58 protein-coding genes and 2 tRNA genes (2 of these 60 cut by a window edge) are annotated in these 54,754 nt (G+C 60.8%); 33 read left to right on the top strand and 27 right to left on the bottom strand.

The window, feature by feature from the left end; translation table 11 throughout:
- The 3 genes in view from ACM6JM_RS17960 to ACM6JM_RS17950 are tightly spaced (at most 31 nt apart) and all read left to right on the top strand, a layout consistent with a single transcriptional unit that may run on beyond the window.
- Positions 1–118 carry the 3' end of a YchJ family protein gene (locus ACM6JM_RS17960; protein ID WP_039771349.1) on the top strand. Its footprint begins 359 nt before the window's first position, so 118 of the gene's 477 nt are visible here — the last part of the coding sequence; the start codon falls outside the window, past its left edge; the stop codon is at positions 116–118.
- 31 nt (positions 119–149) lie between these two features.
- Positions 150–635, top strand: a complete 486-nt coding sequence (locus ACM6JM_RS17955) for an LEA type 2 family protein (protein WP_011332776.1) — start codon at positions 150–152, stop codon at positions 633–635.
- Between the two features lie 5 nt (positions 636–640).
- Positions 641–847 (top strand): SEC-C metal-binding domain-containing protein, encoded by a 207-nt coding sequence (locus ACM6JM_RS17950; RefSeq protein ID WP_007955014.1) that lies wholly within the window; start codon positions 641–643, stop codon positions 845–847.
- 146 nt (positions 848–993) lie between these two features.
- Here ACM6JM_RS17950 and ACM6JM_RS17945 read toward each other — a convergent pair whose 3' ends face one another.
- The gene (locus ACM6JM_RS17945; protein ID WP_039771348.1) at positions 994–1,551 is read right to left on the bottom strand and encodes a cysteine hydrolase family protein; all 558 of its coding nucleotides are present in this window, start codon (positions 1,549–1,551) and stop codon (positions 994–996) included.
- 147 nt (positions 1,552–1,698) lie between these two features.
- On the opposite strand from ACM6JM_RS17945, the gene ACM6JM_RS17940 reads away from it, so the two are divergent.
- The 11 genes from ACM6JM_RS17940 (at position 1,699) to pdeM (ending at position 15,655) form a co-directional block, all read left to right on the top strand.
- On the top strand, positions 1,699–2,343 hold the full coding sequence (locus tag ACM6JM_RS17940) for a glutathione binding-like protein (RefSeq protein ID WP_039771345.1): 645 nt from the start codon (positions 1,699–1,701) through the stop codon (positions 2,341–2,343).
- Between the two features lie 213 nt (positions 2,344–2,556).
- The gene (locus tag ACM6JM_RS17935; protein ID WP_414882276.1) at positions 2,557–5,007 is read left to right on the top strand and encodes a penicillin acylase family protein; all 2,451 of its coding nucleotides are present in this window, start codon (positions 2,557–2,559) and stop codon (positions 5,005–5,007) included.
- A gap of 207 nt (positions 5,008–5,214) precedes the next feature.
- Positions 5,215–6,249 (top strand): ligase-associated DNA damage response exonuclease, encoded by a 1,035-nt coding sequence (locus tag ACM6JM_RS17930; RefSeq protein ID WP_074691386.1) that lies wholly within the window; start codon positions 5,215–5,217, stop codon positions 6,247–6,249.
- Entirely contained in the window at positions 6,246–7,934 is a 1,689-nt protein-coding gene (locus tag ACM6JM_RS17925) for an ATP-dependent DNA ligase (RefSeq protein ID WP_414882275.1), read from the top strand. The genes ACM6JM_RS17930 and ACM6JM_RS17925 overlap by 4 nt, the downstream gene beginning before the upstream one ends.
- 335 nt (positions 7,935–8,269) lie before the next feature.
- Positions 8,270–9,052: a transporter substrate-binding domain-containing protein gene (locus ACM6JM_RS17920; RefSeq protein WP_011332769.1), complete on the top strand. Its 783-nt coding sequence runs from the start codon at positions 8,270–8,272 to the stop codon at positions 9,050–9,052.
- Positions 9,053–9,108: 56 nt separating this feature from the next.
- Positions 9,109–9,837 (top strand): ABC transporter permease, encoded by a 729-nt coding sequence (locus tag ACM6JM_RS17915; protein ID WP_064593908.1) that lies wholly within the window; start codon positions 9,109–9,111, stop codon positions 9,835–9,837.
- Complete coding sequence (locus ACM6JM_RS17910; protein WP_011332767.1) at positions 9,834–10,544, top strand: ABC transporter permease; 711 nt, start codon at positions 9,834–9,836, stop codon at positions 10,542–10,544. Before ACM6JM_RS17915 ends, ACM6JM_RS17910 begins: the two co-directional genes overlap by 4 nt.
- Before the next feature lie 12 nt (positions 10,545–10,556).
- Positions 10,557–11,675, top strand: coding sequence for a succinylglutamate desuccinylase/aspartoacylase family protein (locus tag ACM6JM_RS17905; RefSeq protein WP_414882274.1), 1,119 nt, complete (start codon positions 10,557–10,559; stop codon positions 11,673–11,675).
- Between the two features lie 13 nt (positions 11,676–11,688).
- Positions 11,689–12,453, top strand: a complete 765-nt coding sequence (locus ACM6JM_RS17900; RefSeq protein WP_039771333.1) for an ABC transporter ATP-binding protein — start codon at positions 11,689–11,691, stop codon at positions 12,451–12,453.
- Between the two features lie 59 nt (positions 12,454–12,512).
- On the top strand, positions 12,513–14,999 hold the full coding sequence (locus ACM6JM_RS17895) for a ligase-associated DNA damage response DEXH box helicase (RefSeq protein WP_414882273.1): 2,487 nt from the start codon (positions 12,513–12,515) through the stop codon (positions 14,997–14,999).
- The gene (gene pdeM / locus ACM6JM_RS17890; protein ID WP_103386522.1) at positions 14,999–15,655 is read left to right on the top strand and encodes a ligase-associated DNA damage response endonuclease PdeM; all 657 of its coding nucleotides are present in this window, start codon (positions 14,999–15,001) and stop codon (positions 15,653–15,655) included. The genes ACM6JM_RS17895 and pdeM overlap by 1 nt, the downstream gene beginning before the upstream one ends.
- Before the next feature lie 39 nt (positions 15,656–15,694).
- On the opposite strand, the gene ACM6JM_RS17885 is transcribed toward pdeM, so the two are convergent.
- Both ACM6JM_RS17885 and dcd read right to left on the bottom strand, forming a co-directional pair.
- Entirely contained in the window at positions 15,695–15,904 is a 210-nt protein-coding gene (locus tag ACM6JM_RS17885; protein ID WP_011332763.1) for a hypothetical protein, read from the bottom strand.
- Between the two features lie 106 nt (positions 15,905–16,010).
- A complete protein-coding gene (gene dcd, locus ACM6JM_RS17880; protein ID WP_007954988.1) occupies positions 16,011–16,577 on the bottom strand; it encodes a dCTP deaminase in 567 nt (188 codons plus the stop codon).
- Between the two features lie 353 nt (positions 16,578–16,930).
- On the opposite strand from dcd, the gene ACM6JM_RS17875 reads away from it, so the two are divergent.
- On the top strand, positions 16,931–17,140 hold the full coding sequence (locus ACM6JM_RS17875) for a cold-shock protein (RefSeq protein ID WP_002554837.1): 210 nt from the start codon (positions 16,931–16,933) through the stop codon (positions 17,138–17,140).
- A gap of 118 nt (positions 17,141–17,258) precedes the next feature.
- Here ACM6JM_RS17875 and ACM6JM_RS17870 read toward each other — a convergent pair whose 3' ends face one another.
- Positions 17,259–18,266: a DUF481 domain-containing protein gene (locus ACM6JM_RS17870; protein WP_039771327.1), complete on the bottom strand. Its 1,008-nt coding sequence runs from the start codon at positions 18,264–18,266 to the stop codon at positions 17,259–17,261.
- A gap of 177 nt (positions 18,267–18,443) precedes the next feature.
- Here ACM6JM_RS17870 and ACM6JM_RS17865 point away from each other — a divergent pair, with 177 nt between their 5' ends.
- The 4 genes from ACM6JM_RS17865 to ACM6JM_RS17850 all read left to right on the top strand — a co-directional run bounded on the left by ACM6JM_RS17865 (position 18,444) and on the right by ACM6JM_RS17850 (position 23,190).
- Positions 18,444–18,785 (top strand): MGMT family protein, encoded by a 342-nt coding sequence (locus tag ACM6JM_RS17865; protein WP_414882351.1) that lies wholly within the window; start codon positions 18,444–18,446, stop codon positions 18,783–18,785.
- Positions 18,786–18,828: 43 nt separating this feature from the next.
- On the top strand, positions 18,829–20,388 hold the full coding sequence (locus ACM6JM_RS17860; protein WP_011332760.1) for an AmpG family muropeptide MFS transporter: 1,560 nt from the start codon (positions 18,829–18,831) through the stop codon (positions 20,386–20,388).
- A 115-nt stretch (positions 20,389–20,503) separates the two neighbouring features.
- A complete protein-coding gene (locus tag ACM6JM_RS17855; protein ID WP_039771325.1) occupies positions 20,504–22,219 on the top strand; it encodes a proline--tRNA ligase in 1,716 nt (571 codons plus the stop codon).
- A 17-nt stretch (positions 22,220–22,236) separates the two neighbouring features.
- On the top strand, positions 22,237–23,190 hold the full coding sequence (locus tag ACM6JM_RS17850) for a hypothetical protein (protein ID WP_039771323.1): 954 nt from the start codon (positions 22,237–22,239) through the stop codon (positions 23,188–23,190).
- Positions 23,191–23,237: 47 nt separating this feature from the next.
- Here ACM6JM_RS17850 and dinB read toward each other — a convergent pair whose 3' ends face one another.
- A complete protein-coding gene (gene dinB / locus ACM6JM_RS17845) occupies positions 23,238–24,299 on the bottom strand; it encodes a DNA polymerase IV (protein ID WP_039771321.1) in 1,062 nt (353 codons plus the stop codon).
- A gap of 280 nt (positions 24,300–24,579) precedes the next feature.
- Between dinB and ACM6JM_RS17840 the strand changes: the two genes are divergently transcribed.
- The 4 genes from ACM6JM_RS17840 (at position 24,580) to ACM6JM_RS17825 (ending at position 29,151) form a co-directional block, all read left to right on the top strand.
- Positions 24,580–24,656, top strand: a tRNA-Met gene (locus ACM6JM_RS17840).
- A 204-nt stretch (positions 24,657–24,860) separates the two neighbouring features.
- Positions 24,861–24,937 (top strand) — tRNA-Met (locus ACM6JM_RS17835).
- Positions 24,938–25,216: 279 nt separating this feature from the next.
- Positions 25,217–27,856, top strand: a complete 2,640-nt coding sequence (mprF, locus tag ACM6JM_RS17830; protein ID WP_074691373.1) for a bifunctional lysylphosphatidylglycerol flippase/synthetase MprF — start codon at positions 25,217–25,219, stop codon at positions 27,854–27,856.
- Complete coding sequence (locus ACM6JM_RS17825; RefSeq protein WP_074691372.1) at positions 27,856–29,151, top strand: virulence factor family protein; 1,296 nt, start codon at positions 27,856–27,858, stop codon at positions 29,149–29,151. The genes mprF and ACM6JM_RS17825 overlap by 1 nt, the downstream gene beginning before the upstream one ends.
- 106 nt (positions 29,152–29,257) lie before the next feature.
- Here ACM6JM_RS17825 and ACM6JM_RS17820 read toward each other — a convergent pair whose 3' ends face one another.
- Genes ACM6JM_RS17820 through ACM6JM_RS17810 form a run of 3 tightly spaced genes read right to left on the bottom strand, consistent with a single transcriptional unit; the run spans position 29,258 to position 31,393 of the window.
- A complete protein-coding gene (locus tag ACM6JM_RS17820; protein WP_414882272.1) occupies positions 29,258–29,929 on the bottom strand; it encodes a PP2C family protein-serine/threonine phosphatase in 672 nt (223 codons plus the stop codon).
- Positions 29,926–30,624 carry a hypothetical protein gene (locus ACM6JM_RS17815; RefSeq protein ID WP_414882271.1) on the bottom strand — a complete coding sequence of 233 codons (699 nt, stop codon included), beginning with the start codon at positions 30,622–30,624 and terminating at the stop codon, positions 29,926–29,928. The genes ACM6JM_RS17820 and ACM6JM_RS17815 overlap by 4 nt, the downstream gene beginning before the upstream one ends.
- Position 30,625: 1 nt before the next feature.
- Positions 30,626–31,393 (bottom strand): MarR family transcriptional regulator, encoded by a 768-nt coding sequence (locus tag ACM6JM_RS17810; protein WP_103386565.1) that lies wholly within the window; start codon positions 31,391–31,393, stop codon positions 30,626–30,628.
- Between the two features lie 501 nt (positions 31,394–31,894).
- Between ACM6JM_RS17810 and ACM6JM_RS17805 the strand changes: the two genes are divergently transcribed.
- Positions 31,895–32,221, top strand: a complete 327-nt coding sequence (locus ACM6JM_RS17805) for a DUF3077 domain-containing protein (protein WP_064593889.1) — start codon at positions 31,895–31,897, stop codon at positions 32,219–32,221.
- Between the two features lie 67 nt (positions 32,222–32,288).
- On the opposite strand, the gene ACM6JM_RS17800 is transcribed toward ACM6JM_RS17805, so the two are convergent.
- Positions 32,289–34,130 carry a potassium transporter Kup gene (locus ACM6JM_RS17800; protein ID WP_414882349.1) on the bottom strand — a complete coding sequence of 614 codons (1,842 nt, stop codon included), beginning with the start codon at positions 34,128–34,130 and terminating at the stop codon, positions 32,289–32,291.
- A 347-nt stretch (positions 34,131–34,477) separates the two neighbouring features.
- Between ACM6JM_RS17800 and rimO the strand changes: the two genes are divergently transcribed.
- The 6 genes from rimO (at position 34,478) to tsaA (ending at position 39,444) form a co-directional block, all read left to right on the top strand.
- Positions 34,478–35,815: a 30S ribosomal protein S12 methylthiotransferase RimO gene (gene rimO / locus ACM6JM_RS17795; RefSeq protein ID WP_039771314.1), complete on the top strand. Its 1,338-nt coding sequence runs from the start codon at positions 34,478–34,480 to the stop codon at positions 35,813–35,815.
- A 111-nt stretch (positions 35,816–35,926) separates the two neighbouring features.
- Entirely contained in the window at positions 35,927–36,400 is a 474-nt protein-coding gene (locus ACM6JM_RS17790; RefSeq protein WP_064593881.1) for a GNAT family N-acetyltransferase, read from the top strand.
- An 83-nt stretch (positions 36,401–36,483) separates the two neighbouring features.
- Positions 36,484–37,194 carry an rRNA pseudouridine synthase gene (locus ACM6JM_RS17785; protein WP_414882270.1) on the top strand — a complete coding sequence of 237 codons (711 nt, stop codon included), beginning with the start codon at positions 36,484–36,486 and terminating at the stop codon, positions 37,192–37,194.
- A 74-nt stretch (positions 37,195–37,268) separates the two neighbouring features.
- Positions 37,269–37,736 (top strand): DUF1456 family protein, encoded by a 468-nt coding sequence (locus ACM6JM_RS17780; RefSeq protein WP_236188155.1) that lies wholly within the window; start codon positions 37,269–37,271, stop codon positions 37,734–37,736.
- A gap of 124 nt (positions 37,737–37,860) precedes the next feature.
- Positions 37,861–38,631, top strand: a complete 771-nt coding sequence (locus ACM6JM_RS17775; protein ID WP_085666836.1) for an SDR family oxidoreductase — start codon at positions 37,861–37,863, stop codon at positions 38,629–38,631.
- Between the two features lie 114 nt (positions 38,632–38,745).
- Positions 38,746–39,444, top strand: coding sequence for a tRNA (N6-threonylcarbamoyladenosine(37)-N6)-methyltransferase TrmO (gene tsaA / locus ACM6JM_RS17770; protein WP_178082863.1), 699 nt, complete (start codon positions 38,746–38,748; stop codon positions 39,442–39,444).
- 125 nt (positions 39,445–39,569) lie between these two features.
- On the opposite strand, the gene fpr is transcribed toward tsaA, so the two are convergent.
- Positions 39,570–40,349: a ferredoxin-NADP reductase gene (gene fpr, locus ACM6JM_RS17765; protein ID WP_003222277.1), complete on the bottom strand. Its 780-nt coding sequence runs from the start codon at positions 40,347–40,349 to the stop codon at positions 39,570–39,572.
- 144 nt (positions 40,350–40,493) lie between these two features.
- On the opposite strand from fpr, the gene ACM6JM_RS17760 reads away from it, so the two are divergent.
- On the top strand, positions 40,494–41,420 hold the full coding sequence (locus ACM6JM_RS17760; protein ID WP_007954941.1) for a LysR family transcriptional regulator: 927 nt from the start codon (positions 40,494–40,496) through the stop codon (positions 41,418–41,420).
- Here ACM6JM_RS17760 and ACM6JM_RS17755 read toward each other — a convergent pair.
- The 3 genes from ACM6JM_RS17755 to ACM6JM_RS17745 form a co-directional block, all read right to left on the bottom strand.
- The gene (locus ACM6JM_RS17755) at positions 41,417–41,779 is read right to left on the bottom strand and encodes a diacylglycerol kinase (protein WP_039771303.1); all 363 of its coding nucleotides are present in this window, start codon (positions 41,777–41,779) and stop codon (positions 41,417–41,419) included. The genes ACM6JM_RS17760 and ACM6JM_RS17755 overlap by 4 nt on opposite strands.
- 75 nt (positions 41,780–41,854) lie before the next feature.
- Positions 41,855–42,505: a response regulator transcription factor ErdR gene (erdR, locus tag ACM6JM_RS17750; RefSeq protein WP_103386528.1), complete on the bottom strand. Its 651-nt coding sequence runs from the start codon at positions 42,503–42,505 to the stop codon at positions 41,855–41,857.
- 224 nt (positions 42,506–42,729) lie between these two features.
- Entirely contained in the window at positions 42,730–43,473 is a 744-nt protein-coding gene (locus ACM6JM_RS17745) for a tRNA-uridine aminocarboxypropyltransferase (RefSeq protein ID WP_039771302.1), read from the bottom strand.
- Between the two features lie 189 nt (positions 43,474–43,662).
- On the opposite strand from ACM6JM_RS17745, the gene ACM6JM_RS17740 reads away from it, so the two are divergent.
- Positions 43,663–44,088, top strand: a complete 426-nt coding sequence (locus ACM6JM_RS17740; protein WP_011332746.1) for a PA3611 family quorum-sensing-regulated virulence factor — start codon at positions 43,663–43,665, stop codon at positions 44,086–44,088.
- On the opposite strand, the gene ACM6JM_RS17735 is transcribed toward ACM6JM_RS17740, so the two are convergent.
- A complete protein-coding gene (locus ACM6JM_RS17735) occupies positions 44,089–44,283 on the bottom strand; it encodes a hypothetical protein (RefSeq protein ID WP_074691361.1) in 195 nt (64 codons plus the stop codon).
- Positions 44,284–44,635: 352 nt separating this feature from the next.
- Between ACM6JM_RS17735 and ACM6JM_RS17730 the strand changes: the two genes are divergently transcribed.
- Positions 44,636–45,754: a TIGR00730 family Rossman fold protein gene (locus ACM6JM_RS17730; protein ID WP_163974120.1), complete on the top strand. Its 1,119-nt coding sequence runs from the start codon at positions 44,636–44,638 to the stop codon at positions 45,752–45,754.
- Between the two features lie 70 nt (positions 45,755–45,824).
- On the opposite strand, the gene recX is transcribed toward ACM6JM_RS17730, so the two are convergent.
- The 13 genes from recX to ACM6JM_RS17665 all read right to left on the bottom strand — a co-directional run.
- Positions 45,825–46,295 carry a recombination regulator RecX gene (gene recX / locus ACM6JM_RS17725; protein WP_039771298.1) on the bottom strand — a complete coding sequence of 157 codons (471 nt, stop codon included), beginning with the start codon at positions 46,293–46,295 and terminating at the stop codon, positions 45,825–45,827.
- Between the two features lie 8 nt (positions 46,296–46,303).
- Positions 46,304–47,362 (bottom strand): recombinase RecA, encoded by a 1,059-nt coding sequence (recA, locus tag ACM6JM_RS17720; protein ID WP_003222269.1) that lies wholly within the window; start codon positions 47,360–47,362, stop codon positions 46,304–46,306.
- An 83-nt stretch (positions 47,363–47,445) separates the two neighbouring features.
- A complete protein-coding gene (locus ACM6JM_RS17715) occupies positions 47,446–47,946 on the bottom strand; it encodes a CinA family protein (protein WP_074691357.1) in 501 nt (166 codons plus the stop codon).
- 68 nt (positions 47,947–48,014) lie between these two features.
- Positions 48,015–48,545 carry a lysis system i-spanin subunit Rz gene (locus ACM6JM_RS17710; protein ID WP_039771294.1) on the bottom strand — a complete coding sequence of 177 codons (531 nt, stop codon included), beginning with the start codon at positions 48,543–48,545 and terminating at the stop codon, positions 48,015–48,017.
- Positions 48,527–49,090, bottom strand: coding sequence for a glycoside hydrolase family 19 protein (locus ACM6JM_RS17705; RefSeq protein ID WP_414882269.1), 564 nt, complete (start codon positions 49,088–49,090; stop codon positions 48,527–48,529). The genes ACM6JM_RS17710 and ACM6JM_RS17705 overlap by 19 nt, the downstream gene beginning before the upstream one ends.
- Positions 49,091–49,146: 56 nt before the next feature.
- A complete protein-coding gene (locus ACM6JM_RS17700) occupies positions 49,147–49,389 on the bottom strand; it encodes a hypothetical protein (protein WP_064593864.1) in 243 nt (80 codons plus the stop codon).
- An 11-nt stretch (positions 49,390–49,400) separates the two neighbouring features.
- Positions 49,401–50,603 (bottom strand): carbohydrate binding domain-containing protein, encoded by a 1,203-nt coding sequence (locus tag ACM6JM_RS17695; protein ID WP_103386530.1) that lies wholly within the window; start codon positions 50,601–50,603, stop codon positions 49,401–49,403.
- An 18-nt stretch (positions 50,604–50,621) separates the two neighbouring features.
- Positions 50,622–51,068 (bottom strand): hypothetical protein, encoded by a 447-nt coding sequence (locus tag ACM6JM_RS17690; protein ID WP_074691348.1) that lies wholly within the window; start codon positions 51,066–51,068, stop codon positions 50,622–50,624.
- Positions 51,069–51,965 carry a phage tail protein gene (locus ACM6JM_RS17685; RefSeq protein ID WP_074691346.1) on the bottom strand — a complete coding sequence of 299 codons (897 nt, stop codon included), beginning with the start codon at positions 51,963–51,965 and terminating at the stop codon, positions 51,069–51,071.
- A 41-nt stretch (positions 51,966–52,006) separates the two neighbouring features.
- Positions 52,007–52,474, bottom strand: coding sequence for a phage tail assembly chaperone (locus tag ACM6JM_RS17680; RefSeq protein WP_103386531.1), 468 nt, complete (start codon positions 52,472–52,474; stop codon positions 52,007–52,009).
- Positions 52,474–53,397, bottom strand: coding sequence for a hypothetical protein (locus tag ACM6JM_RS17675; protein WP_414882268.1), 924 nt, complete (start codon positions 53,395–53,397; stop codon positions 52,474–52,476). Before ACM6JM_RS17675 ends, ACM6JM_RS17680 begins: the two co-directional genes overlap by 1 nt.
- 82 nt (positions 53,398–53,479) lie before the next feature.
- Positions 53,480–54,064 carry a tail fiber assembly protein gene (locus tag ACM6JM_RS17670; protein WP_103386533.1) on the bottom strand — a complete coding sequence of 195 codons (585 nt, stop codon included), beginning with the start codon at positions 54,062–54,064 and terminating at the stop codon, positions 53,480–53,482.
- Positions 54,065–54,071: 7 nt separating this feature from the next.
- Positions 54,072–54,754: the 3' portion of a phage tail protein gene (locus ACM6JM_RS17665; RefSeq protein ID WP_103386534.1), read on the bottom strand. The gene runs 355 nt beyond the window's last position; the window shows 683 of its 1,038 coding nt (coding positions 356–1,038); the start codon falls outside the window, past its right edge; it ends in the stop codon at positions 54,072–54,074.

Below are 54,754 nucleotides of genomic sequence, written 5' to 3'. Positions count from 1 at the left end.
CGGGCGCTGGTACTTCATCGACCCGACCGTGCAACTGAAGCTGGGCCGCAACGACGCCTGCCCGTGCGCCAGCGGCCAGAAGTTCAAGAAATGCTGTGCGGGGTATTTCAGCAGCTGAGGCTAGACTGGGCAGCAAAGGGAGTTAAACCATGCTCGGTCATTGGCGCACAATCCAGGTCTTCTCACTGCTCATGTTTCTGGGGCTCGGCGGCTGCGCGTCCTGGTTTACCGACGACGCCCGCGACCCCGCCGTGCACCTGGTGAAAGTCGAAGTGGTGCGCGCCAAGTTGCTGGAACAGAAATTCATCCTGCACTTTCGCATCGACAACCCCAATGACAGCGACCTGACCGTGCGCGGCCTGGAATACCGCATACACCTGGCCGACATGCTGCTGGCCGAAGGCGAGCACGAACACTGGATCACGGTGAACCCCAAAAGCAGCGCGTTTTACAAGGTGCCGATCCGTACCAACCTGTGGCCAAAGGTGAAAGAGGTGGTGAAAATGCTGAAAAACCCGAACCAGCAGATTCCCTATCGACTGGAGGGCGAGATGGAAACCGGTTTATTCATCGCTCACTACGTGCACCTGGCGCGCAATGGCGTGATAATCCCCGCCGATTTGATTACGGAGTGACCCCGATGACCCAGCAACCTCATGTCCATGGCCCAGACTGCAACCACGATCATGACCATCACCACCATGATCACGACCATGGCCATGTCCACGGCCCGAACTGCGGCCACGCTCACCAGGAACCGGTGCGCAACGCCCTGAAAGACGTTGGCCGCAATGACCCTTGCCCCTGCGGCAATGGCAAGAAATTCAAGAAGTGCCACGGCGCTTGATGTTTCAGGCAATTATCCTCTTCGCCTGACACACCGCCATCGCGAGCAAGCTCGCTCCCACGGGGATCGCGCTCCATCAGGAGCAACTCGGTCGAATGTGGGAGCTGGCTTGCCAGCGATGAGGCCGGCGCACTCCCCGATCAGTATCAGGCTGCCCCGAGAATCTCGGCACTGCCGACCACCGTCGCATACTCCCCGTGCAGATTCCCCAGCGACATCGCATGTACCTCTTGCGCCGAACGCAAAGTGCCGAAATAGTCGGCCTTGTCGAAGGTAAAGCACGCATCCTCCGCCACCCACGCGTCAAACCCCAGATTGCCTGCCGTGCGTGCCGTGGATTCCACCGAGTTGTTCGTCGCCACGCCGACAATGATCAACTGCCCGATCCCCGCCTCACGCAACTTCGCCTCAAGCCCCGTCGCACAAAACGCATCCGGCACCTGTTTCTGGATCAGCCACTCGCCTTCCTGCGGTAAAAACCTTTCCTGAAAATCCACGCCTGATTGCTCGGGCCAGAACACCGAATTCGGCGAGCGCGACAGGTGCTGCACGTGGATCACCGGCCGTCCGCTGCGCCGCCAGAAGTTCAGCAAGTCGAGGATTCGTTCTTCGGCCAACGGATTATTCCGTCGACCCAGACGCGGTTCCAGAATGCCTTTTTGCTGGTCGATGATGATCAGTGCAGCGTTGGCCTTGAGTTCCATGGCGATTTTTCTCACGCGGGGTCATTGAATTTCCCGTACTTGAGCATCACCTCCTGTGACTAAGCAAGCTATCGAACGCACACAGGACAACCTGAAGCCGGCGTTTGCTGTCCGCACGTAAGCCATTTTCCTGATTTGGAGCTTTCCATGATCGACCTGTATTACTGGACCACGCCCAACGGCCACAAGATTTCCCTGTTCCTCGAAGAAGCGGGCCTGCGCTACGACGTGCACCCGATCAACATCAGCCAGGGCGAGCAGTTCCAGCCGCACTTTCTGAAAATCGCCCCGAACAACCGCATCCCGGCAATCGTCGATCATGAACCGGCTGACGGCGGCGAACCGTTGTCGCTGTTCGAGTCCGGGGCGATCCTGCTGTACCTCGCGGAAAAGACCGGCAAGTTCCTGCCCAAGGATCTGCGTGGCCGCCAGGTGGCGTTGCAATGGCTGTTCTGGCAAATGGGCGGGCTGGGGCCGATGGCCGGGCAGAATCATCATTTCAGCCAGTTCGCTCCGGAAAAAATCCCCTACGCGATCAAGCGCTACATCGATGAAACCGCCCGCCTGTACGGGGTGCTGGACAAGCAACTGGCCAACAACGAGTTCGTCGCCGGCAGTGAATACAGCATTGCCGACATGGCGATCTACCCGTGGATCGTCTCCCACAAATGGCAGAGCCAGAACCTGGAAGACTTCCCGAACGTGCAGCGCTGGTTCAACCACATAAAGGATCGCCCGGCGACCGTGAAGGCCTACGCGCTGGTGCAGAAGATCAATCCGCCGAAGTCCTGACCTGCCTTGATCGTTCCCATGTAGAGGCGTCGAACCGCCCGCGTAGAAATGGGCCGCGGAGCGACCCGGGCTGCATTCCCACGCAGAGCGTGGGAACGATCTGCGTGAGCGGGAAGAAATAACCGCTCGCCCCGCTTGCGCGGCCCCCTCCTGCTCACTAACGTAGCGGCTTTATTGCGCCCCCAGCCTCTACCCCCCCGCAGGAGCTTTGCCATGGCCTCGCCAGCCCTTTCACATTTTCTTCCCCGGTTCGGCGTTGCCGCAGCAGTGGCCGGTGTTCTGAGCCTGACCGGTTGTCAGACCTGGAACGCCCAGGACACCCTCCCGCCGACCTCCGGTGTGCAGCCGCTCAAGGGCCTGGCGCAGAACGTTTCGGTCCGCCGCAATGCCATGGGCATGCCGCTGATCGAAAGCAACAGCTTCCACGACGCACTGTTCGCCCTCGGTTACGTGCATGCCAGCGACCGGATCAATCAGATGGTCACCCTGCGCCTGCTGGCCCAGGGCCGTCTGGCGGAAATGTCCGGTTCGTCGATGCTCGACGCCGACCGCTATATGCGCGCCGTTAACCTGAAGAAAAGCGCCGGCGAGCTGTACAAGGCTTCGTCGCCACGGCTCAAGCGCTTCTTCGAGGTCTATGCCCGGGGCGTCAACGCCTACCTGTTCCGCTACGCCGACAAGTTGCCGGGGGATCTGGCTTCCAGCGGCTACAAGCCTGAATACTGGAAACCCGAAGATTCGGCGCTGATCTTCTGCCTGCTGAACTTCAGCCAGTCGGCCAACCTGCCGGAAGAAATCGCTTCGCTGGTGCTGGCGCAGACCGTGACCAATGACAAACTGGCGTGGCTGACCCCGTCCGCTCCCGATGAAAACCTGCCGCTGGCCGAGGCCGACAAGCTGCAAGGCATCAAGCTCAACGGGCAGATTCCGGGGCTGACGGAGCTGAGCAACGCCAGCGAACAACTGGCCGCCATCAACCTGCTGGGCACTCAGTCGTCGAACAACTGGGCCATCGCCCCACAACGCAGCCGCAGCGGCAAGAGCCTGCTGGCCAGCGACAGCCATGGCCCGCTGGCCGCTCCGTCGCTGTGGAGTTTCGTGCAGATCCGCGCGCCGAAATACCAGGCCGCCGGCGTGACCGTGGCCGGTCTGCCGATGGTGCTCGGCGGTTTCAACGGCAAGGTGGCGTGGAGCCTGACCAGCGTGCTGGGCGATAACCAGGACCTGTTCCTGGAAAAAATCCGTCGTCAGGGCAGCACGTTGTCCTACGAGGTCAACGGCAAGTGGCAACCGGTCGCCGTGCGCAACGAAACCTATTTCGTCAAAGGCCAGCGGCCGATTCGTGAAGCGGTGTACGAAACCCGCCATGGCGCACTGCTCAACAGCACCCAGGCCGCCGCTCAGGGCGCAGGCTTCGGCCTGGCCTTGCAGACGCCGAGCTTCACCGACGACAAATCCCTCGATGCGTTTTTCGACCTGAGCCGCGCCCAGAACGTGGAACGCGCTTCGGACGCCAGCCGGGAAATCCGCGCCATCGCGCTGAACCTGGTGTTTGCTGACGCCAGCAACATCGGCTGGCAAGTTACCGGGCGCTTCCCCAACCGCCGCGAAGGCGAGGGCCTGCTGCCGTCGCCGGGCTGGGAAGGTCGCTACGACTGGGACGGTTACGCCGACCCGATGCTGCACCCGTACGATCAGGATCCGGCCCAAGGCTGGCTCGGCACCGCCAACCAGCGGGTCATTCCCCACGGCTACGGCATGCAACTGTCCAATTCCTGGGCCGCGCCGGAGCGTGGCGAGCGCCTGGCCGAACTGGCCGGCAGCGGCAAGCATGACAGTCGCAGCGTGATTGCCATGCAGTACGACCAGACCACCACCTTCGCCGCCAAACTGAAGAAAATGTTTGAAGCACCGGGCATGGCGCACCCGCTGAAACAGGCGATCGACGCACTGCCGGAAGCCGAGCGCAGCAAGGCCCGCGAAGCCTATACCCGCTTGATGGCCTTCGACGGCAAGCTCAGCCCGACTTCCGCCGACGCGGCGATCTACGAGCTGTTCCTGCAGGAAAGCATGAAGCAGATATTCCTCGACGAGCTCGGCCCGCAGAGCAGCCCGGCGTGGAAAGCCTTTGTCGCCAATGGCGATCTGTCCTACGCCGCCCAGGCCGATCATTTGCTGGGCCGCGAAGACAGTCCGTTCTGGGACGACGCCCGCACCCCGCAAAAAGAAGACAAACCGGCGATCCTCGCCCGCAGCCTGGCGGCAGCGATCAGCGCCGGCGACAGTCAGTTGGGCGGCGACCGCCGGGCCTGGCAGTGGGGCAAACTGCACCGCTACGAGTGGAAGAATGCCAACGGCCAGACCGTCCGCGGCCCGCTCGCGGCAGGCGGCGACCACACCACCCTCAACACCGCGGCGTTTGCCTGGGGCCAGGATTTCAACACCACGCGTGCGCCGTCGATGCGTTTCATTGTCGATTTCGGTCAGAGCGAGCCACTGATGGGCCAGAACGGGACGGGGCAATCCGGAAACCCGGTGAGCCCGAACTACCTGAACGGCATCGACCCGTGGCTCAAAGGCCAGTACATCGGCTTGCCGATGCAGCCGCAGAACTTTGACCGGGTGTATGGCAAGACGCGGTTGACCCTGACTCCCGGCAAGTAACCCCCCATGATCGTTCCCACGTCGAGGCGTCGAACCGTCCGCGTGGGAATGCAGCCCGTGACGCTCCGCGTCACTGGACGCAGAGCGTCCCCTGAGGCATTCCCACGCAGAGCGTGGGAACGATCATGCGACAGTTCAGAAAATCAATAGAACTTCTGACTTCGCGCCAACCTCATAGCTAACAAGTCCCTCCATTCCGGTAACGCCATGGACCTTGTTATCGCCCGCCCCGAAGGCCTCTACTGCCCCGCCGGGGACTTCTACATTGACCCGTGGCGGCCCGTCGAGCGTTCGGTGATCACCCATGCCCACGGCGACCACGCCCGTGGCGGCAATCAGCATTACCTGGCCGCCAGCGCCGGCGAAGGGATTTTGCGTGCGCGTCTGGGCGCGGACATCAACCTGCAAACCCTCGACTACGGCCAGCGCCTGACCCACCACGGCGTCACCCTGAGCTTTCATCCCGCCGGTCATGTGCTCGGCTCGGCCCAGGTGCGGCTGGAATACGGCGGCGAAGTCTGGGTCGCGTCAGGCGATTACAAGATCGAACCCGACGGCACCTGCGCGCCGTTCGAACCGGTGCGCTGCCACACCTTTATCACCGAATCGACGTTCGGCCTGCCGATCTACCGCTGGCAGCCGCAGGCGCAGGTGTTCGCCGAAATCAATCAGTGGTGGCAGGCCAACATCGAGGCCGGCAAGGCCAGCGTGCTGTTCTGCTATTCGTTCGGCAAAGCCCAGCGGATTCTCCACGGCATCGACGAAACCCTCGGGCCGATCCTCAGCCACGGTGCGGTCGAGCCGTTGAACCGCGTGTACCGCGAGGCCGGCGTCTACCTGCCGCCAACGATCTACGCCGGCGAGGTGAAAAAGAACGATCCGATGATGCGCCAGGCGCTGGTCATCGCCCCGCCCTCTGCTGGCGGCAGCAGCTGGATGCGCCGTTTCGGCGATTACAGCGACAGCTTCGCCAGCGGCTGGATGCGCCTGCGCGGCACCCGTCGGCGGCGCGGGGTCGATCGCGGTTTCGTGCTTTCCGATCACGCCGACTGGCCCGGTCTGTTGTGGGCCATCGAACAGACCGGTGCTGAACGGGTGATGGTCACCCACGGCTCGATTGGCGTGCTGGTGCGCCATCTGCGCGAAAAAGGGCTGGACGCACAAGGTTTCAACACCGAATACGGTGACGATGAAGAAGAGCTTTCCACCGCCACGCCTGCGGTTGCCGAGGTGCAACCATGAAAGACTTCGCCGGGTTATACGCCGAACTCGACGCCACCACCTCCAGCAACGCCAAACTGGCGGCCATGCAAGCCTACTTCGCCCAGGCGCAACCGCAGGATGCCGCGTGGGCGGTGTATTTCTTGTCCGGCGGGCGGCCTCGGCAACTGGTGCCGGTGCGGATCCTGCGGGAACTCGCGGTCGAAGTGTCCGGGCTTTCGCCGTGGCTGTTCGAGGAGAGCTATCAAGCGGTCGGCGATCTGGCGGAAACCATCTCGCTGGTGCTGCCGGAACACCCGCACACCTCCGAGGCCGGGCTCGCCGAATGGATCGAAGACAAACTGCTGCCCCTGCGCGGTGAAACCCCGGAATACCTCGCCCACCAATTGCCCGCTCTGTGGGCGCAACTGGATCGGCCGAGCCTGATGCTGTGCATCAAACTGATCACCGGCAGCTTCCGGGTGGGCGTGTCCAAACTACTGGTGACCCGCGCCCTGGCTTCCATGGCCGGGCTCGACAGCAAACGCGTGGCGCAACGGCTGGTGGGTTACACCGACCTGTCCAACCGGCCGAACGCCGCCGCTTACCTGAAACTGATCGCCCCCGAATCCAGCGAAGAGCACGCCCAACGCGGCGGCCAGCCCTACCCGTTCTTCCTCGCCCACGCGCTGGCGCAACCGGTGGAAACCTTCGAGGCCCTGCTCGGGCCGCCGAGCAACTGGCAGGTGGAATGGAAGTGGGACGGCATTCGGGCGCAGGTGGTCAAGCGTGATGGAAAATTGTGGGTCTGGTCGCGCGGCGAGGAGTTGGTCACCGAGCGTTTTCCCGAATTCGACACGCTCCTGCACGGTTTACCCGACGGCACGGTGATCGACGGCGAGATCGTGGTCTGGAAAAACAACCGCCCGGTCACCGAAGACGCGTTCGACCCGCAGTCGACAGAAGCCCCGGCGGTGCAACCCTTCGCACTGTTGCAACAACGGATCGGCCGCAAGTCACTGGACCGCAAAATCCTCGAAGACGCGCCGGTGGTGATACTCGCCTACGACCTGCTCGAATGGCAGGGCGAAGACTGGCGCAACCAGCCCCAGGCCAGGCGTCGCGAGCAACTGGAACAAGTTATCGCCCACTGCAACAACCCGGTGCTGCTGCCTTCGCCGATTCTGACGGGTGACGACTGGTTCGATCTCGCCCGCCAACGTGAAGCCTCCCGGCGCCTGGGGGTCGAAGGCATGATGCTCAAGGCCCGGGACGCGATGTACGGCGTCGGCCGGACCAAGGACATGGGCGTGTGGTGGAAATGGAAGGTCGATCCGTTCAGCGTCGACGCGGTGCTGATTTACGCCCAGCGCGGTCACGGTCGCCGCGCCAGCCTTTACAGCGATTACACCTTTGCGGTGTGGGATGGCCCGCCCGGTTCCAGTGCGCGGGCGCTGGTGCCGTTCGCCAAGGCCTATTCCGGGCTGACCGATGCGGAAATGCGCGAAGTCGACAGCATCGTGCGCAAGACCACCGTGGAAAAATTCGGACCGGTCAGCAGCGTCAAGCCGAGTCTGGTGTTCGAACTGGGCTTCGAAGGCATCGCCCTCTCCCGCCGGCACAAGAGCGGCATCGCCGTGCGCTTCCCGCGCATGTTGCGCTGGCGGCAGGACAAGACCGTGGACGAGGCCGACAGCCTGGCGACCTTGCAGAACCTGTTGGTCTGATTCCCTTCCCCCGATACTCCCCCCTCACCCCGATCGTTCCCACGCTCCGCGTGGGAATGCCTCAATGGACGCTCTGCGTCCGCTTTGGGACGCGGAGCGTCCCGGGCTGCATTCCCACGCAGAGCATGGGAACGATCCCCTGAACCATCCTGGTGCAGCTTTTGCGTCGCGCCCGTTTTCGTGCACTGACCCACCTTGGCATGCACTTGCTACACCTTTTAAAACACTTGTTCGGGACTCTGGTTCGGAAATTGCTACTTTCTATAAGTCGTAAGCGCTCCAGTAACAATCATTCCGCGCCACAAGCGCTCATATTGGTTCTTAGGGATTGAATAATGAAAAAAGCATTGCTGACCCTTTCTGCACTGGCGTTGTGCATGGCCGCCGGCTCCGCGCTGGCCAAGGAATACAAAGAACTGCGGTTTGGCGTTGACCCTTCCTACGCACCGTTCGAGTCGAAAGCGGCAGACGGCAGCCTGGTTGGCTTCGACATCGATCTGGGCAACGCGATCTGCGCCGAGCTGAAGGTCAAGTGCAAATGGGTCGAAAGTGACTTCGACGGTATGATTCCGGGCCTCAAGGCCAATAAATTCGACGGCGTGATCTCGTCGATGACCGTTACCGAAGCCCGTGAAAAAGTCATCGATTTCTCCAGCGAGCTGTTCTCCGGCCCGACGGCCTACGTGTCGAAAAAAGGTTCGGGCATCACCGACGACGTCGCTTCGCTGAAAGGCAAAACCGTCGGCTACGAGCAAGGCACCATCCAGGAAGCCTATGCCAAAGCCGTGCTGGACAAGGCCGGCGTGAAAACCCAGGCCTATCAGAACCAGGACCAGGTGTATTCCGACCTGACTTCCGGCCGTCTCGATGCGGGCATTCAGGACATGCTGCAGGCCGAACTGGGCTTTCTGAAGTCGCCGCAGGGCGCCGATTATGAAGTCAGCAAGCCGGTCGACAACCACTTGCTGCCAGCCAAGACCGCTGTCGGTATTAAGAAAGGTAACACCGAGCTGAAAGCGCTTTTGGATAAAGGTATCAAAGCGTTACACGATGATGGCAAATACGCCGAGATTCAAAAGAAACACTTTGGCGATCTGAATCTGTACAGCGGCAAATAATGCCCCGGCGCCCATCCTCGATGGGCGCCTTTTTCATTCAGTCAGGTTGCTGATTTATGTTCGAAAACCTCCTGCAAAATCTGGGGCTCTCCGCCTTCAGCCTCAAGGGCTTTGGCCCTTTGCTGTTGGAAGGCACCTGGATGACCATCAAATTGTCGGCGTTGTCGCTGCTGGTGGCCGTGTTGCTCGGCCTGCTCGGCGCCAGTGCCAAGCTGTCAAAAGTCAAACTGCTGCGCCTGCCCGCCCAGCTCTACACCACGCTGATTCGCGGGGTGCCGGACCTGGTGCTGATGCTGCTGATCTTCTACAGCCTGCAAACCTGGCTGACGACGCTCACCGATTACCTGGAATGGGAATACATCGAGATCGACCCGTTCAGCGCCGGGGTCCTGACCCTGGGCTTCATTTACGGCGCGTACTTCACTGAAACCTTCCGCGGGGCGATTCTCGCCGTGCCGCGCGGTCAGGTCGAAGCCGCCACCGCCTATGGCCTCAAGCGCGGCCAGCGCTTTCGTTTCGTGGTGTTCCCGCAAATGATGCGCTTCGCCCTGCCGGGCATCGGCAACAACTGGATGGTGATGCTCAAGGCCACCGCGCTGGTTTCGATCATTGGTCTGGCCGATCTGGTCAAGGCCGCGCAGGACGCCGGTAAAAGCACCTATCAACTGTTTTACTTCCTGGTCCTCGCCGCGTTGATTTACCTGCTGATCACCAGTGCCTCGAACTTCATTCTGCGCTGGCTCGAACGCCGCTACGCCGCCGGTGCCCGGGAGGCCGTACGATGATCGAACTCCTGCAGGAATACTGGAAAGCCTTCCTTTATACCGACGGCCAGAACATCACCGGGCTGGCGATGACGATGTGGCTGCTCAGCGCCTCGATCTTCTTCGGTTTCATCGTGTCGATTCCGCTGTCGATCGCCCGGGTCTCGCCGCACTTCTACATTCGCTGGCCGGTGCAGTTCTACACCTACCTGTTCCGTGGCACGCCGCTCTATATCCAATTGCTGATCTGCTACACCGGGATCTACAGCCTGGCCGCCGTGCGCGCGCAACCGCTGCTCGACAGTTTCTTTCGCGATGCGATGAACTGCACGATCCTGGCCTTCGCCCTCAACACCTGCGCCTACACCACGGAGATTTTCGCCGGGGCGATCCGCAGCATGAACCACGGTGAAGTCGAAGCGGCCAAGGCCTACGGGCTGACCGGCTGGAAGCTTTATGCCTACGTGATCATGCCGTCGGCGCTGCGCCGTTCGTTGCCGTACTACAGCAACGAAGTGATCCTGATGCTGCATTCGACCACCGTGGCCTTCACCGCGACCATCCCCGACATCCTGAAAGTCGCGCGGGACGCCAATTCGGCGACCTTCCTGACCTTCCAGTCGTTCGGCATCGCCGCGCTGATCTACCTGACCATCACCTTTGCGCTGGTCGGCCTGTTCCGTCTTGCCGAACGCCGATGGCTGGCGTTCCTCGGCCCGACCCACTAGGACCCTTTAGAGATGCGTCATCAGATACACGACCTGCTGGCCCCGCTGCCGGGGACCGCTCGACAGATCCACAGCTTTCATTTCGGCCCGGACAAGGCCCAGGGCAAGATCTACATTCAGTCCTCGCTGCACGCCGACGAACTGCCCGGCATGCTCGTGGCCTGGCACCTCAAGCAGCGTCTGGCGGAGCTGGAAGCCGCCGGCCGCCTGCGCAGCGAAATCGTGCTGGTGCCGGTAGCCAACCCGGTCGGCCTCGAACAGGTGCTGATGGATGTGCCGCTGGGCCGCTACGAACTGGAGAGCGGGCAGAACTTCAACCGCTGGTTCGTCGACCTCAGCGAAGAAATCGGCAACGAGATCGAAACACAGCTGTGCGACGACCCGCAGCGCAACCTTGAGCTGATCCGCGCCAGCCTGCGCAATGCCCTCGCCCGCCAGACCGCCAGCACCCAACTGCAATCCCAGCGCCTGACCCTGCAACGGCTGGCCTGCGATGCGGACATGGTGCTCGACCTGCATTGCGATTTCGAATCCGTGGTTCACCTCTACACCACGCCCGAGGCCTGGTCGCAGGTCGAGCCGCTGGCGCGCTATATCGAATCCCAGGCGAGCCTGTTGGCCACCGACTCCGGCGGCCAGTCGTTCGACGAGTGCTTCACCCTGCTGTGGTGGCAATTGAAGGAGCGCTTCGGCGACCACTTCGAGATTCCACTGGGCAGTTTCTCGGTCACCGTCGAGTTGCGCGGTCAGGGGGATGTCACCCATCCGCTGGCCAGTCGCGACTGCCAGGCGCTGATCGATTACCTGATCCATTTCGGCGCCATCGTCGGCGAACCCAAAGCCTTGCCGGCCCTGCCACATCCCGCCACACCGCTGGCCGGTGTGGAACCGGTGGCCACTCCTGTCGGCGGGCTGCTGGTGTACAGCGCCACGCCCGGCCAGTGGCTGGAAGCCGGGCAGAAAATCGCCGAAATCATCGACCCGATCAGTGACCGGGTCACGCCAGTCCATTGCACCGCTTCCGGTCTGCTCTATGCCCGCTCGCTGCGGCGCATGGCCACCGCCGGGATGGTGATCGCCCACGTCGCGGGCGCCGAAGCCTATCGCAGCGGCTATCTACTTTCGCCTTGAGGATGTCTGTCCCATGTACAAATTGACCGTTGAAGGCCTGCACAAAAGCTATGGCGACCATCAGGTGCTCAAAGGCGTCTCGCTCAAGGCCAGGACCGGCGATGTGATCAGCCTGATCGGCGCCAGCGGCTCGGGCAAAAGCACCTTTTTGCGCTGCATCAACTTTCTCGAACAACCCAACGACGGCGCGATGAGCCTCGATGGCCAGGCGATCCGCATGGTCACCGACCGCCACGGCATGCACGTCGCCGACGCCGATGAACTGCAACGCCTGCGCACACGGCTGGCGATGGTGTTCCAGCACTTCAACCTGTGGAGCCACATGACCGTGCTGGAAAACATCACCATGGCCCCGCGCCGGGTGCTGGGCTGCAGCAAACAGGAAGCCGACGACCGCGCCCGGCGTTATCTGGAAAAGGTCGGTCTGCCGGCACGGGTGGCCGATCAGTATCCGGCGTTCCTCTCCGGCGGCCAGCAGCAACGGGTGGCGATTGCCCGAGCCTTGGCGATGGAGCCGGAAGTCATGCTGTTCGACGAACCGACCTCGGCGCTCGATCCGGAGCTGGTCGGCGAAGTGCTCAAGGTGATTCAGGGCCTGGCCGAAGAAGGTCGGACCATGATCATGGTCACCCACGAAATGAGCTTTGCCCGCAAGGTGTCGAGCCAGGTGCTGTTCCTGCATCAAGGGCTGGTGGAGGAGGAAGGCGCGCCGGAAGAAGTGCTGGGCAATCCGAAGAGCGAACGCCTGAAGCAATTTCTCAGCGGCAATCTCAAGTAAAACTATTGCCCGGTCGGCGCGGTCATTGAAGGAACATCTTCAGAGCACACGTCGCCGGCATGGGCACCTCCACCGACTTCGCCAAACACTGGTTCAGCGCCCGCGACTGGAAGCCGTTCGCCTTTCAGAAACAGGTGTGGGCCGCGGTCAAACGTGGCGAATCCGGCCTGCTGCATGCCAGCACCGGCGCCGGTAAAACCTACGCGGTGTGGTTTGCCGCGCTCAATCGCTTTGCCCGCTCCGGGCCTGTTGCTGAAACCACCCGTAAACGCAAACCGCCCGCCGAACCGCTGACTGTCTTGTGGATCACCCCAATGCGGGCGCTGGCCGCCGACACCGCGCGCGCCCTGCAAGCGCCGCTGGACGATCTGCAGATCCCCTGGAGCGTCGGCCTGCGCACCGGCGACACCGGCAGCAGCGAACGCGCCCGGCAGAACCGGCGCCTGCCCACCACGTTGATCACCACCCCGGAAAGCCTGACCCTGATGCTCGCCCGTGCCGACGCGCAAACGGCGCTGTCGACGCTACGCATGGTCGTGGTGGACGAGTGGCACGAATTGCTCGGCAACAAGCGCGGCGTGCAATTGCAACTGGCCCTCGCCCGCCTGCGGCGCTGGCAGCCGGGGCTGATCGTCTGGGGCGTTTCCGCGACGCTCGGCAATCAGTCCCACGCCGAACAGGTGCTGATCCCACAGGGCGGTGGCGTCAGTATTCAGGGGCAAAGCGAAAAGTCGCTCAAGGTCGATACCTTGCTCCCACCGGCCATCGAGCGTTTTCCCTGGGCCGGGCATATCGGCTTGAAGATGTTGCCGCAGGTGGTCGCCGAACTGGACGTCTGCGCCAGCAGCCTGGTGTTCACCAACACCCGGGCGCAGTCGGAAATCTGGTACCAGGCCTTGCTGGAAGCGCGGCCGGACTGGGCCGGATTGATCGCCCTGCACCACAGCTCGCTGTCCCGGGACACTCGCGACTGGGTCGAGCAAGCGCTGAAGAATGGCCAGCTCAAAGCCGTGGTCTGCACTTCAAGTCTGGATCTGGGGGTGGATTTCCTGCCCGTGGAGCGGGTGCTGCAGATTGGCTCGGCCAAAGGCGTGGCGCGGCTGATGCAGCGTGCCGGACGTTCGGGGCATGCGCCCGGTCGAACGTCGCGGGTCACCCTGGTGCCGACCCACAGCCTGGAGCTGATCGAAGCTGCGGCCGCTGGCGATGCCGTGGCACAGCGGCGGATCGAACCGCGACTGTCACCGCACAAACCGCTGGATGTGCTGGTGCAACATCTGGTCAGCATGGCCCTGGGCGGTGGCTTTGTTCCCGATGAGCTGTACGAAGAAGTCCGTGGTGCCTGGGCCTATCGTGACCTGACGCTCGCGGACTGGGCCTGGGCGCTGGCGTTCGTGCGTCACGGCGGGATGTCGCTGACGGCGTATCCGGATTACCGCCGGGTCGAGCCGGATGAACACGGGATCTGGCGCGTCCCCGATGCCCGCCTGGCGCGCCGCCATCGGATGAGCATCGGCACCATCGTCAGCGATGCCAGCATTCATCTGAAGTTCTGGAGCAAGGGCGGTGGCGGCAAACAACTGGGCAGCGTTGAAGAAGGCTTTATCGCACGCCTCAAACCCGGTGATGGTTTTCTGTTCGCCGGGCGCTTGCTGGAACTGGTGCGGGTGGAAAACATGACCGCCTACGTCAAACGCAGCACGGCGAAAAAAGCCGCCGTACCGCGCTGGAATGGTGGACGCATGCCGCTCTCCAATGAATTGGCCGAAGCGGTGGTCACCCGTTTCAGCGCGGCGGCACAAGGTGAATTCGCCGGCCCGGAAATGCAGGCCTTGCGCCCGTTACTGGAAACGCAAATGCGCTGGTCGGGCCTGCCGACCGTCAACAATCTGCTGGCCGAAGTGCTGAAATCCCGCGAAGGCTGGCACCTTTTCCTCTATCCGTTTGCCGGACGTCAGGTGCATCTGGGGCTGGCCAGCCTGCTGGCGTGGCGGGTCAGTCAGCGCGTGCCTGTGACCTTCTCGATTGCGGTCAACGATTACGGGCTGGAACTGCTCAGCGCCACGCCCGTTGACTGGTCTGTGCAACTGGATGGCGCCCTGCTCGGTCCCGAGGGTTTGTTGAGGGATGTGCTGGCCAGCCTCAACGCGGGCGAACTGGCGCTGCGCAGGTTTCGGGAAATCGCGCGGATTGCCGGACTGGTGTTCGCTGGCTACCCCGGCGCGCCGAAAAGTACCCGTCAGGTCCAGGCCTCCAGCGGGCTGTTCTTCGAGGTGTTCAAACAATACGACGCCGACAATCTGCTGCTGGCCCAGGCTGGGGAAGAAGTCCTGCGGGAAGAACTGGATATTCGTCGGCTGGAGCAGACACTGGAGCGAATCAACCGGATGGAACTCGATATGCACTTGATCAAACGTCCGACACCGCTCGGCTTTCCATTGCTGGTGGAACGCATGCGCGAAAGCATGAGCTCGGAAAAACTCGCTGACCGCATCCGGCGTATGGTCGGCGATCTGGAGAACACCGCCGATAAGGGCCAATCCTGATGAACGCGCCCTACCCCGTGCGTCTGGCGGGCGAAGACCTCTGGTTGCTGCCGGAAAAGGCGCTGTACTGGCCGGCGCAGCAGACGCTGCTGATTGCCGATGTGCATTTCGGCAAAGCGGCCGCTTATCGTCGCCTGGGGCAGCCGGTGCCGCAGGGCACTACGACGAGCAATATCGCCGTGATCGAGCAGTTGCTGGCAAAGCTGCCATGTCGGCAACTGATTTTTCTGGGGGATTTCCTGCACGGACCCGGCTCCCATGCACCCGGCACCTTGCAGGCGCTGGCGCAGTGGCGGGCGCGTCATGCCGATCTGCCGATGACACTGATTCGCGGCAATCACGACAAGCGCGCGGGCGATCCACCGGTAGCGCTGAACATCCGGGTGGTGCCGGAGCCCATGCTGCTGGGTCCCTTCTCGCTGCAGCACGAGCCGGATCCGCACCCTGAACGGCATGTCCTCGCAGGGCACGTACACCCGGTTTATCGATTGATCGGCAAGGGGCGCCAGCGTTTGCGGCTGGCGTGTTTCAGGCTGGGGGAACGCATCAGCCTGCTGCCGGCGTTTGGCGCCTTCACCGGCGGTTATCCCGTGGAGAAGGAAGACAGCTGTCGGATCTTTGTCATTGGCGACAACGAAATATGGCCCGTCGGCTGACGTCCTGTTCAGGATTCAGCCGACGGGCCATACGTTCAATCAGGCGACGGGCGCGGGTGGCGGTTTATCCGGCAACGTAGGTTCGCCGGGCTCTGTCGGTTCTTCGTTGGGGGTATCGGGATCGGGCTGGTGAGGGATTCCGCCGGCCGTGGTGATGGGGGGGTGTGCCAACAACGACCAGGCCATTACGCCAACCTGATTGGGCTCGAGCCTTGCCAGTTCGGCAGTGATTTGCGGATCGATCTTCATGGAGCACTCCTCGGCGAAGGCCCGTCCCGCTGTTCGCGAAACGGGCAGTACACCTCATAGAGTGTCTACCCGCCGAAGAATTCCCGGTAACTGCCGGATGGACGGATCAGGTACGCGGCAGGGTCACGCCACGCTGGCCCTGATACTTGCCGGCACGGTCCTTGTAGGAGACTTCACATTCCTCATCGGATTCCAGGAACAGCATCTGCGCCACACCTTCGTTGGCGTAGATCTTCGCCGGCAGGTTGGTGGTGTTGGAGAATTCCAGGGTCACCTGGCCTTCCCACTCCGGCTCGAGCGGGGTGACGTTGACGATGATGCCGCAGCGGGCGTAGGTGCTCTTGCCCAGGCAGATGGTCAGGACGTTGCGCGGAATACGGAAGTATTCAACGGTCGTGGCCAGGGCGAAGGAGTTTGGCGGGATGATGCAGACGTCGCTGTGGACGTCGACAAAGCTGCCGGCGTCGAAATTCTTCGGATCGACGATGGCCGAATTGATGTTGGTGAACACCTTGAAATGATTGGTGCAACGCACATCGTAGCCGTAGCTCGACACACCGTAGGAGATCACACGGCTGTCGTCGCTGCCACGTACCTGGCGCTCGACGAACGGCTCGATCATGCCGTGTTCCTGCGCCATGCGGCGAATCCACTTGTCCGATTTGATGCTCATGGCGGGTGTCCTGAATAGCGAGGTGGAAAAAATCTGTCCGGCATCTTACCGGGCGCGCCGCCGGGTTCAAAGTGCGGGGTGCAATTCTCGCCGAACGTGCGGGATTTACGCGGCTTCGCGACGAACCGTCACACCGTCGATCCCTAAAACAGAGAAACCTTCGCAAGAAGCATTGGCACGTTCCGGAAAAAGGGTTAAGGTGGCGCCACTGTGCTGCTTGTGTCACTGAGAATCTCTACACGATATGTTGAATTTCGATCCAACCATCTACAAGAATTTTTCCTGCTCTTTGCACTCAGTCTCGGCCAGGGTTCTTCCTGAGTCGCAGTTATCTTTGTTCAAGGAGTTACACCATGTCTAATCGCCAAACCGGTACCGTTAAGTGGTTCAACGATGAAAAAGGCTTCGGCTTCATCACTCCACAATCCGGTGACGACCTGTTCGTTCACTTCAAAGCTATCCAATCCGACGGCTTCAAAAGCCTGAAAGAAGGCCAACAGGTTTCTTTCATCGCTACCCGCGGTCAGAAAGGCATGCAAGCTGAAGAAGTACAAGTTATCTAACTTGTAGCTTCTTTAGAAAAAGGCCCCGCCCTCAAAAGCGGGGCTTTTTTGTGGGCGTCTGTTTTTCCGGGCGCAAAAAAATATCGCAGCCCGTGAAGGCTGCGATATTTTGCGTTGCTTACCAGGCCACGCCGAAGCCGGCGGTGTAGCGGGTCTTGCTCAGGTCCGCATCCTCGGTGCCGCTGATGATGTCGCGTTCGGCCTTGAGGTTGAGCGAGGCCCAGTCGGTGACCTTGTAGCGCAGGCCCATTTCCGCATCCAGTGCATAGTCGGCCACGCCGGACAGCGGCTTGCCGACTTCGCCATTGGTGAAGAACTCGACCTTCTTGCCGATCAGGTAGCGGTTGTAGTCCCACTTCATGGCGACCGAATAGAAGTTGTCCTTGCTGCCATCGCGGTACTCGTAATCGGTTCGGTTGAGCAGCGAACCCAGGGAGAACGCTCCCAGTTCGTCATCCCAGAACTGGTAACCCGGGCCGGTACCCACCACGCGCTGGCGCGCCAGCTCTTCGATGTGATCGCGCTTGTAGTTCAACCGCCCCTGCCAGAACCATTGATCAGTGAGGAAGCGGTCGAGCGAGTACTCGGCGCGCCAGTTATCGGTGGTGGTCACGTCGTCTTGCACTTCGCGGTTGTATTCGCCCTCGGCGATATGGCGCCAGCGGCCGTGACGAGCAGTGGTCTTGAAGCCGACATCGTAGTCGTCGGTATCTTTCTCGGCGCGCTGGTAGTCGAGCGCCAGATCGACGTTGCCCTTCCACACCAGATCCTCGACCACCGGTTTCGGCTTGAGAATCTGCTGAATGCTCGCCAGCTCCACGGTTTTCGGCGCCTCGCCGTTGGCCAGGGTGACCTTGCCCTCTTCGGCAGCACTCAGGGACTTGGCCTTCTCGCCGTTGTAGGCGTCCTGCTTGACCAGCAGTTCCTGATCGCTCTCCAGGGTCTTGACCTGCTTCCAGTCGATGGTAACGGCCCCGGCGTACTGGGTCTGGACCAGCAACTTGCCGCCGTCGAACAGCGTGATTTTACCGCTCAGCTTGTCACCGTTCTTCAACCAGACGGTGTCGGCAAGCAAGGGTGTGGACGCACTGAAGACAGCAAGGCACAGCAGGGTTCTGGACAACATAAGCGAATCGAAGACTCAAGTTTGCGAAAAAAGGGTCGGCATTATCCGTAGGAATAATTCCCTGACAAGGAGTGACCCGGCTAATTCTGTTGAGTTCATTTCTCAATTGCCCATCCACCGATTACGCTTAAGCACATAACGCGATCAAGTTCAGGAACCGCGCACGTGACAGACCCGATGCATGCCTGCGAAAACGATCCGCAAATCCGACGCACGGCACTCTATTCCACCCTCGCCCAAGTGCCTGAGGGCAAAGTCGTCAGCTATGGTCAGTTGGCCGAACTGGCGGGGTTGGGGCGCGCCGCCCGCTGGGTCGGCCGGACCCTGAGCCAATTGCCCGGCGACACCAGACTGCCCTGGCACCGCGTACTCGGCGCCGGCGGTCGGATCAGCCTGCCGGCGGGCAGCCCGTCCGGGGACGAACAGCGGGCACGATTGCGCATGGAAGGCATCACCGTCCTGAACAATCGTGTGGATATTCGGCGCCATGGCTGGCGTCCGGTAGAGCACAGCGGTTAGAGTGCGCGCTTTGTTTTCGCAATCTTGAGGCAGACTTCAGCCCATGCCCCGTAAAACCTGGCGCGCCGCGCTCGCCGCCTATGCCAGTCCTTCGACGCTCGTGCTGTTGTTGCTGGGTTTCGCCGCCGGCCTGCCGTACATGCTGGTGTTCTCGACACTTTCGGTCTGGCTGCGTGAAGCCGGTGTGGCCCGTGAGACGATCGGCTACGCCAGCCTGATCGGTCTGGCCTACGCCTTCAAATGGGTCTGGTCGCCCCTGCTCGACCAGTGGCGCCTGCCGCTGCTGGGCAAGCTTGGGCGCCGTCGTTCGTGGCTGGTGCTCTCACAGACGCTGGTAATCCTCGGCCTGATCGGTATGGGTTTTTGCGACCCGCAGAAACACCTGTCCTGGCTGATCGCCATCGCGGTGGTCGTGGCGTTCGCTTCCGCCACCCAGGATATCGCGGTCGACGCCTATCGCCTGGAAATCGCCGAAGACAGCCGTCAGGCCGCGCTGGCCGCCAGCTATATGTCCGGCTATCGGATCGCCGCCCTGCTCGCGACCGCGGGTGCGCTGTTCTTCGCCGAGGGCTTCGGCTCTACAGGCTTCAAGTACCAGCATTCGGCCTGGACCGGCACCTACGTGCTGTTCGGTGCCCTGATGGTGCCTGCCCTGCTCACCACCCTGCTGATGCGCGAGCCGCCGGTGCCGTTGCGCACCCAGTTGCAGGCGGGGCGTTACACCTTCATGCATCAGTTGATGTCGGTGTTCGTGCTGATCATTTTGCTGGTCTCCGTACCGGCCATGTTCACCCAGCTCTACAACACCGATTTCGCCAGCGTGCTGTTTGGCGACATGAGCCCGCTGGACCTGCTGCTGGAAGACCGGGCGTTCCTGCGCGCGATTCTCTACACCACGCTGACCTGCCTGTGCCTCTCGGCCATGGGGCGCCGTGGTCTGGCGCCGGTTCTGACACCGGTCAACGACTTCATCCTGCGCTACCGCTGGCAGGCGTTGCTGCTGCTCGGCCTGATCGCCACCTATCGGATGTCCGACACGGTGATGGGCGTGATGGCCAACGTGTTCTACATCGACCAGGGTTTCACCAAGGACCAGATCGCCAGCGTCAGCAAGATCTTCGGCCTGATCATGACCCTCGTCGGCGCCGGCATGGGCGGTCTGCTGATCGTGCGCTTCGGTATCCTGCCGATCCTGTTCATCGGCGGTGCCGCGTCGGCGGGCACCAACCTGCTGTTCCTGATGCTCGCCGACATGGGCCCGAACCTGCAGATGCTGGTGGTGACGATCTCCCTCGACAACTTCAGCTCCGGCCTGGCCACCTCAGCGTTCGTCGCCTACCTGTCGAGCCTGACCAACCTGAAGTTCTCCGCCACCCAGTACGCCCTGCTCAGCTCGATCATGCTCCTGCTGCCACGCCTGATCGGCGGCTACTCCGGGGTGATGGTGGAGAAGTTCGGTTATCACAACTTCTTCCTGATCACCGCGCTGCTCGGCGTTCCGACCCTGGTTCTGATCGCCCTGCACTGGTTCCAGGAAAGCCGCCGCGAAGGCCCGACGCCGACGCCGGAACCTGCACCGACCTCCGTCGTGGAAGAATCGTAAGACATCTCGCACCCGGCGGAAGGTTTTCCGCCGGGGCCGCACTTCTGTACGTCGGCGGATCTCGCCGTTACACTGCTCCGTCATTTCCAGTCATAGCAACCGACAACGGCCAACCATGCGCACCAGTCAATTTTTGCTCGCCACACAGAAAGAAACGCCTTCCGACGCGGTCGTGATCAGCCATCAGCTGATGCTGCGCGCCGGCATGATCCGCAAACTCGCCTCGGGCCTGTACACCTGGCTGCCGATGGGCTTGCGAGTGATGCGCAAGGTGGAAGCCATCGTTCGTGAAGAAATGGACGCCGCCGGCTCTCTGGAAGTGTTGATGCCGAGCACCCAACCGGCCGAGCTGTGGCAGGAATCGGGGCGCTGGGAAGAATACGGCCCAGAACTGCTGCGCATCAAAGACCGCCACGGTCGTGATTTCTGCGCGGGCCCGACCCACGAAGAAGTGATCACCGATCTGATGCGCAACGAGTTGAGCAGCTACAAACAGCTGCCGATCAACCTGTACCAGATCCAGACCAAATTCCGTGACGAAATCCGTCCACGCTTCGGCCTGATGCGCGGTCGCGAATTCATCATGAAGGACTCGTACTCGTTCCATGCGGATCAGGCGTCGCTGCAGATCACCTATGACCGCATGCACGAAGCGTACTGCAACATCTTCACCCGCCTGGGCCTGAAATTCCGTCCGGTGGAAGCCGACAACGGCTCGATCGGTGGTGCCGGCTCCCACGAATTCCACGTACTGGCCGAGTCCGGCGAAGACGATATCGTCTTCAGCAACGGTTCCGACTACGCGGCGAACATCGAGAAAGCCGAAGCCGTGCCGCGTGAAACCTCGCGCGCCGCGCCAAGCGAAGAGCTGCGTCTGGTCGATACGCCAGACACCAAGACCATCGCGGCCCTGGTGGAAAAATTCAATCTGCCGATTGAAAAGACCATCAAGACCCTGATCGTGCACGCCGAAGAAGAAGGCAAGCTGATCGCCCTGATCATTCGCGGCGACCACGAGCTGAACGAAATCAAGGCTGCCAACCAGCCAGGCGTTGCCAGCCCGCTGGTCATGGCCTCCGATGCCGAACTGCGTGACGCCATTGGCGCCGGCGCCGGTTCCCTCGGCCCGCTGAACCTGCCGCTGCCGATCATCATCGACCGTTCGGTGGAGCTGATGAGCGACTTCGCCATCGGTGCCAACATCGACGACAAGCACTACTTCGGCGTGAACTGGGAGCGTGATCTGCCGGTTCCGACCGTGGCCGACCTGCGCAACGTTGTGGCCGGCGACCCGAGCCCGGACGGCAAGGGCACCCTGGAAATCAAGCGCGGCATCGAAGTCGGGCACATCTTCCAGCTGGGCAACAAGTACAGCAAGGCGATGAAGTGCGAAGTGCTGGGCGAGAACGGCAAGCCGGTGACCCTGGAAATGGGTTGCTACGGTATCGGCGTGTCCCGCGTGGTGGCTGCCGCCATCGAGCAGAACAACGACGAAAACGGCATCATCTGGAGCGACGCCCTGGCACCGTTCCAGATCGCTCTGGTGCCACTGCGCTATGAAACCGAGCTGGTGCGCGAAGCCACCGACAAGCTGTACGCGGAACTGACCGCGGCCGGCTTCGAAGTGCTGCTGGACGACCGCGACAAGAAAACCAGCCCGGGCATCAAGTTCGCGGACATGGAGCTGATCGGCATTCCGCACCGGATCGTGGTCAGCGACCGCGGCCTCGCCGAAGGCAACCTGGAATACAAGAGCCGTACCGAAGGCCAGGCGCAAGCGCTGCCGGTTGCCGACGTGCTGTCCTTCCTTCAGGCCCGTATCCGCCGCTGAAACCAGATAGAGACGTCATGTTCAAGCGAAACACCTTAGGCCTCGGTGGTGCCGCCCTGTGCGGCACCCTGCTGGTCAGCGGCTGTGCCAATCACATGTCACAACGCAGCGAGCACGAGGAACGTGTCGAGCGCAAACTGCTCGATCACAGCCTGCAGATCGATGTCGGCGAGCCCAAGGTGCTTGAGCTGCCGCAACGGCGCGTGAAGATCAACGAACAGAAGACTTTCGAAGTCACCGAGTTCGAGGTTACCCGCCATTACGACCGTTACACGCCTTACCAGCCATGGCGGGAGATCTACGAGATCCCGCTGGGCGCGGTCGCGGTGGTCGGCGGCGTCGGCGCGAACGTGGTCAACGTGTTTGCCCTCGGCAATCTGCCCGACAGCGTGACACGGGACTGGCTCAGCTACGGTTTCGCCGGGCTCAACCCGTTCATGAACGTGCAATCCAACGGTCGCGCGCAACAGAACCTGGCCGGTATCGACGAAGTCCAGCGCGACAAGCGCACGGAATATTCGAGCCTGCCGTGGAGCGAGCGCCCGGTTCAGGTCAAGGCCGGCAAGCAGACCTTCGACATGACCACCGATCGCAACGGCGTGCTGCGTCTGAACCTGCTGGACAGCCCGTTCGCCGAAAACGACCTCAATCATGTAGGCAAACTGCAGATCAGCGTCGAAGACGGCAAGGATGACGTGCATTCCGACTCGTCTTTGGCGATCAGCAGTCACCTGCGCGGCAAGCTGCTGGAAGCTCACGGGCTGATCTACGACGATCTGGAAGACGACGAAGTGAGCCAATGGGTGCACCGGGTCAAGCGTCTGTCGGAACTGGGTCTGGAAGAAGAAGCCAGTGAACTGGAACAAAGCCTGATCGAACTGACCCGCAACGATCCTGAGTTGCAGGCCGAATTCCTCAAGTCCCTGACCCGGGATGCGGGGCGTCTGGTGGCGGATCCGGGGCCGAACTGAACCCCTGAAAAAATGCCCGAACCTGCTTCGGGCATTTTTTTGTCCGCTTATCGCTCGAACAGCTCCATTTGTTCGAACCCGCCGCGTAAATCCTCCAGCCGCACGCCTACTCCCAATAGCCGCACCGGTTTGCCACCTCGGTTGAACGCCTGCGTCAGCATCAACTGGTAACTGCCCAGATCCCGCCCTGCCCCGGCCTGCTCCAGCGTGGTCTGGGTGAAATCGTGAAACTTCACTTTGACGAACGGCTTGCCCGGCCGGTAGCTGCTGTCGATCCGCGCCATGCGGGTTTTCAGGGTTTCCAACAGTTCCGGAAGTTTGTCGAGGCAACTGCGCAGATCCGGCAGATCGACATCGTAGGTGTTTTCCACACTGATTGACTGACGACGACTGTCGTTGTGCACCAGCCGCTCATCGATCCCACGGGCCAGACTCCACAAACGCTCGCCGAAACTGCCGAATTCCCGCACCAGCGCCAGCTTGTCCCACTCGCGCAATTGCAGGCAGTCACTGATACCGAGCTTGCCCAGCTTGTCGGCCGTGACCTTGCCCACCCCGTGCAGCTTGCTCACCGGCAGGCCACTGACGAAGTCTTCGACCTGGTCCGGGGTGATCACGAACAAGCCGTTGGGCTTTTTCCAGTCGCTGGCGATCTTGGCCAGAAACTTGTTCGGCGCCACGCCGGCGGAGACGGTGATGTGCAATTGATTGGAAACCCGGCGGCGAATGTCCTGGGCGATCCGCGTGGCGCTGCCGCCGAAATGCGCGCTGTCCGAGACGTCGAGATAGGCTTCGTCCAGGGAAAGCGGCTCGATCAGGTCGGTGTAATCGCTGAAGATCGTATGAATTTCCTTCGACGCTTCGCGATAGGCATCCATGCGTGGCTTGACGATGGTCAGGTCCGGGCACAGCTTCAAGGCATGTCCGGACGACATCGCCGAGCGAACCCCATAAGCCCGCGCCTCATAGTTGCAGGTGGCGATCACTCCGCGCCGGTCCGCCGAACCACCGACCGCCAACGGCTTGCCGGCGAGGCTCGGGTCATCCCGCATCTCGATGGCGGCGTAGAAACAGTCACAGTCGACGTGGATGATTTTTCGCTGAGTCATGACAGAAAAGGAAACATGGCGAGCCGGACCGGCAGTATCTCACTGACACCTGTATATAGCACCAGTGGTATGAATGTTCTTTTCAGTTTGTAGGAAACGGACTTTGAATTTATTTTCTCAATCGAAAAGCAACCTCCAATAGAGCTGAAACCCTTGTGCTGCCTGACCTGCAGCCGGGAAAAAGACCGTCCGTCAGCGCTAACCAATTGAAGCTGAACAGGTTTTATCCGAATTGAAGGTTGACACTCCGGCGTTCCTCTGTAGAATGCCGCCACACAGACGCGGGATGGAGCAGTCTGGTAGCTCGTCGGGCTCATAACCCGAAGGTCGTCGGTTCAAATCCGGCTCCCGCAACCAAACATCAAAAAAGGCCAATCGAAAGATTGGCCTTTTTTGTGCGCGTCGGTTTTTTGAATCCAGTCGCGCCAAGCGGAAATCGTTCCGATTCCGAAACTTAGCGCTTCCCCTGCGACCGTTTGCCGCGATTGCACACTTATTTGACCCATCACGGGATTATCGGTTGACACCTCGCCGTTCGCCTGTAGAATGCCGCCACACAGACGCGGGATGGAGCAGTCTGGTAGCTCGTCGGGCTCATAACCCGAAGGTCGTCGGTTCAAATCCGGCTCCCGCAACCAAACATCAAAAAAGGCTACTCGAAAGAGTGGCCTTTTTTGTATCTGTGGAAAAAGTCCTTTCGCAACAATGATCTGTCACTGTGCAGTGAACCGTTCAGGATCTTCAGACCCGCCGAGATGCGACTATGCTTGAGTCGCGAACAAGGCATCTGCAATCCAAGACCTGCCCTCGCCGATACCCGGTGAGAGGCGTAGTATTTTGTGATTATTTTTTTCTACAGGGATTGGTTACTTGGCTGGATACCTCCATCCTGTCGCGCACAATCCAAGAGGTGATTGATGCGCGCCAACTCGTCTGATTCACAAGACACCGTCACAGCGACCCCACCGATCAAGCCTGAGCGTCTGCGCCTGCTGGATCGGATCAGCAAATACCGCCAGCCGATCGGTCTGGCGGTCACACTGCTGTTGTTCGCCATTGCGCTGATTGCCTGTCGCCATTTGCTCAGCGAACTCGATCTCGACGCCCTGCACGACTCGATTCTCGACGTGCCGAAACCGGCCCTGCTCGGCGCCCTCGGTGCGACGGTCGTCGGCTTCATTATTCTGCTCGGCTATGAATGGTCGGCCAGTCGTTACGCCCGCGTGACGCTGGCACCGAAAGTTCTGGCCCTTGGCGGCTTCACCGCGTTTGCCATCGGCAACGCCATCGGCCTGTCGATGCTGTCCGGCGGTTCGGTGCGTTACCGTTTATATGCACGGCATGGCCTGGGCGCTTCCGAAGTTGCGCACATGACCCTGTTCGCCAGCCTGTCGCTGGGCTGCGCCCTGCCGCCGCTGGCTGCTCTTGCGACCCTGAGCAACCTGCCTGCTGCATCGCAGGCACTGGGGTTGTCCGAGACCTTGTTGGGGACGATTGCCGGCGTGGTGCTGCTGCTCGGCGCGATCCTGGCCATCGGCATCTATCGCCGTCGCCTGCCGGAACAACCTTATCCGGACAACCTGCTGGTCCGGGCCGGTCGTCGCACCCTGCGCCTGCCGGGTCGTCGCCTGACGTTCCTGCAACTGGTCATCACCGCCCTCGACGTCGCCGCCGCTGCGACCGTCCTTTATCTGCTGCTGCCGGAAGCGCCGCCCTTCGGTGCGTTCCTGCTGGTTTATCTGCTGGCGCTGGCGGCGGGCGTACTCAGTCACGTTCCGGGTGGCGTGGGGGTCTTCGAAGCGATTCTGCTCGCGGCGTTCGCCGACAAGCTTGGCGCCGCGCCACTGGCCGCTGCCCTGCTCCTGTATCGCCTGATCTATGTGGTGCTGCCGTTGCTGGTGGCCTGCGTACTGTTGCTGCTCAACGAAGGCCAGCGCCTGTTTCAGTCGCAGACCATGCGTGCGGCTTCCGGTCTGGCGGCACCGATTCTCGCGGTGCTGGTGTTCCTCTCCGGCGTGGTGCTGCTGTTTTCCGGCGCGACGCCAGAGATCGACACCCGTCTGGAACACATCGGCTTTCTGATTCCTCACCGCCTGGTCGACGCCTCGCACTTTGGCGCCAGCCTGATCGGCGTGCTGTGCCTGATGCTCGCCCAGGGCTTGCGTCGCCGGTTGTCGGCGGCGTGGATGCTGACCACCATTCTGTTGCTGGTGGGCGCCCTGCTCTCGCTGCTCAAGGGTTTCGACTGGGAAGAAGCGACCCTGATGACCCTCACCGCCGCGCTGCTGGGGGTGTTCCGTCGCTCGTTCTACCGCCCGAGCCGTCTGACCGAACTGCCGTTCTCGCCGCTGTATCTGGTGGCCAGCCTGTGCGTACTCGGTGCTTCGACCTGGCTGTTGCTGTTCGCTTATCAGGACGTTCCGTACAGCCATCAACTGTGGTGGCAGTTCACCCTCGACGCCGACGCCCCGCGCGGCCTGCGCTCGCTGCTCGGCGCCGCCGTATTGCTACTGGTGATCGCCCTGACCTGGCTGCTGCGCACCGCTCGCCCGGTGATCCATCTGCCGACACCCGATGAGCTGGAACGCGCCTCGAAGATTCTGATGGCCTCCTCGCAACCGGACGGCGGCCTCGCCCTGACCGGCGACAAGGCGCTGCTGTTTCATCCCAACGACGAAGCCTTCCTGATGTACGCCCGTCGCGGCCGCAGTCTGGTGGCCCTGTACGACCCGATCGGCCCCGGCCAGCAACGGGCCGAAATGATCTGGCAATTCCGCGACCTGTGCGACATCCACCACGCCCGCCCGGTGTTCTATCAGGTTCGCGCCGAGAACCTGCCGTACTACATGGACATCGGTCTGACCGCGATCAAGCTGGGCGAGGAAGCCCGGGTCGATCTGCATCGCTTTGACCTGGAAGCCAAGGGCAAGGAGATGAAGGACCTGCGCTACACCTGGAACCGTGGCACCCGTGACGGCCTGTCGCTGGAGATCCATGAGCCGGGCCAGGCGCCGATGGATGAGCTCAAGGTGATTTCCGATGCCTGGCTGACCGGCAAGAACGTGCGCGAGAAAGGCTTCTCCCTCGGCCGTTTCAGCGACGATTACCTGAAGCATTTCCGCATCGCGGTGATTCGCTTCGAAGGGCGTCCGGTGGCGTTCGCCAACCTGCTCGAGACCTACAGCCACGACCTGGCCAGTCTCGACCTGATGCGCGCGCACCCGGACGCCCCTAAGCTGACCATGGAATTCATGATGGTCGGTCTGATTCAACACTATAAGAGTCACGGATACGCGCGCTTCAGCCTGGGCATGGTGCCGCTGTCGGGGTTGCAACCCCGGCGCGGGGCACCGCTGACCCAGCGTCTGGGCTCGATGGTTTTCCGCCGTGGTGAGCAGCTGTACAACTTCCAAGGCTTGCGCCGCTTCAAAGACAAGTTCCAGCCTGACTGGGAACCCCGTTATATGGCCGTGCCCGCCGGACTGGATCCGCTGGTGGCGCTGGCCGACACTGCTGCCCTGATCGCGGGCGGCTTGACTGGATTGGTGAAACGCTGATGATTCAACGCTCCCTGAAGTACATCCTGGTCGCACTGCTGGTGCTGGCCGCGATTGCCGGTGGCGGTTTCTGGTACCTCAAACGCCCGGCACCGGAACCGACCCTCGAACAGCTCACCCCGGCCGATGGCGCCGCCATGACCCGGGTCATCCCTGGCACCAAGCCCAAGGCTCAGGTACTGGTGGCGGTCAACGACGACCAGAAGCTCAGTGACAAGCAACTGACCACCCTGAGCCGCAGCGCCTCGGCGCAGATCGTCCAGGTGATCCTGCCCAAGGACTGCCTGCTGCAAAGCCGTGCCCTGCAAGCCGGCCTGCGTGAACTGAACGGCCCGGCGACCCTGGTCAGCGGCATCGGCCCCGGCGCGGTGCTGGCGTGGCGCTGGCTGTCCGAACAGAAAGACGACAAGGCACAGGCCGTATCGGTCGACCTGGCCCTGGAAAAACCCGGCTGCACTCACCTGCTGCCAAAAGCCGCCGCCCACGGCCACTGGCTGGTGGCGTGGAACGACAACCCGGACGACACCAGCGCCGGTTTCGTGCGCGACCAACCGAACGCCGAAACCAGCATCAGCGACTACGACATCAACCTGCCGCAAGTGCTGAACAACGAACTGCGCAAGATCCTCGTCGGCGGCGACAAGGCCAACGGTGGTCTGCAGATCCCAGTGGTTGAAGTCCCGGCCGGTCAGGCCAAGGACACCGTGACCCTGTTCCTGTCCGGTGACGGCGGCTGGCGCGATCTGGACCGCGACGTGGCCGGTGAAATGGCCAAGATCGGCTACCCGGTCGTCGGCATCGACACCCTGCGCTACTACTGGCAGCACAAGAGCCCGGAACAGAGCGCGCTGGACCTGACCGAACTGATGCAGCACTACCGCCAGAAATGGGGCACCAAGCGCTTCATCCTGACCGGCTACTCGTTCGGCGCCGACGTCCTCCCGGCCATCTACAACCGCCTGCCGGAAACCGAGCAGCAACGTGTCGACGCAATCATCCTGCTGGCCTTCGCCCGCACCGGAAGCTTCGAAATCGAAGTCGAAGGCTGGCTCGGCAACGCCGGCAAAGAAGCCGCCACCGGCCCGGAAATGGCCAAGCTGCCACCGGCCAAGGTCGTGTGCATCTACGGTGAAGAAGAGACGGATGAAAGCGGCTGCACCGACAAAACCGCGGTGGGCGAAGCGGTGAAGCTGCCTGGCGGCCACCACTTCGACGAGAACTACCCGGCGCTGGCCAAGCGTCTTGTGGATCTGATCGAGAAGCGCCAGAACACGGCGCAGGTGGCGGAAGAGTGATCTGAAGCGCACCAACGAAAAGCCACCGCAACCTTAGGGTTGCGGGGGCTTTTTTACGCAAACTTGAAGCACTTCCTGCCAGTCAAACCCTGTATCGATGCCAAGACTAAAACTGAACATCTATCCATGTGATGTCATCGTCAACCTCGATACAGCTGCCATCCGGCGATTCTAACAAGCTGCTTTGCTGCGACTCGGTTAGCTCCGCCCAAAAGCCATCGGTTGCAAACACCAGTCGCTCTCTTAAACCCAACGGATGAAACACAAAGTCAGGGGTCGGTGGACGACTCACCTTCAAGCATCGAGTCACCCGGTGCCGAGCCGGATCCTGCGCCAGCTTGAAGTGGGAACGGTCACGCCTCCAATTGGCTTTACAGTGCGGCGACGTAATCCATTCGATCACGCCTGCCGACGTCACAACACCGCAAGAACAATCACCCTCATACGCAAGCGTGAGTTTGCCATGAGCAGCGACACCCACCACATAACAAACGGCGCCTGTCTGGCTTGCAAACAAGACGGGATGGAGGTCGGCCAGCATAGAAACCAGTACCTGTTCAACCGCTCCGTACTCAGTGATATCGAGGCCCTGTTCAAAGTGTTTTGACCAGACCGCTAAAACACTTTTCACAAAGGACTCAGCCAACTGGCCGCTGCCAACCCTCGAAGTACCGTCTGCGATAACAAATACGCCGCTCTCTCCATCACAGAGCGCTCCAGCAAAGTCATGATTGGTTTGCCTAGCTCGCCCCGTTACCGATCTGGCGTGGTATTTCATGCGCTGCCCAGTTCTTTCATGCGCCCATGAATGATTTGCCCTCTTCCTGGATTGGCCTGTACCGAACCCGAGCTTTCAATCACATAGTCGATGCCAGCGAGCCCCCTGAGTGCTCGAACCCCAGTCGTGATGAACTCCTTGAGCTCGGACTCCGCTTGCCGAACCTCTTCTAAAAGCTCTGGACGTCCATCAATCAAGATAATGATGTCTTCGACATCTTTATGGTATGGATCGCCACCGCCCCGACCGCTGAAGGCTTCCAGTTTTGTCGCAAGAAAATAGGTCGGTTCGAATATCTGGATGACGGTACCGCTGGGCAACGTAAATTTATCAGCCCGTGCCAACCCCTCTACAAACCAGCGGTTGGCGTATCCGAGAACTTCAGGATCAGAAGGCATCACGTCAACGACGATATCGTTGAAGCGGAAACGACAGTTGACTTCATCCTCGCCGGTAATCTTGAAATTCCTGGCTGCCAACCGTTCGGTAAGCTGCTGCCAGGCGCTAATACCTGCCAGCTCGATCACCAGGTCAACGTCATCGGTGAAACGAATGTCGTCCAGCACAACAGCATCCGTTACCAGCATGGCTGTGGTGCAACCTCCGACAAAGGCAACCTCAGCGAGAAACGCCTCTCCCAAGCCTTCGGCGACAAACTCTATAAGCTCGTAGTTGTGATCAGCGTTTGATGACATATTATTTCAGTCCCATCCCTGCTTTTAGAATGTTGACCGCGACACCGCACTCTCGCGGGCCTCCAAGGCGGATCGCATCAGCAAGCGCAAGATAGTGGTAAAGAATCCTGTCCTTCTTCACCGCTTCCGGCACTGTCTTGTAGAGCGGCTCTATCGCCTGACCACGCTCCGTTCCAAATGCATCAGGCCAGACCGGAATCAGTCCACCAGCACTTTTGATGCTTTTGGACAGTGCCGGTGCTGCGAAACCCGTCGGGATACCGCGAACCATTGCACCGGGCTTTACAGGAAAGAAATATTTCAGAGCGTGCTCAGTGATGCTTAGTAGCTGCCGCCGATTAACCTTCGCCAGCCCTGTCTCATAGTCATTGGTGAGCAGGCCGGACTCACGACACCTGGCGATGGAATTTGAAACCTCGCTTTTGCTTAGCCCGAGGGCAGCAGACAACGCACGCAACGAGTAACCCTCGCTCCAGCTTGCCAGGGGCGGAACAGCCACAGGCTCCGACCACCCCTCCCACCCTGCCTCATCGTTCAAGGCCGAATCGAAGTCCTGTCGACGGAATACAGTATCTTCACCGTCAGTGGAGTAGGTGACCAATGGCTGCCCCACCCGCCCACCTGCGGTCATTTGGCTGACCACATAGGGCTTCAACAGCTCCTCAACCCTGTTCGAATTCGACTCTGACTCCATTACACCAAGGAGGTTTTCCTCCTGAGCGTGAAGGCTGGCCATCTTGAATAAAAGCAAAATGTCTTGACTCTTCATGAAGCCTAAAACTCCAAGTGTCCACATTCCATAAAACGTGGACACTTGTCTCATTCAGAATATCTGATCGTCAAGCCCTTTATTCGGCCTCATTTTCTGTGGCGCCCACACAAAATCCACTGTCCCTGAAATTGCTCGTCACCTTAGTTCCGCCGACCGGTGTCGCAATATCAGATGACGTCCGCATACCTTGTAGGCAAACTCCTAATCTCGTGTTTGGGCACTTTGCCGCCCTGTTGCGCTGTTTTTCGACGGGATACTCTCCAGAGGTCGCTGACTATTTCAGTGATCGGGTGTGGTAACCCGGCAAGGCAAAGTGCAACAGCATTCCAAACACGGCTCAGGTGTTTTTATGCCTGCAATTCGAGTCATGGCGGCTGTGCGTGGGAGACCTTCGGGTCTGCCGGTTTCTTTGCTCCCCCGGTTTACCACCCTGCGTACAGCTGCCACCCATTCGTGTGGTAACGAATGCGGCAGCTCCTCGTTTTATGGAGCGAAACAATGAGCAAACAAAGTCCTTCATCACCTTCAGACCTGACGACCATCGGTTTCACCTCTTTCCTCTACAGCTCGGATCAGGCGTTACTCAACGTTCGCTCCGGCGTCCCTATCGTCGAAGCACTGTCCCAGGCTTCAGACCTGTTGTTCCTCGCCAAATCCTTCGCCGAGGACGCAGCCTACGACAAGGAAAGCGACCGCCACGCCTGGGCCGCGCATTACCTGACGATAATCGGCAAGGCCTTGGTCGACGACGTGATGAAGGCCCTGATGCCGCGACCTGCGCGAACGAAGACCGAATCTGAGGCAGAGCTGCCAGAAAGCATGTAACGGCGCAAAAACGAAAAAGCCCCCGCCAGCCGCAAAGCTGACGGGGGCTTTTCAGTTGCGACGAGGCCTACATCTCCACCTGCGTCCCCAACTCAATCACCCGGTTCAGCGGCAGATTGAAGAATCGCAGGTTCCCGTTGGCATTCTTCAACATGAACGCAAACAACGCTTCACGCCAACGGGCCATGCCTTCAAGTTTCGAGGCGATGACCGTTTCGCGGCTGAGGAAGTAGGTGGTGCGCATCGGGCTGAAATCGAGGTCGTCCAGATGGCACAGTTTCAGCGCCTGCGGCACGTCCGGTTCGTCGGTGAAGCCGAAGTGCAGGATCACCCGGAAGAAGCCTTCGCCGTGGGCTTCGACTTCGAAGCGGCGAGATGGCGGGACGCGCGGGATGTCTTCGTAAACGACAGTCAGCAGCACCACTTGCTCGTGCAGCACCTGGTTGTGCAGCAGGTTGTGCAACAGCGCGTGCGGCACGGCGTCGGAACGGGCGGTGAGGAACACGGCGGTGCCCTGCACGCGGTGTGGAGGCTGCACGCGGATGCTGCTGATAAAGATCGGCAGCGGCAGCGCGCCTTCGTCGAGGCGCTCGACCAGCAGTTGCTTGCCGCGTTTCCAGGTGGTCATCAGCACGAACAGCGCGATACCGGCGATTACCGGGAAGGCACCGCCCTGGACGATTTTCGGCACGTTGGCGGCGAAGTACAGACCGTCCACCAGCAGGAAGCCGAGCAGCACCGGCACCGCCAGAATCGGTGGCCATTTCCACAGCAGCAACATGACTGCCGACACCAGAATCGTGGTCATCAGCATGGTGCCAGTCACGGCCACGCCGTAGGCCGAGGCCAGCGCGCCGGAGGATTCGAAGCCGATCACCAGCAACACGACGCCGACCATCAGCGACCAGTTCACGGCACCGATGTAGATCTGGCCCTGCTCGTCGCTGGAGGTGTGCTGAATGTACATGCGCGGGATGTAACCGAGCTGGATCGCCTGACGAGTCAGGGAGAACGCGCCGGAAATCACCGCTTGGGAAGCGATCACCGTGGCCAGGGTCGACAGACCGACCAGCGGAATCAGCGCCCAGCTCGGCGCCAGCAGGTAGAACGGGTTGCGCGCGGCGTCCGGGTTCTCCAGCAACAAGGCGCCCTGACCGAAGTAGTTCAGCACCAGCGCCGGCAGCACCAGCAGGAACCACGCACGGGCAATCGGCTTGCGACCGAAGTGGCCCATGTCGGCGTACAGCGCTTCGGCACCGGTCAGCGCCAGCACCACGGCGCCGAGGATCGCCACGCCCATGCCGGTATGAACCATGAAAAAGCGCACGGCCCAGACCGGGTTCATCGCGTGCAGCACTTCCGGGTAGTGGCTGATACCGTAGACGCCGAGGGCGCCGAGGACCAGGAACCAAGTGACCATGATCGGCCCAAACAGAATGCCGATCCGCGCCGTTCCGTGCTTCTGGATCAGAAACAACCCGACCAACACCACCAGCGACAGCGGCACCACCCAGTGATCGATGCCGTCGAAGGCCAGGCCCAGACCTTCAATGGCCGAGAGCACGGAAATCGCCGGGGTGATCATGCTGTCGCCATAGAACAGCGCCGCGCCGATCAGCCCGCAAACCACCAGCAACGTGCGCAACCGCTTGCGCCCCGCCGCTGCCCGCCGGGCCAGCGCGGTGAGCGCCATGATCCCGCCTTCGCCCTGGTTGTCGGCGCGCAGGACGAACATCATGTACTTGATTGAAACGACCCAGATCAGCGACCAGAAAATCAGCGACAGAATGCCGAGCACTCCGTCGTGATTGACAGGCACGCCATAAGCGCCGGAAAACACTTCTTTGAGGGTGTACAACGGGCTCGTGCCGATGTCGCCGTAAACTACCCCGACCGCCGCGACCAGCATGCTCAGCGGCTTGGTGGCCGAACCTTCGGCGCCCGCCGCGTGACTACTTGCCTGACCCATCCAACACTCCTGATTCCCAGACCGGCTTCTTATATGAAGCACTATGCTTTGTGTGCAGCATGCGCGTTTTTACGCCCTGTAACAGACGTTTTCTTGACTGTAAAAATTCAGTAAAGCGCAACGGCGCGAAGCATAGCGCAGCACTCGTCGTATTTCCCTGCATAAAGCTGGTCAAGTGCGCTGCTCGTCGCTAGAATTGCGCACTTTTTGATCAGAGGCGCGCCTTAAGCGCCCGTCCGTCGGTTCCTGAATCAGGTAATCGATGTCACAAAACACCGAGGTTAGACATGTCCACCACTCCTGCGCCGGCCAATCCAAAGGTTGGCTTCGTTTCTCTGGGTTGCCCGAAAGCACTGGTCGACTCCGAGCGCATCCTGACCCAGCTGCGCATGGAAGGCTATGACGTGGTGTCCACCTATCAGGACGCCGACGTGGTCGTGGTCAACACCTGTGGCTTCATCGACTCGGCCAAGGCCGAATCGCTGGAAGTCATCGGTGAAGCGATCAAGGAAAACGGCAAGGTCATCGTGACCGGCTGCATGGGCGTGGAAGAAGGCAATATCCGTGACGTGCACCCGAGCGTGCTGGCCGTCACCGGTCCGCAGCAGTACGAGCAAGTGGTCAACGCCGTGCACGAAGTCGTGCCGCCGAAGCAGGACCACAACCCGCTGATCGACCTGGTGCCGCCGCAAGGCATCAAGCTGACCCCGCGTCACTACGCGTACCTGAAGATTTCCGAAGGCTGCAACCACAGCTGCAGCTTCTGCATCATCCCGTCGATGCGCGGCAAACTGGTCAGCCGTCCGGTGGGCGATGTGCTCGACGAAGCCCAGCGTCTGGTCAAATCCGGCGTGAAGGAACTGCTGGTGATTTCCCAGGACACCAGCGCCTACGGCGTTGACGTCAAGTACCGCACCGGCTTCTGGAACGGCGCACCGGTGAAAACCCGCATGACCGAACTGTGCGAAGCACTGAGCACCCTCGGCGTCTGGGTCCGTCTGCACTACGTTTACCCGTACCCGCACGTCGACGAGCTGATCCCGCTGATGGCCGCCGGCAAGATCCTGCCGTACCTGGACATCCCGTTCCAGCACGCCAGCCCGAAAGTCCTGAAGTCGATGAAGCGCCCGGCGTTCGAAGACAAGACCCTGGCGCGGATCAAGAACTGGCGCGAAATCTGCCCGGACCTGATCATCCGCTCGACCTTCATCGTCGGCTTCCCCGGCGAAACCGAAGAAGACTTCCAGTACCTGCTGGACTGGCTGACCGAAGCCCAGCTCGACCGCGTCGGCTGCTTCCAGTACTCGCCGGTCGAAGGCGCTCCAGCCAACGATCTGGATCTGGAAATGGTTCCGGACGACGTCAAGCAGGATCGCTGGGAACGCTTCATGGCGCACCAGCAGGCCATCAGCTCGGCGCGCCTGCAAATGCGCATCGGCCGTGAAATCGAAGTGCTGGTGGATGAAGTCGACGAGCAAGGTGCGGTCGGCCGCTGCTTCTTCGATGCCCCGGAAATCGACGGCAACGTGTTCATCGACAACGGCAGCAACCTCAAGCCGGGCGACAAAGTCTGGTGCAAGGTGACCGACGCCGACGAATACGACCTCTGGGCCGAACAGATCTAAGCGCGAAAAATACAGAAAGCCCCGCTCTCTTTTACGAGATGCGGGGCTTTTTTACGGCTAGAGTTTGTGAGGGGAAGGACTCCCTCATCCATGACAAAGAGGCTATCGGGCATGCGTCAGCATTCGGTCATCCACACGCCGAAACTCAGCGATTATCAGGAACTGACCCGGGTCTGGGAGGCCTCGGTCCGCGCGACTCATGATTTCCTGCCGGAATCCTACATCGAGCTGCTGAAGAATCTGGTGCTGACTCGCTACCTCGATGCGGTGATGCTGATCTGCACCCGGGACAGCCATCAGCGCATCACCGGGTTTGCCGGCGTCGCGGCGGGCAAGATTGAAATGCTGTTCATCGACCCGGCCCATCGCGGCCAGGGCCTTGGCAAGAAACTGCTGAAGTACGCCATGGAGCACCTGAACGCCGACGAACTGGACGTCAACGAACAGAACCCGCAGGCCCTGGGGTTTTACTTCAAGCAAGGGTTCGAGGTGATCGGCCGCTCGGAGGTCGATGGCATGGGCCAGCCGTATCCGCTGTTGCACATGCGTCTGAAACAACCGGAGCAGCGCGCGGTACGCGGCTAAAAGCCACACGGCGCAAATGCAATCGGGCTTAACCGGCCCCAGGCAGGTACAATGCCCCCCCCTTTTTTGTTACGGCCCCTGTCATGACTGACCCGATTCGCCTCTCCAAACGCCTCATCGAGCTGGTCGGTTGCTCCCGCCGGGAGGCCGAGCTGTTCATTGAGGGCGGCTGGGTCACCGTGGACGGCGAAGTCATCGACGAGCCGCAGTTCAAGGTCAGCGACCAGAACGTCGAGCTCGACAAGGACGCCAAGGCCACCGCGCCGGAGCCGGTGACCATTCTGCTCAACGTGCCGGCGGGCATGGATGTCGACAGCGCCATGCAGTCGCTGAACGTCGACACCCTCAGCGAAGAACACCGCTACGGCAAACGTCCGCTGCGCGGGCACTTCCTGCGCCTGACCGCCAGCGCCGACCTGCAACCCAAGGCCAGCGGCCTGCTGGTGTTCACCCAGGACTGGAAGGTGCTGCGCAAGCTCACCGCCGACGCGGCCAAGATCGAGCAGGAATACGTGGTCGAAGTCGAAGGCGACATGGTTGCCCACGGCCTCAATCGCCTGCAGCACGGCCTCACCCACAAGGGCAAGGAGCTGCCGCCGGTCAAGGCCAGCTGGCAGAACGAAAACCGCCTGCGCTTCGCCATGAAGAACCCGCAGCCGGGGATCATCGCCCAGTTCTGCGAAGCGGTCGGCCTGAAGGTGATCGGCATCCGCCGCATCCGCATCGGCGGCGTGTCCATCGGCAAGGTGCCGGTCGGCCAATGGCGCTACCTGTCCGGCAAAGAGAAATTCTAAGGCTCGCGAGCCACCCTACATTTCCGGCATCGCGTCCGCGTGATGCCCACAGCGAAAAGATCAGGATTGCACACATGGTTCATAACGACGTTCTGCGCAGCGTGCGCTACATGCTCGACATCAGCGACAAGAAAGTTGTCGAGATCATCAAACTGGGCGGCCTGGACGTCACGCTGGCTGATGTCGTGACGTACCTCGACAAGAAAGAAGAAGACGAAGAAGGTTTTGTACGCTGCCCGGACGAAGTCATCGCGCACTTCCTCGACGGTCTGGTGATCTTCAAGCGCGGCAAGGACGAAAGCCGTCCGCCGCTGCCGATCGAAGTGCCGGTGACCAACAACATCATCCTGAAAAAGCTGCGTGTGGCCTTCGAACTGAAGGAAGACGACATGCACGCGATCCTCAAGGCTGCCGACTTCCCGGTGTCCAAGCCTGAGCTGAGCGCATTGTTCCGCAAGGTCGGCCACACCAACTACCGCCCGTGCGGCGATCAGTTGCTGCGCAATTTCCTCAAGGGGCTCACGCTCCGCGTGAGAGCGTAGAAAGCAGCTACAAGTTTCGAGCTGCAAGCTGCAAGCATTTGACTTTGCTTGCAGCTTGAAACTTGTAGCTCGAAGCTGGCCGCATGGCCTAGGGTGTACTGAACCCTAGCCCTCAGGATTCGCCATGCACCCGTATTTCTCCCTGCAAGGCCGCACCGCCCTGGTGACCGGCGGCACCCGCGGTATCGGCAAAATGATCGCCAAGGCCTTTGTCGAGGCCGGCGCCCGCGTGTACGTCTGTTCCCGTGACGCGGAAGCCTGTCATCAAACCGCTGAAGAACTCAGTGCTCTGGGCACTTGTCTGGGTATGGCGGCGAACCTGGCGACCGAAGAAGGCGTGAAAGAGCTGGCCGAGCGACTGGGCGAACAGATCACGCATCTGGACATTCTGGTGAACAACGCCGGCACCACCTGGGGCGCGCCGCTGGAGAGCTACCCGGTCAAGGGCTGGGAGAAGGTCATGCAGCTCAACGTGACCTCGGTGTTCAGTTGCATCCAGCAGTTTCTGCCGTTGTTGCGTAAATCCGGGTCGGCGGCCAATCCGGCGCGGATCATCAACATCGGCTCGGTGGCGGGGATTTCTTCCTTTGGTGAACAGGCCTACGCCTACGGGCCGAGCAAGGCTGCCCTGCATCAGCTGTCGCGGATTCTCGCTCGGGAACTGGTGAGCCAGCACATCAACGTCAACGTCATCGCACCGGGTCGTTTCCCGAGCAAGATGACCCAGCACATCGGCAACGACCAGCAGGCACTTGCCGAAGACACCGCGCTGATTCCGATGAAACGTTGGGGCCGCGAGGAAGAAATGGCAGCACTGGCGATCAGCCTGGCGAGTACCGCTGGGGCCTACATGACCGGGAATATCATTCCGCTGGATGGCGGGTTCAGCCTCTGACATCGGCGGTGAAGCTATCGCTGCGATGCGGCGATAGCGCCAGATCTGTCAGCACCAGACTTGAAGCCTGCCGGGTTATCATGCCCGCCCTGTTTCCTGCCCTGACCCAAGACAATGACTTACAGCGTCTCCCCCATCGGCTTCGTCCGCTCCTGCTTCAAGGAGAAGTTCGCCATCCCGCGCCAGCCGCAACTGGCCCCCGCCGCCCGTGGCGTGCTGGAACTGGTGGCACCGTTCGATCAGGGCGACGCTGTGCAGGGGCTCGAGCAGGTCAGTCATGTCTGGCTGCTGTTCCTGTTCCATCAGGCGCTGGAAGAAAAACCACGCCTCAAGGTCCGCCCTCCGCGCCTGGGTGGCAACAAGTCCATGGGCGTATTCGCCACCCGCGCCACGCACCGGCCGAATGGCATCGGCCAGTCGGTGGTGAAGCTGGACAAGGTCGAGGCCAATCGCCTGTTTATCTCCGGCATCGACCTGCTGGACGGCACGCCGATTCTCGACATCAAACCCTACGTACCTTATGCCGACATCATTACTGACGCCTCCAACAGCATCGCCAGTGCCGCGCCGCACCTGATCGACGTGCAATGGACGGACACGGCGCTGCAACAGGCGCACACGCACGCTCAGCGCCTGGCCGAGCCGCTGGTCGAGTTGATCGAGCAATGCCTGGCCCAGGATCCGCGCCCTGCCTATCAGACGCCCGCGCCAGAGCGCGAATACGGCGCGCAATTCTGGGATCTGGACGTGCGCTGGCACTATCCGACGCCGGAGCAGATCCGCGTCCTGGAAGTCATCCCCGCCGCTGACTGAATCGCGAAAACGAAAAAGCCCGCGCTGCCTTCTCAGGCAACGCGGGCTGATCGTTCCCACGTCGAGGCGTCGAACCGTCTGCGTGGGAATGCATCCAGTGACGCTCTGCGTCACCTATAAACAGCTTACTTCTCGACGAATGCACGCTCGATCAGGTAGTCACCCGGCTCGCGCATACGTGCCGAGATCTTCAGGCCGAAGCTGTCGAGCACTTCGCTGGTCTCGTCGAGCATGCTCGGGCTGCCGCAGATCATCGCGCGGTCGTCCTGCGGGTTGATCGGTGGCAGGCCGATGTCGCTGAACAGCTTGCCGCTGCGCATCAGATCGGTCAGACGGCCCTGATTCTCGAACGGCTCGCGAGTCACGGTCGGGTAATAGATCAGCTTGTCACGCAGCGCCTCGCCGAAGAACTCGTTCTGCGGCAGGTGCTCGGTGATGAATTCGCGGTAGGCGACTTCGTTGACGTAACGGACACCGTGAACCAGGATCACTTTCTCGAAGCGCTCGTAGGTTTCCGGGTCCTGGATCACGCTCATGAATGGCGCCAGACCGGTGCCGGTGCTCAGCAGGTACAGGTGCTTGCCCGGGTTCAGGTCGTCCAGCACCAGGGTGCCGGTCGGTTTTTTCGAGATGATGATCTCGTCGCCTTCCTTCAGGTGCTGCAGCTGGGAGGTCAGCGGACCGTCCGGCACCTTGATGCTGAAGAACTCGAGATGCTCTTCCCAGTTCGGGCTGGCGATCGAATAAGCGCGCATAAGCGGGCGGCCGTTTGGCTGTTGCAGGCCGATCATCACGAACTGACCGTTCTCGAAGCGCAGGCCCGGATCGCGGGTGCACTTGAAGCTGAACAGAGTGTCGTTCCAGTGATGAACACTGAGGACACGCTCGTGGTTCATGTTGCTCATGTACGTGGGACTCCTGGAGATTGATCTGCGCCTGCCCGGCTCGTATTGAAGAATGCCGACGGTGCGCAATTGCATCGCATTCTAATAGCGCCGACAATATCTGTTAACTGGATTATTAAGATAAGGGTTATCGGTTATATCGATATGCGATTTACTCTTCGTCAACTGCAAGTCTTCGTCGCCGTCGCCCAGCAGGAAAGCGTGTCCCGTGCTGCGGGTCTGCTCAACCTGTCGCAATCGGCCGCCAGCACATCCATCACCGAACTGGAGCGCCAGTCCAGCTGCCAGCTGTTCGACCGCGCCGGTAAACGCCTGAGCCTCAACGCCCTCGGCAAACAGTTGCTGCCGCAAGCGGTGGCCATGCTCGATCAGGCCAAGGAAATCGAAGACCTGCTTAACGGCAAATCCGGTTTCGGCTCGCTGTCGGTGGGCGCGACCCTGACCATCGGCAATTACCTGGCGACCCTGCTGATCGGCGGTTTCATGCAGCGCCACCCCGAAAGCCAGGTGAAACTGCACGTACAGAACACTGCCAATATCGTGCAACAAGTGGCTCATTACGAAATTGATCTGGGTCTAATCGAGGGCGATTGCAGCCACCCGGACATCGAAGTGCAGAGTTGGGTCGAGGATGAACTGGTGGTGTTCTGCGCCCCACAGCATCCGTTGGCCAAACGCGGCAGCGCGACCATGGAGGAACTGACCCATGAAGCGTGGATTTTGCGGGAACAGGGTTCGGGGACGCGCCTGACCTTCGATCAGGCGATGCGGCATCACCGCAGCGCGCTGAACATCCGGCTCGAGCTGGAACATACCGAAGCGATCAAACGCGCGGTGGAATCAGGTCTGGGGATTGGCTGCATTTCGCGTCTGGCGCTGCGTGACGCCTTCCGCCGCGGCAGCCTGGTGCCGGTGGAGACGCCGGATCTGGATCTGGCCCGACAGTTCTACTTCATCTGGCACAAGCAGAAGTACCAGACCTCCGCCATGCGCGAATTCCTCGATCTGTGCCGCGCCTTCACCGCCGGGGTGCAGCGCAGCGACGAGATCGTTCTGCCGAGCATCGCTTAAAGCAGAATCACCGCCCACACCAGGGCGATCATGCTCAGTGCCACGAATTGCGCGGCACTGCCCATGTCCTTGGCGTTCTTGGACAGCGGGTGCAACTCCAGCGAGATGCGGTCGATGGCCGCCTCCACCGCCGAATTCAACAGCTCGACGATCAGCGCCAGCAGGCACACGGCGATCAGCAGCGCCTGCTCGACCCGGCTGACATCAAGGAAAAACGTCAGCGGAATCAGCACCACGTTGAGCAGCACCAGTTGCCGGAAAGCCGCTTCGCCGGTGAAGGCGGCGCGCAAGCCGTCCAGCGAGTAACCGGAAGCGTTGAGGATGCGTTTCAGGCCCGTCTGGCCCTTGAAAGGTGACATAAAGTAGATAACCGACCGAAATGAAGTGGGGAAGCTAGAGCAACGAAAGTCAAAAAAGCGTGAAGACGCCAGTGCTTACTGGCTCGGAATTGACTCAAGTTGTTGCAGCAGTAAAGCTGCCTGGGTCCGGGTCCGCACGTTCAACTTGCGGAAAATCGCCGTGACGTGGGCCTTGATGGTCGCTTCCGACACACTCAGCTCGTAGGCGATCTGCTTGTTCAGCAAGCCTTCGCAGACCATGGTCAACACCCGGAACTGCTGCGGTGTCAGGCTTGCAAGGCCATCGCTGGCGGCCTTGGCTTCATCCGAAACGCTGACCGCCTCGAACGCCTGGGGCGGCCAGAACACGTCGCCGTCCAGCACTTTGCGCACCGCTTCCTGAATCACGCTCAGATCGCTGGACTTGGGAATGAAGCCACTGGCCCCGAATTCCCGGGACTTGACCATCACCGAGGCTTCTTCCTGGGCCGAAACCATCACCACCGGAATCTGCGGGTACTGACCGCGCAGCATCACCAGCCCGGAAAACCCGAAAGCACCCGGCATGTTCAGGTCCAGCAGCACCAGATCCCAGTCAGACTTTTCGGTCAGGCGGGTTTCCAGCTCCGCGATGCTCGCCACCTCTACCATGCGTACATCCGGGCCAAGGCCCATCGTCACCGCTTGATGCAGTGCGCTACGAAAAAGAGGGTGATCATCGGCAATCAGGATGTCGTATGTGGCCATTTTTCAAATGATCCTGTTTTTGATGGCAGGCCCGCGCATTCGGGTCGTGCCAAAGCAAATCCAGATACCGCCCGGCAGCGGCATCCACAGGGGCACGTTCAACGCCAATCACGAACAAAAGCGGCGTTTCAAACCTTGGCCGCACCCCAATCGGCGCCAAGCATGACCAGCGAAGCCGGGGTGGTCAAGCCGCACGGCCACTGCTTTAGCAGTATGGGCCAGGATCAGGCCGGTACTGGCGCCGCGTTTCGGATATAGGGCAGCAATTCGGCGTGGGCCGGCGTCGACACATTGACGTCCAGTTGCTGCTTGGCCCCCAGGTAATGCTGGCTGAACACATCGAAATAGGCATCCAGCGCCGACGCCGCGTCCGAATCGCCGGCCAGTTCCAGGCACAATGCCGCCACTTCGGCGGTGCACAGGTGCTCGCTGCGGGTCGAGCGGCGCAGGCGATAGCGCGAGAGTTTGTCGGGTAACAGGCTCAGGATCGGCAAACGGTCGAAATACGGGCTCTTGCGGAATATCTTCCGGGCTTCGGTCCAGGTTGCGTCCAGCAGAATGAACAGCGGGCGCTTGCTGCTATCGAGATCCACGGTGTTGGTCACCCGCGAAGGTTCGACGTACTCGCCGGGAAACACCAGATACGGCTGCCATTGCGGGTCGTTCAGCAGCGCCAGCAGTTGCTCGTCGGGCTCGGTCCGCGACCAGATGAAGGCATGGTTGTCGCGCACGATGTCGGCGATCAACCAGCCGGTATTGCTCGGCTTGAACACTTCCTTGCCGGTCATGATCAGGCAAACGCCAGAGCGCGCATCAACCGTCGGCCGCCAGGCACACAGGCAATGGCTGATGATCACCCGGCAATCGCGGCAGCGCGGGGAACGAAAGCCACGGGCCTGGATCGGCTTGATGCCTTCGTCCTCGCGCTGATCGCGCAGGCGGGCCACGGCGTTGGGGGCATGATTCATCGCAGGCGGCACCGGCAGACAGGAAAACTCGACACGAACGACACTCGGCAGGGCAATAAAGGGCGGCAGTTTACCAGAGCGACGGGGACAAGCCTGTACCCTCCCGACCGGCTCCCCTATAATTCGCCGCCACTGAACGCACAGTCACGTGGCTGGTCGAACCACCAGTCACTGAACCAGGAGAGTTTCATGCTGCGCCTTATCGTTCCCACCGCTGCCATTCTGCTGGCTTCGTCCTTCAGCGCTCAGGCTGCATCCCTGAGTGAGCAGAATCTGAACCGAGAGCTGCGCAATGTCGCCGCACAAAGCAGCGTCGGCACGCCACGGGCGATCAACGAAGACATTCTTGATCAGGGCTACACCGTCGAAGGCACCACGCTGGTCAATCACCTGAGCGTGCAAAAGAGCCACGCCGACAAAATGCGCGCCGATCCCAAAGCCGTGTATTTCCAGCTGGGCGCTTCGGTCTGCAACAACCCGTCGTACCGCAAGCTGATGGCCAAGGGCGCGATCATGCGTTACGACTTCACCGAAGTGAAAACCAACAAGGCGATCGGCTCCGCCAGCTACCAGGAATCGGATTGCCCGAAAGCGGCTCCAGCGAAGAAGAAGTAATCATCTCGACGTGGCGCGCCGCTGTTCATCCTCGGCGCGCAGCTCGGCCAACAAGGCCTGCAAGTAACGCGAGCGGCGCTCCCCTCCCGCCAGGCGTCGGCAGCACTCCTCTTCGAGACTCACATGGTTGGTCTCGGCCGATGCTTTCAACAATCGATACAGCTGCGCATCGATCTCCAGAATGACTCTGGCCATGTGTCCCGCCTCCTTGCCACCCGCAAATCCTTGAATAGCGTGCACCTTGCGTACGCTCGTTGACGCAAAGTTGTCGTAAGGCGCCTTTAACTTAGTAAATCAGAGCATTCAGCCCTCGACGCTGCATCGGACGAGCGGTGAAAACACCTCGCAAAGCGGCAATAAGCAGTTGCCAGCAAAGACTTTGCGGCGCGATGCTCAGTGAGCGAAAAATGCATTGAGGGTCTAGATTCAACGTATTCCCGATCTTTTATTAACGGCAGGAAAGGAGCTGCCGGCTGTTTGTTTTCTTGCAGCGCGGCACTGACGTCGCACGTCAGGGCCGGAAGCTCTGTGCAGAAGGAGAAGTTGCATGCCTTACCAACCGAATGACCTGCTCAGCCGTCATTTTCAGGAAAGCGGCCACGACCTCATCAGCAAGGTCGAAGAACAACTCAACCTGGTGTCACCCAACAGCCCGAATTCCCCCATCTACCGCGACATGATCCTGACCGTGCTGCGCATGGCCCAGGAAGACCACAACCGCTGGAACGCCAAGATCACCCTGCAAGCCCTGCGCGAACTGGAACAGGCCTTTCGCACGCTCGAACAGTTCAAGGGACGACGCAAGGTCACGGTGTTCGGCTCGGCTCGTACACCGGTCGAACATCCCCTTTACGCCATGGCTCGGGAACTCGGGGCATCGCTGGCTCGCTCGAACATGATGGTCATCACCGGTGCCGGCGGCGGAATCATGGCCGCCGCCCATGAAGGTGCCGGCCGCGATCACAGCCTGGGCTTCAACATCACCCTGCCCTTCGAGCAACATGCCAACCCCACGGTGGACGGTACCAACAACCTGCTGCCGTTCCATTTCTTCTTCACCCGCAAGCTGTTCTTCGTCAAGGAAGCCGACGCGCTGGTGTTGTGCCCCGGTGGGTTTGGCACCCTGGACGAAGCTTTGGAAGTGCTCACGCTGATCCAGACCGGCAAAAGTCCCCTGGTGCCGGTGGTGCTGCTGGACGCACCGGGCGGCACGTTCTGGCAAGGCGCGCTGGACTTCATCCGTCAGCAACTAGAGGAAAACCGCTACATCCTGCCGACCGACTTGAAGCTGATGCGCCTGGTCTACAACGTTGAAGAGGCGGTGGAGCAGATCAACCAGTTCTACGGCAACTTCCATTCCAGCCGCTGGCTCAAGCGCCAGTTTGTCATTCGCATGAATCACAAACTTAGCGATCAGGCCCTCGACCATATGCAGGAGGCTTTTGCCGATCTGTGCCTGAGCGATCAGTTCCATCAACACGCCTACGCTGGCGAAGAACACGACGAGGCTCAATTCAGCCACCTGACGCGCCTGGCATTTGCCTTCAATGCGCGAAATCACGGGCGTCTGCGGGAACTGGTGGACTACATCAACCTGCCGGAAAACTGGGCCCAGTCAAAACCCCAGACCGCGCAACGCACCCGCGAACCGTCGAAGGTTACGTGAAGGCAAAAAAAAACGGCCCGCTATCGAAATAGCGGGCCGTTTTTTATTTTTTGATTGAAGCTGGAGCGATTTAATCATCCATCCCTCTGCCGCTGAACAAACGGTTGATCATCTCCATCGAGAATCCCCGGTACGCCAGGAATCGACCTTGTCTGGCGCGTTCCTTGGCATCGCCGGGAAGCTGTCCGGAGAACTTCCGTTGCCACGTGTCCGTTAGCTGCTCCTGCCAGTTGATACCGCTCTCACGCAAGGCGAGTTCGATATCGGCGCGTTGCAAACCGCGTTGGCTCAGTTCTTCGCGAATCCGCAGAGGGCCGTAACCGGAGCGGGCGCGATAGGAAACAAAGCTTTCAAGATAGCGGGCTTCGGAAAGCAGCCCTTCTTCCGTCAAACGGTCGAGGGCTGTTTCGATCATCTCGGGGGGAGCGCCACGCTGACGCAGTTTGCGCGTCAGCTCGACTCGACCGTGCTCGCGGCGTGCGAGCAGGTCCATGGCGGTTCGCCGCACCGCGACGAGGGTATCGAGTACGGCGGTTGTCATCGGTGCAATCAGATGTCAGCGTCAGCCAGGTCGTCTTCGGTCTCTTTGACCGCAGAAGCCTTGGAGTCGGCGATCACGGCTGGCGACAGCAGCTTGTCACGAAGTTGCTTCTCGAGCTTGGCCGCGACTTCCGGGTTGTCCGCCAGGAACTTGGCCGAGTTGGCCTTGCCCTGACCGATCTTGGTGCCTTCGTAGGCATACCAAGCGCCGGACTTCTCGACGAAACCGTGCAGTACGCCCAGGTCGATCATCTCGCCGTTCAGGTAAATACCCTTGCCGTAGAGAATCTGGAACTCGGCCTGACGGAACGGCGAAGCCACCTTGTTCTTCACAACCTTGACGCGGGTTTCGCTGCCGACCACTTCGTCGCCTTCCTTCACCGCGCCAGTACGGCGGATGTCGAGACGAACCGAGGCGTAGAACTTCAGCGCGTTACCACCGGTGGTGGTTTCCGGGCTGCCGAACATCACGCCGATCTTCATGCGGATCTGGTTGATGAAGATCACCAGGCAGTTGGCGTTCTTGATGTTACCGGTGATTTTACGCAGCGCCTGGGACATCAGACGGGCTTGCAGGCCCACGTGCATGTCACCCATTTCGCCTTCGATTTCAGCCTTTGGCACCAGAGCGGCCACGGAGTCGACGATGATCACGTCAACGGCGTTGGAGCGCACCAGCATGTCGGTGATTTCCAGGGCCTGTTCGCCGGTGTCCGGCTGGGAAACCAGCAGGTCGTCGACGTTGACGCCCAACTTGCCGGCGTACTCAGGGTCGAGGGCGTGTTCGGCGTCGACGAAGGCGCAGGTCGCGCCGGCTTTTTGAGCCTGGGCGATCACGGACAGCGTCAGTGTGGTTTTACCGGAAGATTCAGGACCGTAGATTTCAACGATACGGCCTTTTGGCAGGCCGCCGATGCCGAGTGCGATGTCCAGACCCAGAGAGCCGGTGGAAATGGCCGGGATCGCCTGACGGTCCTGATCGCCCATACGCATTACGGCACCCTTGCCGAATTGACGTTCGATCTGACCCAGGGCCGCAGCCAAGGCTTTCTTCTTGTTGTCGTCCATTAAAGTCCTCACGTAATCAATAAGGCCTGACGGCCAACACCTGTATAAGTAGCCAGTATTATTCCACAGCGTTCACGGATCGCCTACCCCTGATTTTCGATTTCTCGTGCCGCTAGTCGCAGCAAGCCCTCTAGCGCGGCCTTCACCGTTTGTCGGCGAACTTCGTCGCGGTTGCCGGAGAAGTGCTGGACCTCACTGGAAATCTGGTCGCCCACGCCCCACGCCAGCCATACGGTGCCCACCGGTTTGTTCGGCGAACCACCGTCCGGCCCGGCCACACCGCTGACCGCCACGGCAAACCGCGCCAGGCTTTTCTCCTGGGCGCCGCGCACCATGGCCTCGACCACTTCGCGACTGACCGCACCCACGGTGCCGAACAGCTCCGTCGGTACATTCAGTTGCTGGGTTTTCTGGCGATTGGAGTAGGTCACGTAACCCGCTTCGAACCACGCCGAACTCCCAGGAATCCGGGTGATGGCTTCGGCAATCCCGCCACCGGTACAGGACTCGGCCGTAGTGACGTGGGCATTGAGCAATTGCAGACGTCGGCCAAGTTCGGCCGCCAGTTGAGTGATTTCTTTCACGGCGCGCTCCGGATCGGATGGAATGGGTACCACCGTACACGAGCCGGTTGCGCTTTCAATACACAAGCTTATTCAAAATGTGCAGGAGCCAGCGCTCTGATATAGGCCTGACAGGCCTGCAAGGCGATCAGTCCGCGGTCGCCTTCGCCGGTGATGGCGACAATTCGTCGAGCATGCGCCGGGTCAAGTCGGGCGCGTATGGCTGCATGATCCACGCCGCTGGCGCCGGAGGCGGCTGGCACACCACAGCCTTGGGCAGCGTCGCCTGCGTCGATGAGGACTGACAGGCGCAGATCAGCAGTGGCAAGGCGATCGCGCAGGCGATCCTGATCACGTTGGGCATCGTTCAGTGCTCGGTAATGGGTTTGTTCGCTGGCCGTGAGCCGTTGCTCCAGGGCCAGACGCTTGTCCTGCTCGGCCTGTTGCGCGGTGGCAGCGGCCGAAGTCAGTTGATTGAGGGTTTCGGCATGCAACCGTGCCTGCTCGGCCAGTTGGCGACCGTAGCGCCAGTCCTGAAACTGCCAGGCCAGCGCTGCCGATACTGCGGCCAGCAGCACCAGGCCGAGCAGCCGCCAGACGCTCAAACCGAAGGCTGGCATAACACCGCCCTCGCCCGCCCCCAAAGCTCCAGTCGATCCTGCAAGCCGTTCAACCCGCCGTTGATCCGCCGGGTGATGCTGTTGAACTGGTCCTGATCCGCCAGTTCGTTCAGGCCGTTCTGCGCCCAGAACCACGCGGCGGACTCGGCCGCCCATTGCGGTTGTTCCAGCAGTTCCGGCAGCGCCAGCAAGCGCTCGTCACCAAACAGCCCGAGGCTGCACTGGCGATAGTTGGTGCGGCCGGTGATCTGGATCAGCCCGCGCCCGCGATACTTCTGCCCGTCGCCATCGGCCTCGGGCGTGTTGCCCAATCGCAAGGCCAGCGTGCCTGTGTCGTATTTGCTCAGGTATTGGTTGTTGCCCAGTTCACGCACGTACTGCAATTGCCCGGACTCGTGGCCGATTTGTGCCAGAAACGCAGCAACTCGCTTGGGCGTGTCGATGCGATGGCGAGCCATGGCGTCGTTGAGCGGTGAAACAAAAACGCCCGCTTGGCGGCGGGCGTTGGGCATGATGTTGAGTAGGTTGTCTTCAGTGATTTGCATAATGCTCGATCCTCCCTGGATGCGCCGATTGAATCACGGTTGGCGACCAAAGCTGATCAGCCATTGTTTACCTCAGTTTTCAGCGTGCTGTCCGGGGAAACCTGGATCATTCGCTTGAACAACCCCAGCATGCCCTGGCTGGCCGTCGCACTCTCGAGCGGCAGATCCAGAGGCAGTACCTGTCCCCCGGAAACCAGCCACTCCTGGTACTCGAGCCAGTCACGGTTGGTCGGATCCTGTGGAATGAACGCTGAATCACCCAGGCGCAGAACGCCAGACGATGTGAGCTGATAGCTCATGGACTTGCCTCCTAGATTTCCGCGTCCGCGGTCCATTCGATCTGCAAAATCTGCCCGGGAACACTGCCGACAGGAGTCACAGTGGCAATGGCAAAGCTTCTCTCGGTCACGCTTTGCAAAACGGTTCCCGTACACGCCTTCATCAGGCCCTGATGCCAGACTTGATTGCTCGCATCTCCCGGGCAATACAGCACGATGGTAGGTTGTACGCGCTTGAGCACCTGCATATCGATGCTCATACCGTACTGACCGGTATTGGCTGCCGCAGCCTGGGTGAAGTTACCAATGCAGGTTGCGGCACCATTGTTCGAACGGATCTGCAGACGGTTAGCAAAAGACTTCTCAAAATAACGCTGGCAAAGGCTCAGTTCTTCCGCCGCCGGACGGTATTCAAACGCTGTCGCAACCGGCCCCTCCTCCAATTGCATCTGTGCCAGATCGACGGTCTGCAACACGTTGAGCGGCAGATCGAACGACAAGGTCAGGCAGTCATTCACGCCCAGCATTTTCCCGGCGATGGTTGGCACCTGAAACGTTGCGCTGTATTTCTTCCACGACGTACTCAGTTGAAAGACGTCGACAACCTTCACTACACCCTCCGAACCGCCCGTTCCGAACTGCTGAGCAATCGTGACGCGCAAAGGACGCGTCGCATCGGATCGCGCCCAGAAGCTGACCGTAGCCGTTCGCCCGGCCAGAGTTCTGACCGATTCAATGCTCTGGGCGACTTTATGCACCGTTGCTCCCGTGCCTGCGGTGGCCTGCTGCCAGCGCAGGAAATAAGCGGGTTCACCCACGACTTCCGTTTGACCGAGGGGAAAATCCTGGCGCGAAATGCTGACACCTGCGTTGCCGTTCCAGTCGCACCGAAAGCGATCCGCCACATAGCCACCGATGTTCGGCCCCTGATTGGTCGTGCCGCGTTGCCAGATATTGAATCCACCATTGATCAACAGATTCTTGCGATACACCTGCACAGGAAACTGCTGCAGCGGATCAGGCTTGGCCAGTTGCCGAATGGCCTGTGCCAGTTGATCGGTCTGCTCCTCATCCGGCGTCAGACCGGCGGCCGTGATCGCATTGAGAATTTCCTGGGTCACACTGTTGCCCCAACTGGCCGGGATCAACGATCCCGGTTTTCCGGCAATCGGGTCTTCATCGACGAATTTGCCATTCTCCAGGCCTGAGCCGGGAACGCTTTTCGGGTAATCCATTTCCGTTTCCTTGATCCATTAGAGCGCCGAGGCCAACCAGCGCGGCGCCACCGGCCGATGCTCACTGAACGGGAAAAGCGACGCCTGGGGCCAATCCCGCAGAGCCCGCCGAAATGATTGCAGTTCGGCGTATTGCTCGGTAGTCAGGGTGGTGCCGCCGCCGTCCTCCAGCTCATCGCGATCACGCGCTACCAGACCATCGGTCGCGGCCAGTTGCGCCGTACGCCACTGGCGTTCGATATCGGCTGCTTCTTCGGGACTCGGCGGCGGCGGATCCACCAGAATCGGAAACCCGTTACCGTTATTGACGCCAATCACCTTTGGCGAGACGGCCAATTGCTGTAACAGGGAGATCCAGTACGCCTGAGGAATTTCGATCACATCCTCGGGAATGTCCGAGGTGTTGATACCGGGTACATAAACGGCCCGGGTAGTTGCGCTGAAAAACACATTGAACGGGTTCATTCAGTAGCCCTTTGCAAAATAATAGATACCCCAGTTTGCCGAGACGGCCCCGTTATAACTGCGGACCTTCAAACGGCATCCGGTTTTGCTTTCCGATCCCGCGTACTGAACGACCATGGCTCCGTCGCCGCCCGAATGGATGGCGACGATCGATGAAAAGGCAGTTGGGAATGCAATCGGAAAGGTCACATAGACATCGCCGTTGGCATCGGTCGTCCCTACTCCCCATTGATCGATGTTGCCGCTGGGAAAGCGCTGGTAACCGACATTGCCGTAGACGCCGGAATGGGCCGTCGCATACCGGTCGCTGACCGAGCCGCCGTACAGTCGCCACTGTCCGGTCAACTTGACCAGTTGCGCCGAATCACCGAGGCCAAGCTTGAGTGCGCCGATGGTGCCGTTGCAGGTTTCAATGGCTTCATTGCCGGTGGGACTGATCGTCAGAACGCCATTCCCGGCGTTGAGGATATGCAGGGTCCCGGCATGAGGAATATTGGCAACGGAAGGCAGGGTCGCCGTAATCGGCGTGGCGCTGGAAAAACTCGCCACGCCTCCCACGCTGGCCGCTGTCAAAGTCGTACTCGTCGGATAGGAGGCGAAACCGGAAAACTGCAGACCGCTGCGGCTCACGAAAGCGGTAGTGGCGACCGACTGACTGTTGTCGAACTGCGGCGCGGTCGCAAACAGTTTGTTGCTGCGCAATGCCGTCAGTACTTGATCGGTTCGAGTCTCGGACGGGGTGAGGCCAGCGGTCTGGATCACGGTCAGCAGCTCCTGAGTGATGCCGTTGCCCCAGCTGGCCGGGATCAAGGATCCCGGCTTGCCGGTGACCGGGTCTTCATCGACAAACTTGCCGTTCACCAGACCTGCGCTGGGAACACTATTGGGGTAGTCCACGGTTTATCTCCTTATCTGAATTCATGGGTTGTGTGAGGGCTTCAGCCAATGTCCGTGGCCAGCCATTGGGGCGCTGACGGCCGTAAAACGGAGGACGGAAATGCGCCGGCACCTGGCCAGTCGCGCAACGCCTGGCGGTATTCGAGCAACTCCAGATACTGCTGGGCCTTGAGCGTTGTTCCGCGTCCCAGTTCCTGCTCGTCGCGGTGGCGGGTGACTTGCCATTCGGTGGCTGCGAGCGCGGACTGGCGCCAGACTCGCTCTGCCGCCAGAGGCTCCTTGTCCTCGACCATTGGGGGTTGAGCGATGACAGGACTTTGCGGTTCCCGCAAAGGCTCGATAGCGCGAGCCGCCTCGGGCATCGGCGCGCCGATTTCGACGCTCACACCCTCGGGCACCTGCACCATCGCCGCGACGAAAGCAGGCGCAAACAGTTGCTCGATCGCATAGTCACCGGTGTCGATCACTTCGACCGCGACACCGTTTTCAATGCGTGCATAACGGGCCATTACTCGTACTCCCAGATTTCACAGAAGGCATTGCCGCCGGCGCCGCTCACGATTGACGCAGAAGCGTGAACCGAGCAGGAACCACTGCCGCCCGAACCTCGAACACCTGCATTGCCAACGGTGTTTGACCCACTGAAAGGGCCACCACCATCGAACGGACTCGGAGCTCCGCAACCCGACAGCACCCCCCAATTGGCGTTGCTCATTCCGAAACCTCCGGTGATACCGCGAGCACTGCAGAGATTGCCTCCAGCCAGTAATCCACCAACCCCGCCCTGAATGAATCCTGACGAAGTGCCCGTGACCACGATCCCCAGTTTCTGCCCGCCACCACCTCCCGAAACACTCATGTAGCTACCAAAGGAAGCGCCGCCGCCCGCAAGGCCCGTGGTGTTGCTGACGGCGCCCCCGGCGCCCAGCGAAACCGGTACGCCGGCGAGCATTTGCGCGGTGACGTCATACAGGCTTTCCGCATACGCGCCGGACCCGCCACCACCGCCGAGAATTTGAGTGCCTGTCGGAACAGGTTCGCATCCGCCCCCAGAACCTCCCGCCCCGACCAACCGCACGCGAATCCGTTTGGCCCTCGGGTTCGGCTTGTAAACTGTGATCCCGACCGTCTCGATCTGCCTGACCGCCAACAACCGCCCCACTGCATCGGTGATGCCGTAGCCCGCCAGCGTGGTCGGGGTGTTTTTCAGTTTGGTAAAGTCGACCAGAGCGCCAATGGCCGTTGCCAACTGATTGGTCTTGCTCTCGTCCGGCGTCAGTCCGGCGGCCTTGATGGCGTTGAGAATTTCTTGCGTGACGCTGTTGCCCCAGGCGGCGGGGATCAATGATCCGGGCGTGCCGGCAACCGGGTTTTCATCGACAAAACCGCCGTTGACCAGGCCGACGCCGGGGATGCTTTTGGGATAGTCCACGTCAACACTTCCGATGTTTTACAGGCAGCAGAATGCCGGCAGCACTTGGCCGCCTGTAAGGTTGATAAGGGATTGGATTCAGTTATGCAGCGGGCGAGATAACAAATCTTGCAGGCGCGACGGGCCAGTCGATGGTCGATGGATAACCCGGTTGCAGCTCAATCTGCGCCAACGTGACGGTGTAGCGTTTCAAGGCTTGCAGAGTGGTCAATTGGTCGCTGGTCGCCTCGCCCAACTCATAAGCGTATTGCAGAGGTGCAACACGAATGACCACGTCGCGCAGGCGCTTGTCACGTTCGACGTCGGCCTCGTAAACCAGGCCCTCGCGCTCGGCTGCGGCATCGTGCACCCAGTCATCGGTGCCCCAGACGTAATACTCGCCAGGTCGCGGTATGGCCGTCAGGTACTCGGGCAGCGGACCGAGTTCGTTCCAGTAGAGAGGAATGCCACTGTCTTTGCGATAAACCAGGCGATTGCGCAAATCGATCAATTGCAATGCTGCGCCATCACGCCAGACCCAGACATGGCCGGGCTCGGCGGCAGGCAATAATTGCGGCAATTCAAATGCATTGCCCGGTAACTGGACACCCATACCCGGCACAATCGGCAATTCGACAGGGCCGAAAATTTCTCGGGTCGTTTCGTCAAACACGTAGTAGTAAGTCATGAACACCTCATATCAATTTGATGCGGCCCGGATAGGCCATGTTTCGCGGGCGAGTTTCGGAGCCGCCCGTGTTTTCGGTAAACCCCAGACTGATGTTGGCCTGATTGAACAAGGCATCAGGCGCCGCGTTCTGTGCCGACACCAGCGGGACACCGAGCATGTCGCTTTTGAGTTCGTGCCGATGAGAGCGGAACAGGTCGACCTGCCAACTGCCAGTCGAGCGGCCGGCATCAATCCCGCGTCCCTCATCACACACCCTGATGAATTCACCTCGACCTTCCGGCCCGCGAAAGGTCAACGTGCCGTCTCCACTGGTCCAGCCGCCCTCAGCCCCAACCCTCGCAGCCTCGGTGGTCAGTGCGCCGGATTGCTGGGCGTGATCCCACAGCCACGGCCAGTCGCTGCGACTGAATACCGCTCCGTTAAGTGGACCGTATCCTCCGGGGTTGAGCAGTGCGGTTGTCTCGAAGACAGTCCGGCCCAAAGGCGTACCGTCGAATCGTCCGATCGGCCACCAACTGCCTGCGCCGTCACTTCGCAAATGCCACCAGTCACCCGAGCCCATCAGCAAAAAAAAGGGATAGCCGGCAGCCGCTAGGTGGGTGTGAAATCTGATTGTGTCGGTGCCTGAAGCACGCACTGCCAATCGCGACGTCGAGTTGTCGACCCGGCGCACGATGACGTCTCGAA

Origin of the sequence: Pseudomonas sp. IT-P2 (assembly GCF_949767575.1) — a bacterium.
Lineage (GTDB): Bacteria > Pseudomonadota > Gammaproteobacteria > Pseudomonadales > Pseudomonadaceae > Aquipseudomonas > Aquipseudomonas pharyngis.
This window is presented reverse-complemented; position numbering and strand designations above follow the sequence as displayed.

What these genes read in the sequence shown, in the direction of transcription:
- tsaA (WP_178082863.1), top strand. Translation starts at nt 38,746, where the DNA reads ATGACTTACAGCGTCTCCCCCATCGGCTTCGTCCGCTCCTGCTTCAAG.
- ACM6JM_RS17825 (WP_074691372.1), top strand. Translation starts at nt 27,856, where the DNA reads ATGATTCAACGCTCCCTGAAGTACATCCTGGTCGCACTGCTGGTGCTG.
- recX (WP_039771298.1), bottom strand. Translation starts at nt 46,295, where the DNA reads ATGACAACCGCCGTACTCGATACCCTCGTCGCGGTGCGGCGAACCGCC.
- rimO (WP_039771314.1), top strand. Translation starts at nt 34,478, where the DNA reads ATGTCCACCACTCCTGCGCCGGCCAATCCAAAGGTTGGCTTCGTTTCT.
- ACM6JM_RS17730 (WP_163974120.1), top strand. Translation starts at nt 44,636, where the DNA reads ATGCCTTACCAACCGAATGACCTGCTCAGCCGTCATTTTCAGGAAAGC.
- ACM6JM_RS17885 (WP_011332763.1), bottom strand. Translation starts at nt 15,904, where the DNA reads ATGAAGATCGATCCGCAAATCACTGCCGAACTGGCAAGGCTCGAGCCC.
- ACM6JM_RS17860 (WP_011332760.1), top strand. Translation starts at nt 18,829, where the DNA reads ATGCCCCGTAAAACCTGGCGCGCCGCGCTCGCCGCCTATGCCAGTCCT.
- ACM6JM_RS17870 (WP_039771327.1), bottom strand. Translation starts at nt 18,266, where the DNA reads ATGTTGTCCAGAACCCTGCTGTGCCTTGCTGTCTTCAGTGCGTCCACA.
- ACM6JM_RS17785 (WP_414882270.1), top strand. Translation starts at nt 36,484, where the DNA reads ATGACTGACCCGATTCGCCTCTCCAAACGCCTCATCGAGCTGGTCGGT.
- ACM6JM_RS17815 (WP_414882271.1), bottom strand. Translation starts at nt 30,624, where the DNA reads ATGTCATCAAACGCTGATCACAACTACGAGCTTATAGAGTTTGTCGCC.
- ACM6JM_RS17850 (WP_039771323.1), top strand. Translation starts at nt 22,237, where the DNA reads ATGTTCAAGCGAAACACCTTAGGCCTCGGTGGTGCCGCCCTGTGCGGC.
- ACM6JM_RS17700 (WP_064593864.1), bottom strand. Translation starts at nt 49,389, where the DNA reads ATGAGCTATCAGCTCACATCGTCTGGCGTTCTGCGCCTGGGTGATTCA.
- ACM6JM_RS17950 (WP_007955014.1), top strand. Translation starts at nt 641, where the DNA reads ATGACCCAGCAACCTCATGTCCATGGCCCAGACTGCAACCACGATCAT.
- ACM6JM_RS17940 (WP_039771345.1), top strand. Translation starts at nt 1,699, where the DNA reads ATGATCGACCTGTATTACTGGACCACGCCCAACGGCCACAAGATTTCC.
- pdeM (WP_103386522.1), top strand. Translation starts at nt 14,999, where the DNA reads ATGAACGCGCCCTACCCCGTGCGTCTGGCGGGCGAAGACCTCTGGTTG.
- ACM6JM_RS17875 (WP_002554837.1), top strand. Translation starts at nt 16,931, where the DNA reads ATGTCTAATCGCCAAACCGGTACCGTTAAGTGGTTCAACGATGAAAAA.
- ACM6JM_RS17670 (WP_103386533.1), bottom strand. Translation starts at nt 54,064, where the DNA reads ATGACTTACTACTACGTGTTTGACGAAACGACCCGAGAAATTTTCGGC.
- ACM6JM_RS17705 (WP_414882269.1), bottom strand. Translation starts at nt 49,090, where the DNA reads ATGCAAATCACTGAAGACAACCTACTCAACATCATGCCCAACGCCCGC.
- recA (WP_003222269.1), bottom strand. Translation starts at nt 47,362, where the DNA reads ATGGACGACAACAAGAAGAAAGCCTTGGCTGCGGCCCTGGGTCAGATC.
- ACM6JM_RS17915 (WP_064593908.1), top strand. Translation starts at nt 9,109, where the DNA reads ATGTTCGAAAACCTCCTGCAAAATCTGGGGCTCTCCGCCTTCAGCCTC.
- ACM6JM_RS17780 (WP_236188155.1), top strand. Translation starts at nt 37,269, where the DNA reads ATGGTTCATAACGACGTTCTGCGCAGCGTGCGCTACATGCTCGACATC.
- ACM6JM_RS17810 (WP_103386565.1), bottom strand. Translation starts at nt 31,393, where the DNA reads ATGAAGAGTCAAGACATTTTGCTTTTATTCAAGATGGCCAGCCTTCAC.
- dinB (WP_039771321.1), bottom strand. Translation starts at nt 24,299, where the DNA reads ATGACTCAGCGAAAAATCATCCACGTCGACTGTGACTGTTTCTACGCC.
- ACM6JM_RS17895 (WP_414882273.1), top strand. Translation starts at nt 12,513, where the DNA reads ATGGGCACCTCCACCGACTTCGCCAAACACTGGTTCAGCGCCCGCGAC.
- ACM6JM_RS17790 (WP_064593881.1), top strand. Translation starts at nt 35,927, where the DNA reads ATGCGTCAGCATTCGGTCATCCACACGCCGAAACTCAGCGATTATCAG.
- dcd (WP_007954988.1), bottom strand. Translation starts at nt 16,577, where the DNA reads ATGAGCATCAAATCGGACAAGTGGATTCGCCGCATGGCGCAGGAACAC.
- ACM6JM_RS17760 (WP_007954941.1), top strand. Translation starts at nt 40,494, where the DNA reads ATGCGATTTACTCTTCGTCAACTGCAAGTCTTCGTCGCCGTCGCCCAG.
- ACM6JM_RS17910 (WP_011332767.1), top strand. Translation starts at nt 9,834, where the DNA reads ATGATCGAACTCCTGCAGGAATACTGGAAAGCCTTCCTTTATACCGAC.
- ACM6JM_RS17805 (WP_064593889.1), top strand. Translation starts at nt 31,895, where the DNA reads ATGAGCAAACAAAGTCCTTCATCACCTTCAGACCTGACGACCATCGGT.
- ACM6JM_RS17900 (WP_039771333.1), top strand. Translation starts at nt 11,689, where the DNA reads ATGTACAAATTGACCGTTGAAGGCCTGCACAAAAGCTATGGCGACCAT.
- ACM6JM_RS17905 (WP_414882274.1), top strand. Translation starts at nt 10,557, where the DNA reads ATGCGTCATCAGATACACGACCTGCTGGCCCCGCTGCCGGGGACCGCT.
- ACM6JM_RS17745 (WP_039771302.1), bottom strand. Translation starts at nt 43,473, where the DNA reads ATGAATCATGCCCCCAACGCCGTGGCCCGCCTGCGCGATCAGCGCGAG.
- erdR (WP_103386528.1), bottom strand. Translation starts at nt 42,505, where the DNA reads ATGGCCACATACGACATCCTGATTGCCGATGATCACCCTCTTTTTCGT.
- ACM6JM_RS17710 (WP_039771294.1), bottom strand. Translation starts at nt 48,545, where the DNA reads ATGCCAGCCTTCGGTTTGAGCGTCTGGCGGCTGCTCGGCCTGGTGCTG.
- ACM6JM_RS17945 (WP_039771348.1), bottom strand. Translation starts at nt 1,551, where the DNA reads ATGGAACTCAAGGCCAACGCTGCACTGATCATCATCGACCAGCAAAAA.
- ACM6JM_RS17680 (WP_103386531.1), bottom strand. Translation starts at nt 52,474, where the DNA reads ATGGCCCGTTATGCACGCATTGAAAACGGTGTCGCGGTCGAAGTGATC.
- ACM6JM_RS17755 (WP_039771303.1), bottom strand. Translation starts at nt 41,779, where the DNA reads ATGTCACCTTTCAAGGGCCAGACGGGCCTGAAACGCATCCTCAACGCT.
- fpr (WP_003222277.1), bottom strand. Translation starts at nt 40,349, where the DNA reads ATGAGCAACATGAACCACGAGCGTGTCCTCAGTGTTCATCACTGGAAC.
- ACM6JM_RS17740 (WP_011332746.1), top strand. Translation starts at nt 43,663, where the DNA reads ATGCTGCGCCTTATCGTTCCCACCGCTGCCATTCTGCTGGCTTCGTCC.
- ACM6JM_RS17690 (WP_074691348.1), bottom strand. Translation starts at nt 51,068, where the DNA reads ATGAACCCGTTCAATGTGTTTTTCAGCGCAACTACCCGGGCCGTTTAT.
- ACM6JM_RS17695 (WP_103386530.1), bottom strand. Translation starts at nt 50,603, where the DNA reads ATGGATTACCCGAAAAGCGTTCCCGGCTCAGGCCTGGAGAATGGCAAA.
- ACM6JM_RS17935 (WP_414882276.1), top strand. Translation starts at nt 2,557, where the DNA reads ATGGCCTCGCCAGCCCTTTCACATTTTCTTCCCCGGTTCGGCGTTGCC.
- ACM6JM_RS17925 (WP_414882275.1), top strand. Translation starts at nt 6,246, where the DNA reads ATGAAAGACTTCGCCGGGTTATACGCCGAACTCGACGCCACCACCTCC.
- ACM6JM_RS17930 (WP_074691386.1), top strand. Translation starts at nt 5,215, where the DNA reads ATGGACCTTGTTATCGCCCGCCCCGAAGGCCTCTACTGCCCCGCCGGG.
- ACM6JM_RS17775 (WP_085666836.1), top strand. Translation starts at nt 37,861, where the DNA reads ATGCACCCGTATTTCTCCCTGCAAGGCCGCACCGCCCTGGTGACCGGC.
- ACM6JM_RS17800 (WP_414882349.1), bottom strand. Translation starts at nt 34,130, where the DNA reads ATGCTGGTCGCGGCGGTCGGGGTAGTTTACGGCGACATCGGCACGAGC.
- ACM6JM_RS17855 (WP_039771325.1), top strand. Translation starts at nt 20,504, where the DNA reads ATGCGCACCAGTCAATTTTTGCTCGCCACACAGAAAGAAACGCCTTCC.
- ACM6JM_RS17920 (WP_011332769.1), top strand. Translation starts at nt 8,270, where the DNA reads ATGAAAAAAGCATTGCTGACCCTTTCTGCACTGGCGTTGTGCATGGCC.
- ACM6JM_RS17955 (WP_011332776.1), top strand. Translation starts at nt 150, where the DNA reads ATGCTCGGTCATTGGCGCACAATCCAGGTCTTCTCACTGCTCATGTTT.
- ACM6JM_RS17820 (WP_414882272.1), bottom strand. Translation starts at nt 29,929, where the DNA reads ATGAAATACCACGCCAGATCGGTAACGGGGCGAGCTAGGCAAACCAAT.
- ACM6JM_RS17865 (WP_414882351.1), top strand. Translation starts at nt 18,444, where the DNA reads ATGCATGCCTGCGAAAACGATCCGCAAATCCGACGCACGGCACTCTAT.
- mprF (WP_074691373.1), top strand. Translation starts at nt 25,217, where the DNA reads ATGCGCGCCAACTCGTCTGATTCACAAGACACCGTCACAGCGACCCCA.
- ACM6JM_RS17735 (WP_074691361.1), bottom strand. Translation starts at nt 44,283, where the DNA reads ATGGCCAGAGTCATTCTGGAGATCGATGCGCAGCTGTATCGATTGTTG.